A 57,266-nucleotide genomic window follows, 5' to 3' on the forward strand; every position below is an offset into this window, starting at 1 on the left:
GCGGCACCGGTACCGATACGGTCATTTCGACCGTCAATTGGACCTTGGGCAGCAATGTCGAGAAGTTGACCCTGGATGGCACCGGCAATAACAACGGTGGTGGCAACACGATGAATAACACCATCACCGGCAATTCGGGCCACAACATCCTGGAGGGCTTTGCGGGGGCTGACACCATCTCTGCCGGCGTGGGCGACGACATCGTCGCTGGCGGCACCGGCAATGACAACCTCACGGGTGGTACGGGCGCCGATACCTTCTTCTTCGCCAAGACCGGGGGCGGTTCCGACCGCATCACCGATTTCGTCGCGGGCTTGGATCATATTGCCTTCAACGCGTCGGACTTCACCACCAGCCTGGCCAACACCGCCTTCACCAGCAACAGCACGGGTACGGCGGTCGGCAGCAGCGGTCAGTTCATCTACAACACTACGACCAACACGCTGGTCTGGGACTCGAACGGTACTGGCAGCGGCGGCGTTACGGCCACCATCATCTTCGATACGGCCGTCAACTTCACCAAGGCAGACATCCTCTTCCTTGGCTAAGCAAGGTCTATCCACAAGCTGAGAAAGGCCGGCGGGAAACCGCCGGCCTTTTTCTTGTGCGTTTGAGCCTGCAATTATGCCCCAGGCGCGAGACATGGCATGGCGCTGTCGGCAACGCGTCGGGCTTCCTCGTTCTGTTGCGGGCCTGGAGCAATCCTCGCCACGACACACGGCGTATCCTTAAGCGATGCGACCATCACGTAGGATGTCCATTGCTCAGGGGCATCCGCTCTTTCGGCGACTTTGTATCGCACGATCAGAGCATCTGGCGGTGTGCCGGGCTTTCCGCGCCATTCGGCCTGTTCTCCCAAGGCGCTGAAACCGCCGCCGCTGTACGCCGGGAGTTTCAAATTTTGCGACAGGCTTCCAGGTGGCTGGATTGCCAGGTTTTCGCGCCCGTCCGCCTCGATTTTCTGTAACCCAAAGCCGTCCAGTCCGGGGCAGTCCGAGGCGCGATATCCGGCCTCATCCGGTTTGGCCAGGGTGACCTTGCAGTCGGTCAGGGAGGTGTACCGCGACACGCGCTCTGTCGGCCCCGCTGACAAAACGGACACCGACACGGAGGCGCCCGCGGAAGCGCCTGGCGCGTCACTTGTGGGCTGAGGACCGCAGGCGCCAAGTCAGATTGGCGGCAGGAGGGCGAGGATGAGAGTTTTCACTTCGGCAATCCCGCTGACGTAGTTCGGGACAGCTTTGAGAAGATGGCATCAAGAAACAATGCTGACTGCGCAACTACCGAAACTCATCCGGGGACCGTCAAGCGCGCGCCGCGCTTCTAACGAATCTATACTGTTTCAGATTTTCTCGAAAATGGTGCCGCTTAGGTGACTCGAACACCTGACCCCCTCATTACGAATGTCAGGGTTGACGCGTTCTCATTGATTTTTCTAAGTTTATTCTTGTATCACAAAGGCGCTGAAAAGCCTTTCAAAACAAAGGAATAATGATATTGTCGTTTCCGGTGGTGTCCGACTGTTTCGGGCGCTCTGGTATCTATGTGGTATCGGGAGTTCACCCCAGATACCAAATTCAAGGGAGCGGACATTGTCACTGCAAAAAGGTCGGATCAGCAAGGCGGTCGTCGACGCCATTGCTTGTCCGGATGCTGGGGAAGTCTGGTTTTGGGATGACAAGCTGAGCGGCTTTTTTGTCCGGGTGTACGCGTCTGGTCGGAAGGTCTATGCCGTCAAGTATCGCCTTGGCAAAGCGCAGCGGATTTTCACCATTGGGACGCATGGCTCGCCGTGGACGCCTGAAAAGGCGCGTGAAAAAGCTACGGCGGTCTTAAAGGATGTCGGCAACAATATCGACCCGGCGGCGGAAAAGCTGGCGGACCGTCACGCCATGACCGTGGCGGACCTGGTCAAGGAATACATCGAGCGCGGACCCCAGACGAAAGCGAACAAGCGGGCGGTGTCCTGGGCGGCGGATGAATCCTGCCTTCGTCGGCATATCATCCCTACGGTTGGCAAAGACGCGGCGGACCGTTTGACGAACGAAGGCGCGGCCAAGGCTATTTACGCCATACGGATGGGCAAGACGGCTGTGGTCGAGAAATCCGACAAGCCAAGGGGCAAGGCTGTCGTGACGGGCGGCGAAGCGGTCGCCAGACGGACACGCTCGGTTGCGGCGGCAATGTTCGCCTGGGGCATCAAGCACGGTCTGGTCAAGCGAAACCCCTTCACCGGAATCGACCTGCCCGCCGCACCCGTCAAAGAGCGGTTTCTGAGCCAAGCCGAGGCGGGGGCGTTTCTGGACGCTCTGGCGGGCCTGGAAGCCGAGGGCAGTGTTGACCGTGTGTATGGCGATGCTTTGCGGCTGTTGCTGCTGACTGGGGCGCGCAAGTCGGAGATTGCGAACCTGACATGGTCAGAGGTCGACTTTGACCGGCGGTGCCTGGTTCTGCCGCCAGAGCGCACCAAGGCGGGAGGCAAGACGGGTGAACGGCGGATAATGCTGATGCCTGCCGCGCTCGAAATCCTGAGCCGTCGCTATAAGGCAAGGTCCGATTACGTCGGCATCGACGGCAAGCCTTTGGACTTGCCGCTTGTGTTCCCCAGTCCGCGCACCCTGAACACCACGGGCGGGCCAATCGTTGGGTTGCGGCGGATTTTCGCCAAGGCTTGCCTGGCGGCGGATATTAAGGGCGTTCGTCTGCACGACATGCGGCACAGCTTCGCATCCTTCGCTGTTGCCGGTGGTGCGAGCTTGTTCTTGGTGTCCAAGCTGTTGGGGCATTCAAATTCACGGACTACAGAGCGTTACGCACACCTTTCAGCGGACCCGCTGCAAGAGGTGGTTAATCATATCGAACAGAAACTATTTTCCAGTCCCAAGGTCATCTCAATTTGCCCGGATAAGCAATATGGCTAAAAATCAACGCCCCATTTTTACAGAAGACAATTTCGATAAAACTTGCCGTCCGGTGATTTTTCATGACGGTGCTGTTACAAAAGAATGGGCTTCTTTGTTCGGATCGTACAAAGCGTATTATGCTGACATCAGCAACAACAAAGAGGTTCTCTTATTTTTTGAGTCGAAAGGAGCCGTCGAGGGCTTTCAAGTTGGGAAAGACGTTTGCGACAGTTTCGTTAGTCACTTTGGCCCGAAGGTTTTAGCATTTTTGCAAGATTACGGTATGCCAGATGTGTTTGATAGCTCTTCTCGATTTAATATTGGTGATGGGCTAGAAGAGAACCTAGATAATGTTGAGATTAAGTCACGATATCCCATTGTCGGGTACTCAAATCAGGCGTCAATTTTTTTTGCAAAGGCAACCTCCAAGTCATAGGGGCTTTTGGCTTATTATGCTTTGTAATACATTCCGTTACGCCGTTGGAAGCTTAGAATGCGCACGTGATAACAGCCTGTCGTATCCTGATGCCATCGCGTGCTTAATTGAGTTTGTTCAGATATTTTGCCGATATGAAATTCAAGCTGATTTGAATGTGGCGAGCAACGTGGCCATTGCGACAGCGGTTTCAAACGGCCCGAAGTCGCGAATGGCTCCTTGGCTAGCAGCATTTGAACCTATTGCAGTCGATATCTGTTCTCGTGACCCGAAAACGACCTTGGCAAGCCTAGTTCGCGACGCAAGAGAATGGGCGAACACCCTAGCGGGACGAAAGTTTCATCCACCTGCGACCGAAAAAGCTTTATCCAACGGTGTCCGTCGCTTGGAAGCACGTGGGTTGAAAATTCCCAATCGAGGGGGAGGGAAGTGAAGTCTTGAGCCCCCCTCTCAAAGGGATGGGAAGGGGGCGCAATGTCTTCCGGGGACTGACCGGGTGAAACCTCGCTGTATATTGGAATATCCGTTCGCGGCTGATGGCGTTTGCCTGTGCCGTGTCATTTACGGAGACTTCCCATGACAGACCTTTGGGACACGCGCAAAACAGCGCAACACCTTGGAATAGCAGAAATTACATTGCGGCGCTGGCGGCTTACTGGCGGCGGACCTGCCTATCTGAAACTTGGCCGGGCCGTTCGCTATGACCCGGCAAGCCTGGCGAACTTCCTGGCCAGTCGTGTACGTGACAACACCTCTCAAGGGGTTGGCGCATGATGGATCAGCACATCGGTAACGGGCCGTTCGGGCAAAATGAAAGGGGCTTGCGCGAACAAGCCCCCAATTCGATACCTGGACCCCATAAAGCAAAATCGAAGCCGTTTATCAAGGTGAAACGGCATGACGGCAGCGTCGCCATAGCGCGCGGACGGGAGGCGCAAACCTTAGCGCACCTGATCGAGGCCGGACCGGCGGGCGATACCTCGCTGGGCTTCTCACGGGCCAAATGGGCGCGGCGGACAAGCGGCTATGTCTTCGACCTGCGCAAGCTGGGCTTCGATATCCAGACGCACATGGAACAGGTCGAGGTCGACACGCGGGTGGCGCGGTATGTCCTGGCGGTCGACTTCGACGTTCTCGAATCCAGCGGCGTTGAGAGCCTGGGTGGTGCGTCATGAACCATCATGTCAATCGGGCGATGCGGTGGCTTGCCAGCGCCATACAGTCGACGGATATCCGAGAGAAGCGGGCGGACCTTCTCACGGCCAAGCGTCACCTGGAACGCGCCATCAAAGAGACGGAGGTGCGCACATGACCGTCACGCATCGAATCGGCGCTGTTGTCGTGGGGGAGGGGGAAGAAGTTCGCCTTGCCTTTCAGACCGTCAAGGCGGGCGATGTCGTCGACCTTCGCCACTATGGCACCTTTGGCGCGGCCAAGACGTACATGGCCACGGGGAAAGGGGTCACGGTCGCGGTCGGGAAAATCGCTGACCTGATCCGGCTGTTACAGGAAGCCGAGGCCAAGGCGCACGACCTGGGTCTGCTGACCGATAGCACGGGTTAGGACGCGCATGGCCAAGCACAACAAAAAGGGGCGCTCTAAAGGCGTCCCGTCCTTCGTCATGCTGAGACACGACATTCTACAGTCAGAGGCTTGGCGGGAACTTGGGGCATCGGCAAGGGTTGTCCTGATCCAGCTTATGAGCCGCTACAGAGGCCAGAATAATGGCACCCTGGGGGCATCGGTCGACGCCTTGGCGGATGAATGCCGATTGGCGCCGAACACGGTATCGGCAGCGCTGCGGCGGCTGATCGAGGTCGGGTTCATTGAGCGAACGCGGGAGGCAAGCTTCGGATGCAAGATGCGTCTGGCGGCGGAATATCGCCTTACCTGGATCAAATGCGACAAGACCGGCAAGGCGGAATCGAACGGGTTCAAACGGTGGCGGTCGGGCGCTTCGGAGAACTCCAACAAGTTCACCGGCAGCGATGCGGCTGAACCATCTGTGTCCGCTTTGGAAGGGAGGGCCTATGGCTAGATTATATATGTACCCCTTCGATTGCGACCGTGGCCAAGCCCTGGACCTGGTCGACGGTGGTGCCGATTGCGACCGTAGGGCTCTAAAATAGGGCGATTTAGACGGAACGGTGCCGTCAATTGCGACCGTTCACACCACCGATTGCGACCGTGTTTTAAATTTTGGCAGCGTTTCAAAAAGGAAATCGACCATGACGAAATCGAAGAAGGCGGCGGCTCAAGCCAAACCAAAGGCCTTGGATGTCGAAGAGGCTCTGGCGGAATTGTCTAAGCCTCACCAGCGGATTGTCGGGGAGCTGTCGGCCAAGGTTCATGCGAGACCGGAGAAGGTGAAGTTCTCCGCGACCGTCCAGCCTGGGGGCGGTGTCGCGGTGGCATCTGACATGGCGAACAAGGTCTTCGATGGGTTGGCGCTGTGCGATGCGCTGGGCACCAGTTCTGAGGCGTTCGGGCAGCGGTTGGTCATGCAATTGCGAGACGTTGGGTCAGAAATCAAGAATGACAACAACATGGCGGCGGGCCTGGCGGCTGGTCTGGGGTTCGTGCAAGGCGTGGCACCACAGAACGAAATCGAAGGCGCACTGGCGACACAGATGTTTGCCGTGCACTGTCTGATGATGAGTTCGGCGCGGCGCGTCGAATCGTCGGAGCGGATGGACGCCTGCAAGCTGTGGCTGGATCAGGTCAACCGGCTGGGGCGCACCTTCACGGCACAGGTCGAGGCGCTACAGAAATTGCGTGGCGGCGGTCGGCAACTGGTCGAGGTCAAGCACACCCATATTGATGCAAGGAACAGTCAGAATGTCATCGCCGATACCGTCAAGACCGGGGGAGGGGAGCGCACCCAAAGCCCTGGTCAACCCCATGCACAAGGCTTGGAATATCAGCCGGGCACACCTGTCGAGGCGATGCTGTGCGAAGACGCGGTCGGGGAAGCCCTGCCAAGCCCCTGCGGTGCGCGGTAAGGTCAGATGCCGGATGCATGGCGGCAAGAGTCCGGGTGCCCCTCTGGGGCGCGCCAATGGGCGATACCGGCATGGCATCTATACCAAGGAATGTCAGGATGACTTGCGACGGATCAGGGAGATAATTCGCGAGTTCAACGAGTTCGGATCGTAACGGGCGGTAATCCTTAGTGGAAGGATGTTTAAGGCCGGCTATGACTACATAAACTATTCCTAGCGCACGCTTTTTGCGCGCAAAATTGGCCATATTCTATAAAGAGGTGAGTAAATCTATGTGCTTTAACAAATATTTGGCGATAATTTGTATTAAATTTTTCTCCTGGTGTCTTATTAAGTGACTAGCCATAAACTCCATGATAAACTTTTTTACACATTTACGTTTATGTATGAAAGGAGAGTGCTAATTGTTATTTGGCACTCTCCTATTCTTCTAAATCACTACAAACAAATTTGGTTTTATGTCTTAATATTTGACGCCATACCAAGGCTTATTTTTCAGATGAGCAAGTACAGCATTCTTGTTGTTTACGATTTCATTTTGGGCTTCTGTATTGTGGCATTGGCCAACCAACAAAAGATTAATCGCAATATCGTTATTGTGAGTTCCAGGGACCTTGGAAAAGTCGGCAGCGAGGCGAGCCCAGTCGTTTTGGCGGTACGTGAGTACGAACGCTGCAACCTTTGGGTCCTCGCTGAATGCGGCGCCCAATAGTCCAGCAAACATATACGCACCGCAATTGCCTTTATTTGCTGGATTATCAAATAGTTTATTATCTGTCTGCGGTTCAAAAAGCCAGTCCACGTGACGCACCGGGTCAGCTGCGCAAGGCATTGCAAAAAACGCCGTTGCGAAAGCGAGGCTAACAGTGCGGCAAAGGCCCGCAACCCGAGTCGACTTTTTCATCGAAAACAATTCCCGAAAATTTGCCACTAAGATATTTAGTTGGCGTCAAATCGGCCTTCTAAATTTCTACCTTTCGGAATGCTAGCGACTATTGAATATTCTGACGCGGCCTAAATTCCGTCATTCGGAGAATTGAACGCTAATTATTTGATTCTACGGTCGGAAGAATCGGAATTATAATTCCGACGAAACTCAACCTCTTGTGGCCGAAATCAATGAGCATAACAAAAGACGCAATGTCATGTTCACCAGCGCTGCTAGCATCAATCTCTAGAGCTATGTTAGCGAAGGGACTTACCCAAGTCGCTCTCGCTGCTTCACTGAAGCCGTCTCCATGTGAAGAAACGACGATACGAAATATGCGAAATGGCAAGCGTGTACGAGAAAAATACGTAGAAGCTGTCTGTGAGGCGTTAGATCTGCAAAGCGAATTCAAAAAGGAACTTCGCAAAAATGCCGTAGCAGATGACAGATTTGGTGGTTATAGACTGGGGACGTTGCCTGACTATGAAGGTACTTATATTGAAATTAGGCGTAGTTTTTCGAAACCAAGTGAATTGGTTCGAACTCTCTATTTTGTAAATTGGGACCAAGCTATACGAGCGCTTTCTTTCGAGCATCTACACGAATATCAAACCGAATCGGGTATGAAGAGCTTTCAGCACACCGGCCAACTTGCAATATGCCCTTCTCATGGATACGTCTCTTTTGTCACGTTAGACAGAGGGGCTGTGCGAATAGCTACGGTTACTGGCTTACCGAATAGGGGAGCGCCGACGCAAGAAATGGCTGGTGGCTTGTTTACGCGCCGTGTTGCCAGTTACCGCCTAACTCCAGCTTTCACTTCGGTGATTCTAAAGAAAATTGATGGCGGGGTCGAGCTAACTGATCAAAAAAAGCAGATGATGGGCCGATTGAGACTTGGCGATCTAGAGTTTGAATATTGGGACAAAAGATTAGAAAGCGTAGAAAAAGAGCTTATTTATGTGACCAAGCGTTAGGCGACACTCTTGCGAAAAATTAATGGATGCTGCAAGACTCGTCCGGCTCTAAGGGGAAAAATCATGAGTGATGATACGTCGCCTGAGCCGAAGGGCATGACTGGTAAATATCCGAACCTTGCGGTCGCTGGCCTCATAATACTGGGCGTATTTTGGTTGACTCTTTGGATCGTCACAAATGTCCTAGACCGTCAGAATGCTGTGCTGGAACTGGATCAAGCGCCAGTAGTAACTGCGGCCGAACCAGAACCAGTCGTCCCAGCCTGGACGGCGCCGGCAATGTACTACCCAGCGTCGACACTAGAAAATATCCCGTACGGCTTCCGCTATCTCACCGAAGGCGAGTATCAATGCGGCGTCTTCAATCGATGTATTGGAGTTGAGTTTATCTCGTCCCAGTCCTGTTCAACTGGATTCAGGATTGAAGCTATTCAACTCGATGGCAGCGGTGCGAATGTTGGCACGACTTCGAGCGCTACGGGGCTGGTCGCGGCCAACGAGCGCGCGAAGATGGTTTTGACCCTCAACACGACGGCGGCGACCACATTGCGTCTTGCGAGGGCAAGCTGCTTCTGATTTCCGATGCTTTAGCAACCTTTCGAGGTTCCGAGGCTTGTGGCTTTTCTTCTGGGTCAGCGTTTAACTACTTTTCGTCCATCCACTTTTCGGGGAATGCCCTGTGGGCAGGGAGGGGTAAAGCCGTACACCTTGCCGGTGAGAGACCCGCCTGGGCTTCACGCAGAGATTTTTCGTCTGGCATGAAAAGCTGACTGCGCAAACCTTAAGATTCAGCTCTGATTTCAGCTTCCGCCGCATCGGCGGCTTGTTGGATTTTTTGTTTAAGCTTCTCGGCTGTGAGAGTTTCCAGTGCGTCGACATACGCTTCGCAGCCTTCAAGAAAAGAATCGTCATTTTCGTAACAGTCTGCCGTGTCGGTTAATTCATTTTCGATGGCGTAGGCAAAACCAGCCTCATGACCTGAACAGTCATACGTACACCAATTTGTCCCGACCTGGCCGACATAGGTCGTGTCGCTGAGTTCATGTTGCGCGTCGGACTGGGCTTCTGGTTCGAGGTCAATTTCGGCATCGGCCATGGCGTCTGCACGTGCGTCGGCGATTCTCGCTTCAAGCTTGATGCGCTTCTGTTCTGCGGATCGGTTCGAGCAAAAGCTAACAAGCGCAATGCACCCGACAATCAACAAAACGATTTTCAAGCACCCGCCCATGTCGTCAAACCCATTGCTTGGCGGCGACTGTAACAGAACATCGGCGAAGGGCGCAAATCTTCCGCGATGGTATCTATTTGGTATCGGGAAACCGTTTAGACGCAGCGCCCGGCTATATCGTCACTGTAACGCTTTGTAATCTATAAAGAAAAATGGTGCCGCTTAGGTGACTCGAACACCTGACCCCCTCATTACGAATGAGGTGCTCTACCGGCTGAGCTAAAGCGGCCCGGATCCAGGCGAGGCGAGCAAATCAGCCCCGCTAGGCAGGCAGGTGTCATTACACAGATCGCCACACCTTGCCAAGCGCTTTGTCGCGGCGGCGGGGAAGAATTACTTCTTCGGCGTCTTGGCGCGCCCGCGGGCGGCTTTCGGCTTGGCGTCGTCGACGGGTTCGTCCAGGTCCTGGCCGGTTATGGCAGCGTCATACTGGCCGACATCGTCCGGCATATGGCTGGGGTCCGTTCGCACGGAACCGCGACGTGCCGGGCCTTTGATGAAGGGCATGGACGGCACGTAGCGTGGCGGCATATCCGGAATTTCCGGCAGCCCCTTGTCGCCGCGTTCATAGCGCGGATGCGACAGAGCCGCCGTCTCGGCAAAGTTCAGGATCACATCACTCCAATCGGCGGCCGAATAGGCGAAGGCCTTGCCTTCCGCGTCGATGTCGGACCAGTCGGCTTCGCCGCGGGCGCTTGCCGCCTTGGCGATCCATACCCGCGCCGTGTCGTAGTCGCCCAGCCCCTGCGCGCCGCGGGCAATGACGCCGCAGATACGCTTGGTCAGGTTGGCCTCGGCGCTGTCCTCCTCAAGGGCAGCCAGGGCGGCGGCGATCTCGGCCTTGGTATTGGTCAGCAGGGCGCGTTCAACCTGCAGAAGGCGGCTTTCGCGATGCTTGGCGTTGCGATCGACCAGGCCCTGAAGCCGGCGGGCGCGCTCCTTGGGCGTTTCATCCGACACCAGGTCACGATAGGCCAGCCACACCGCCGGGTGCGGCCGTGACGCCCAGGCGGCCTCGAGGACGTCCTCGGCGCGGCCGGGCTTGTTCGCCTTGGCCAGCAAGCGTGCAGCAATGATGGCCGCCGGTGTGAACTGCGGTTGCAGTTTGGCGGCGCGCTGAGCATAGTCGAGTGCCTGATCGCGCATCTGGGCGTCGTCTGACGTTTCCAGGCGCGCAGCCGAGGCCGCCATCAGTGACGCCTTGGCGCGTTCCGAGAAGATCGGCGATATCAACTTGCGCGTCAGGGCGCCCTCGATCAGGTCCAGGGCTTCGGCCCATTCGCCGGCTTCCAGGCGGGCAGCGAACAGGGTCTCGAAGGCCCACATGGAGGGGCGCGGCTGGTTATAGGCTTCGCCGGCCAACTTGACGGCTTCGGCCTTGTCGCCCTGCCGGGCGGCCAGTTGCATCAGGCCGCGCAGGCCGGCCAGCTTCAGTTCGGGCACGCTGACCATGGCGGAATAGGCCGTACGGGTGGCAACGGCATCGCCGGATTCCTCGGCGGCCATGGCGCCCAGGATACGGACCAGGACGGTGTTGTCGCTGAGGTCCAGCGCCTTGACGGCATGGCGGCGGGCTTCGGAGCCGTCGCCCACGGCGACCGCCATGAAGCCACGGGTAAGGGCGTCGTCACCCTGGCGGCGGCGCTGGTCGGCACGGGCGCGTTCGGCGCGTTGGGGCGAGCGCGCCAGCCACAGGGCCAAATTCCAGAAGGCGACGGCGCAAAAGGCCATGACACCGATGATGATCACGGCCGCGGTCGCCGGAATGTCGATGCGGTAGTTCATCCAGCTCAGCGAGGCCAGGCCGGGATCGCCGACCATCCCGATGGTCAGGACGATCAGGGTGGTTATGGCCAAAAGGATCAGAAGCGAACGAATCACAGAACGCCTCCGGTTTGCGGCGTGGTCGCGGTCTCGCCGCTCTGGCTGAGCCGCGCCAGGGCGGACTCGGTCAGACGGTGGATGGCGTCATCGACGCTGATCCGGGCCTGGGCCTTGTCCAGCCAAGGCTTCAGCGCGGCCAGGGCCGGCGCCGGCAGGCGGTTGAGATAGGCAACGGCGCCGCGCAGATCGCCGACGTTCAAACGCGCTTCGGCGCTGTGCAGCAGGCCTGCGGGCCCCTGGTCCTCACCGTCAGTGCGGCGAACCGAGATGTTCAACATCCGCGCCACCTGCTCCAGCAGGCCATTCTTATTGGCGGCAGAGGTGGCGGCGATATTGGCCCTGGCGGCATATTGCGGGAATTCGACGGCGAGAGAGACCTCGCTGGGGACGCCCTTTTCGGCGTGGGGACGCAGCAGGGCGATCAGGGCCGGATCGTCGACACTGGTCTCGACCACGGCCAACTGGCTGGCAAAGGGACTGTCGCCATGGGCGGCCTGTTGCAGACCGGCGGCAGCGTTAGCCGCTGCGGCGGCCCGGGCCAGGACGCGTTGGTTGGCTTCGACCTTATCCAGCCGCGCCGACAGTTGGGCCAGGGCGTTGGGATCGGCGTAGGTGGTCGGGCCGGGGATGGCGGGGCTCGCAGGCGTCGTGTCACCCTGCTGCAGGGCCGCGATCTGGCTGCGCAGGCGGGCGATCTCCGCGTCCTTGTCGTTGACGGGCGTCTGGACGGGCGAAGACGAGGGGGCGGCTGTCTGGCCTTGGGCCAGGCGGGCCGCACCGGCGGCATCGCGCTGGCTGCTCCAGATGAAGGCCCCGACGACAGCGATCAGCATCAGCACGAACGGGATGGCAAACAGAAGCGCGATCCGCGTTACCTTGGCGGCTTCGCGCCGGTGTTCACGCAGGGCAGCGTCGTCGGCGTCGTACGAGTCCGTCAGCGGGTCGTTGATGTCGTTCATTATGGGCGTTCCCGGTCGGACCCAATGGCAGGCCATTTCGTCCTGTTTTTGGCTAGTCTATCTGTTTTAACATGGATGCTTCGTCTGGGAACGGCGAAATGCGCCGGATCAGGCGGGCCGCGTCAATATTTTTTTCGCCTTCGTTCAAAGCCTGCTCCAGTCCATGCCAGGCGCTGTCCGAGATACACACGAAGGTGAGTTGGTCCAGCACAAAGCGGTCGCGGTGGGCCTTCAGCATGGCGGCGACGGCGCGCCCGGCCTTGGCGGAATGAACCAGGACGTAGGTCAGGCGCGCCATGTCGGCCGGATGCAGCACCGGCATGACCGGCCGCGTTTCGTAGACGGCCGCTTCACGTACCAGGAACCCAGCTTTCGCCAGGTCTCCGGCCAGGTCACCGGCGGGTTCCCTGGGCGCGGCATAGAGGAGGCGGGTGTGCTGGTCGGCAGTCTCGATGATCAGTTTCGTCAGGGCGTCGACATCGCCGTCGGCGGAGATAACGGTCTGGTAGCGGGCAGCGCGGGCCGCTTCGGCGGTGGCTTCGCCGACGCACCAGGCGGTGATCGAGCGGCGGGCGACGATGGCGCCGAAGGCCGCCAGGCCGTTGCGCGAGGTCAGGATGACGGCGTCGAAGCTGTGGGGATCAATGATGGGTTTCAGCGGTACGACCTTGAGCACCGGCGCCAGGATGGCGTCTCCGCCGAGCGCCTGGATGGCCTTCGCCGTGCTCCTGGCGCCATCAGGTGTCCGCGTGATCCAGACGACGGGTTGGGTCATAGGTTCAGCTCACGATCAGTTCAGGGCCAGCCTCGGTCTTGATCTCGTGGCCCAGCTTGAGGCCGAGATCGCGCGCCGACTGGGCCGTCGGAGCGCTCAAGCTTTCCCGCCGCTGCCAGCGCTTCGATCCGTCAGCGCTGAGTGCCTCGACGAATAATGCCAACTGGTCATTTTCCAGGGTGGCGTAGGCACCGACCGCGGTGCGACACGAGGCTTCCAGCGCTTCCAGCGCGCCGCGTTCGGCCTGGATGCGCAGGAAGGTCGTGACGTCATGGACCTTCGCCATCCATCCAGCGCCCAGATCTTCTGTGCGGCACTGGATGGCCAGGGCGCCCTGGCCCGGCGCGCTTGCAAACAGGTCGGGATCGATATGGCTGCGGATATGGTGCGACAGGCCAAGCCGGTTCAGACCAGCCGCGGCCAGCAACAGGGCATCGCACGCGCCGGCCTGAAGTTTGGCCAGGCGGGTGTCGACATTGCCGCGTGTCATGATGACCTGCAGATCTGGCCGTTGGGCCAAAGCCTGGGCCTGGCGGCGCATACTGGCCGTGCCCAGCCTGGCGCCCTGGGGCAGGTCGGCGAGCGTTTCGTAGTTCGGCGACAGAAACGCATCGCGCGGATCTTCGCGCACCGGAATGGCGCACAGGCTGAGACCCGGCACGTCGGCGGCGGGCATGTCTTTCAAAGAATGCACCGCCACGTCGATATCGCCGCGCAACAGGGCGTCCTCGATCTCTTTGGTGAACAGCGCCTTGCCGCCAGCTTCGATCAACCGCCGGTCCTGGATGCGGTCGCCCTGGGTGGTGATCACGGTCAGGGGCGCGACCTCGTCGGCGCGGGCCACGTCTTCGCCAAGGGCGGCCACGATCCGCCGCTGCACCCAGCCGCATTGGGTCAAAGCCAGTTTCGAGCCGCGGGTGCCAATCTTGAGAACAGTCATGCCACTGATCTAGCATTTTCTTTTGCCGGTTCAATGCAAAAGACTTGACGCATGGGTTAAGGGCAGCATCTAGGGGCTTATGGACCAGACCCTGACCGTATTGGGCATCGAATCGAGCTGCGATGAAACCGCTGTAGCCGTGGTGCGTCGCTCAGCCGCCGGCGTCGAAGTGTTGTCGAGCGTGATCCATTCCCAGGTGGTCAAACATGCCGAATACGGCGGGGTTGTGCCGGAAATCGCGGCGCGATCGCATGTCGAGACCATCGACGACCTGGCGCAGCGTGCCCTGGCCGAAGCCGGTCAACCCGACATCGATGCCGTCGCCGCGACCGCCGGACCAGGCCTGATCGGCGGCGTCATGGTCGGACTGTCGTTTGCCAAGGGGTTCGCCTTTGCCCGCGATCTGCCGCTGATCCCGGTCAACCATCTGGAAGGCCACGCCCTGTCGGCCCGACTGACTGAGGATGTGCCGTTTCCCTTCCTGTTGCTGCTCGTCTCGGGTGGCCATTGCCAGCTTCTGGCGGTTAAGGGCGTCGGCGACTATGAACGGCTGGGTACCACGATCGACGACGCCGCCGGCGAGGCCTTTGACAAGATCGCCAAGGTGCTGGGCCTGGGCTATCCCGGCGGCCCGGCGCTGGAAAAGGCGGCCAATTCCGGCAAGGTCGAACGGTTCACCCTGCCGCGCGCCCTGCTGGGGCGCAAGGATTGCGACTTTTCGTTCTCGGGTTTGAAAACCGCGGCGGCGACGATTGCCTATGAGCACGTGAAAACTGAGCAGGACCGCAACGACCTGTGTGCATCGGTCCAGGCGGCCATCGCGCGGCAACTGGTTGAGCGCTCCGTCCGGGCGATGAAGCTGTTTCGCGAACACAATGCAGTGACGAGCCCGGCCTTCGTGGTTGCCGGCGGCGTGGCGGCCAATGCGACGGTGCGTCGTGAATTGCAGGCCCTGGCGACCGCCAACGGTTTCGGTTTCATGGCCCCGCCACTGAAATACTGCACCGACAACGCTGCCATGATTGCTCTGGCAGGCCTTGAACATTACGCCAAGCTTTGCAAGATGGGGATTGAGGACAGGGAGTCGCTGATCGTGGAGGGGCTGGCGGCGCTGGCGCGACCGCGGTGGCCGCTCGACGAGGTTCGGGCGCAGGCCGACCCGGTCCATAAGAAGCAGGGGCGTAAGGGAGCCAAATCTTGAACGAACGGTTCAAACGTGTGGGCGTCATCGGCGCCGGGGCGTGGGGCACAGCCCTGGCCCAGGTGGCGACCTTCGCCGGCCACAAGGTCACCTTGCAGGCGCGTGAGCCTGAGGTCATCCAAAGTATCCGCGAGGATCAGCAGAACCACATCTATCTCAAGGATGTTGAACTGTCGCCGGACATCCGGCCGACGCACGACTTTGCCGATCTCGCCGACTGCGACCTGATCCTGGCCGTGCCGCCGGCTCAGCATATGCGCGCCACGCTCAAGGCCCTGGCGCCCTACGTCAAGGATGGTTTGGCCGTTGTGCTGTGCTCGAAGGGGATCGAGCGCGGTACCGATGCCCTGATGAACGAAATTCTGAAAGAGGTCCTGCCCCAGGCGCGCGGTGCCGTGCTGGCCGGTCCCAGCTTTGCTTCCGAAGTGGCCCGCGGTCTGCCCGCCGCCGTGACCGTGGCCTGCGACGATGCGCAACTGTGTGCGCAGATCGCCCGGACCCTGGCCGGGCCGACCTTCCGGCCCTACAAATCGACGGACATGATCGGCGCTGAGGCCGGTGGTGCCTTGAAGAACGTTCTGGCCATCGCCTGCGGCATTTCCGAAGGCAAGGGGCTGGGCCGCAACGCCCACGCTGCCTTGATCACACGCGGTTTTGCCGAAATGTCGCGCCTGGCCGTCGCCATGGGCGCGCAGTTCGAAACCATGGTCGGGTTGTGCGGCCTGGGCGACCTGGTCCTGACCTGTTCCTCGACCCAGTCGCGCAATATGAGTGTCGGCATGGCGCTGGGTAGGGGCATGACTCTCGAGGAAGCCCTCGCGGGCAAGGTGTCTGTGGCCGAAGGCGTACAGTCCGCGCCGGCGGCGGTTGATCTGGGGCGCAAGTTCGATGTCGAATTACCGCTGTGCGAAGCGGTCAATTCGGTGCTGCAGGGCGAGATGGATGTGCGCACGGCCATAGAGGCGCTGCTCTCGCGGCCGTTGAAGGTCGAACGGGCGTAAAAGCGGTGACTTGGGGTGCCGATCTGTTACAGCCGGATCGATGCTCTAAGCGGATTTTTTCGCCGAACCTCGCAGGCAAATTTCCAGAAGGCTCATCGACACGGTAAAGCCTGCCGTCAACCACAGTACCGACTGGCCGCCGATGGCGAAGTCGGCCAGGAACATGGCGAAGGCCCACATCAGCCCGTTCAGGATTTGCAGGATCGCCGTGTGGGCGCGTCCACCGGCCGGGCTGCCGGCCTTCACGTGCATCGCGGCGGCCAGGATGGCGACGGCAAAGGCCGACAGCGCAGTGGCGGAAGCCAGGGCGATCCGCATGTCCTCGGGTGCCAGCAGCCACATACCTAAGCTGGCCAGGCCACCCAGGACCAGGATCCAGCCGGCGAAGCGCGAGGCGGTCTGAGGCGCGATGGCTCGCTTGGGCAGGACATTGCCGGCGCCGATCATTAACAGGCTGAATAGGCTGCCGGCGTATTGCGCGGCAGCGCCGGCTTCGATCAGGCCGGTCTTTTTCGCGATCGCGATGGCCAGGACCAGCCCCACGATAACCATCAGGGCGACGACGGAAAAGAGGGCGGGCTTTGCAGGTGTCGGTGCTTCGGACATGGGGGACTCCGTTCAGTCAGTTGAGGATTCTGGCTTGGCTGCTGGTTGCAACTGCCAGCCAAAGGCCTGGGCGAAACCCAGCATCGCCTCTTCAAGAACCGACATTTGCAGGTGATAGATGACGCTTTGCGCCTGTTTTTCCGAAGCGATCAGGCCGGCTTCGCGCAGGACAGCGAAGTGGGCTGACATGGTCGGCTTGGAAACGGGAAAGGCTGCGGCCAGGTCTCCGGCCGACATCGGCCGTTCGCGCAGCATTTCCAGGACGCGGCGGCGGGTGGGGTCGGAGAGGGCTTTGAAAACGAGGCTCATATATTTGTATTTAGCTAAATATCAAAATAGAGTCAAGCGCGAGGCTAGTCGTTTTTACAGACGCAAATGGTTTCATCAATAATTGTTGCAGTGCGGCATTTTTATGCTGACAAGCTCGATCAGGCGTGCGTTTATGACAGCGCTGTCATCGCTCCCCCGATGACGGTTTCGTTCCCAACCCGACTTTCCCAAACCCAACTTTGTGAGTGTGTCACCATGTCTGTCAAAACTGTTCTCATCGGCACTGTTGCCGGTCTCGCCCTGTCGCTGTCGGCCGCCGGCGCTTTTGCCTGTTCTGAAGTCCAGGAGAAGGAAGCCGGTCACGCCGCCGCCGCCGCCGCGCGCCAGGAACTGGGCGATGTCGCTTCGCGTCAAAGCGACCGCCTGATCAAGATCAGCTACTGCAAGGCCCAAGGCGATGCCGTGGTGATCGGCTTCACCTACAACTACATGTCGGAAGAGGGCGCTTATGCCGTTGACGGCACAGCCAAGGTTACCGGCGATTCGGTCGAAGACCTGAGGCTGCGCCGTCCCGATCGCGTTTGGGCGTCGATCAATACCTACTACACCGAGTAGGCGCAAAACGGGCGGCGGTCAGGCGATCGCCGCCCTATCCCAATCGAACCAAACCCGGAACGGCATCAAAGACGACATCGACCGAAGCCAGCGGCCAGTTGTTTGCCAGGCAGGTTGCCGCCAGAAGGCGATCGAATGGGTCACGGTGGTCCCAGTTCATCATGGCCGCCTTGAAGGCAATGTCCGGTGTCAGGGTGGCGACAAGGCCTTTTTGATCTTCCAACAGGTCCGGGAGATTTGTCGCGTAAGGTGCCATTTCCGGCCACTTGCCGATACGCACTTTCTGGCCGATTTCGAAGAAACTTATCGGACTGACATAGATGGCATCGGTCGCTTCTATCGCGTCTCTCATGGCCGCGCTTAGGCCAATGCCTGTTAAGGTCCAAGCCCAGACATGGGTGTCGAGCAGCAGGGCCATTCAGCGGCCTTCCCAGAGATCCAGGTCGGACGGGGCCATCGGCTCCAGAAAGTCTGGAACGGTTGTCACCTTATCCTTGAGAATCCCGATCTTGAACTGACCCTTGTGGATGGGAACCAGTCTGGCGACAGGCGTCCGACCCCGGGCAATCACGACTTCCTCGCCGGAAGCCGCCGCTTCTATCAGTTTCGACAACTGGGTTTTTGCGGCGTGGATGGTAACCTGCATGACAAGCCTCGTTTGATTAGCTAACTTAGCCGTAGCATGGACCGTTGTGAAACGCAATTTCAATACTGCGGGCGGAACATGGCGCCGATGACGTTCATATAGTCGTCCGTCCAGGCCTTGACGCCGCCGGGACTGGCGCCTTCCCAGCGCGGGTCGGCATGGAACGGTGCCAAGGCCTGATCGCCCTTGCCCGCTACCACCACAATCGAGGCCGTGCGCAGGCGGCTGCCTTCCGGGGCCGCCGGGCTGACCTGCGTCACCGACTTGCCGCCGGCCTGGCGGACCGCCGCGATGACCGGGCTGCGCAGTTCCAGGTGGCGGTTGCTGAGGTGGAAGACCACAACGCCGTCGTCGCTGAGCTTTGACAGATACATGGCGATGGCTTCTGCCGTCAGCAGGTGGGCGGGGACGGCGTCGGAGGTAAAGGCGTCGACCAGCAGGAGGTCGAGTTCCCCGGCCGGCAGCGGCGCCAGCGTCAGGCGCGCATCGCCGGTACGGAAGTCCACCGACCCCTTGGCGCAGTCGGAAATGAAGGTAAAGCGTTCGGGGTTGCGCGCGATGCGCACCACTTCGGGGTCGATTTCGTAGAAGGTCAGGCGGTCGCCCGGACGGACATAGGTGGCCACCGTCCCGACGCCCAAGCCGACGGTTGCGACATCGATGGCGGGCGATCGGATCTGCTGCAGGGCAAAGCTCTGGCCGATGGCGGTGGCCGGGCCGTAATAGGTCAGTGGCTGGCATTCCTGGCCCGGCAGGCGGCGTTGGGCGCCGTGCAGGGTGGTGCCGTGGATCATTTCGCGGATGGGGCCCAGGGCCTGGTCTTCGGTGTCGGCGACACGGATGACGCCGAAGAAGTTGCGGTCGGATTCGACCAGATTGCCCGGATGGTTGAACATTTGCAGCGCGATGGCCGCCAGAACGGCGATCGTCGCCATCAGCACGCCGCGGTGGTTAAGCGCCACAAGGGTCACGATGGCCAGGGCAAACAGCAGCTTGGCGGCGTTGCTGCCGACCGCTTCCGGGAGATCGACCATGGGCACAACCATCAGCGTCAGGGTTGCGGCGACGCCCAGGGCGAACCAGATGACGTCGCGCCGCGGCCAGGTTGTCAGTGGGTTCCCGCCCCACGGCCGGGCGGCACACGACAGCGCCAGGATCAGGATATATTCGAAAATGGTGTCGAAGATGACCGGGGCGATAAAGGCGTTGAAGCCGCCGCCAATGACGCCGCCCAGTGACAGGCACAGGTAATAGAGGGTGAGGTGGTCGGGCGCCGGCCGGGCCAGGGCCAGGCTGTCGTGACACATCCACGCTGTCAGGAAGAAGCACAGCAGGTGCACGCCCAGATGCAGCAGGATGCTGGTGCCGTGCAGTGGCAGGAGATAGAGGCACAGGCCCAGCCCCATCGCTTGAGCCAGCAGCAGGTATTTGCGGCTGAGCACCCGGCGCGTGGCGAAGGCCAGGATGAAGGTCACCAGATAAAGCGCCAGCGGGATGACCCACAGGAAGGGGGCGGTGGCGACGTCGGTCGACAAATAGGTGGTGACGCCGATCATCAGGCTGGACGGGATGGCGGCCAGGGCCACCCATCTGGCCATGGTCAGCAGGCCCGGACGCGGGGTGACGGCATCGTGCTCGGCGGCGGCTGTGCGGGCCTTTTGGGTGAGGCCCAGCAGGATGATCATGGCGGCCAGGACGCCGTAGCCGAGGCTCCAGCCCAGGCGTTGATGCGTCAGTTGGGTCAGGGGCTCGACGAGGATCGGATAGGCCAGCAGCGACAGCAGGCTGCCGAGATTGGAGGCGGCATAGAGGCTGTAGGGTTCGGACGGCTTGCCGGAGGCGGGATCGAGGTCGGCGGTGCGAGAAAACCACGCCTGGACCAACGGGGCGGTGGCCGACAGGACGGCGAACGGCGCGCCGATCGACAGGGTCAGCACCCCGAGCAGCCAGATGGCGGGGTGTTCGGGATCGGGCTGGCCCAGCAGACCGGTGACGTGCAGCGGCAGGGTCAGACCGGCCAGGGCCAGCATGATGCCGTGAACCAGGACCTGGGTTTTGAAGGCTTTAATTTTTTGCAGAAGGTGGGCGTAGCCGTAGCCGACCAGAAGTGCTGCCTGGAAGAAGGCCATGGAGGTGTTCCACACGGCCGGCGCCCCGCCCAGCAGAGGCAGCAGCAGCTTGCCGACCATGGGCTGGACGAAGAAGACGAGGAAGGCGGAGGTGAAGACAGTGACGACGAAGAGCGCCGGTGGACGCGACAGGACGGGGAGGGGGGGCGCTGTCGCGGAACTGGGCATGGGAGACCTCGTGTCTGTCAGATGCGCCAGATGTAAGGGCTTATGCTTAATAGGTGTTTATAGTGGGGGAAGGGAATGCGATTAGCCGCACGGTTGTCGAAGGATGGAAGGCGAATTATCCGTACGAGACGTACAACTTTGTCCGCATTTGCCCACTGTCGGACATTCGCGGTGCTATCGGAAAAGTTCATTGTGTCGAGCATTCGGACGGGTGCGGTCGGGAATATCCCTCTCGTCAGCCACACGGTAATGTAAGAAATCTTTGGAATTTGAAGCTGTACAATTCGTCTCCAACGGCTTTTGGGGGAAATTGTTTTAAAGCCTCAAAAACAACCTAAGATGTGCCCAATTGCCGCTCTCCCCATCCGGAGACATCGTGTCCACCAAAAATCATTCTGCGGATCATTGGTGATGCCAAGGAGGCGCTGAAACCTGGCTCAATAGCGCTCACACGACTAAGTCGGCTTAATTGCTCGCTACTCAACTCAAGATCAGTGGCCGCAATATGACTGTTAATCTGCGAAAGGGTGCGGGCACCTGCCAGAGTGGATGTGACACCCGGCTGCGCCATTGCCCATGCAAGGGCAACGTGAGCAGCTGGTTGTTCCACTTCATGCGCTATCGCTTTTACGACCTCGAGAATATCCCAATTGCGGTGAGAAAATTTGCTATCGCCAAACGGGTTAGGACCACTTAAGCGACCGGTGTCAGTCGTGTCACCGCGCTTATATTTGCCTGAGAGGAAACCTCCAGCCAGTGGGCTCCATGGCATGATGGCCATGCCCGCTTCTTTAGCGGCTGGGAAATGTTCGGCTTCTACATCGCGGGCGACCAATGAGTATTCAACCTGCATTGCAATGGGGCCTGGTACTCCTCGCTCCGTGGCAATGGTCGCGATCTTCATCGCTAACCACGCCGGCATGTCGGACAAGGCGTAATATCTGATTTTACCGCTTCGTACGAGGTCACCTAAGGTCTGCACGACTTCCTCCGCTGGCGTCACTGCGTCCCAAATATGCATCCAATAGAGGTCAATGTAGTCAGTGCCTAAGCGCCCGAGTGACGCTTCGAGCGCACGATGGATGTTTTTGGCACCTGCACCGCCTGAGTTGGGGTTCCCACCGCCAGTATGGGGTGCCGCGAGGGGGCTGGCGGAGGCATTGAAGCCAAACTTTGTCGACAACACGATCTCGTCACGCGAGCCCGTTTCTTTGACGAACTGGCCAACAAGTATCTCGCTACCACCGCCGGAGTAAATGTCAGCTGTGTCGACGAAATTGCCGCCTTTGGATCGATAGCTATCGAAGATTTGGCGAGACGTTGAATCGTCCGCATTCCAACCACCAGGACCGAATGTCATGGTTCCCAGCGCTAGGGGACTGACCACCAAACCTGAGCGACCAAGCGTGCGATATTTCGTGAGTGACATCAGTTGCTACTTTCATAATGATCGTTATGAAAACTGACTATCCGCCTTGTCATGGTGAGTCAAGGCGTTTATTAGTGATCGCTATGAAAGTATCGACGCGCACACTCCGCAAGACCGGCAGGCCATCTTCGTTCAACCGCGATGTTGTGTTGGAAAGGGCCATGCATACCTTTTGGCGATATGGCTACGAGACAACTTCCATTGCTGATCTGACGGAGGCGATGGGAATCACTCCGCCCAGTCTTTACGCAGCTTTTGGGGACAAAAAGCGATTATTCCTCGAGGCAATGCGCCTGTACGCGGGCTCGCCTGAGACATTGCAGCGTGGGCTGGACGAAGCGCGCACGGCCTATGATGCGGCCAGGGACATGTTGTTGGCCTCCGCATGCGCCTTCACCGGAGAAACCACGCCGCGCGGATGTTTACTAGCCAGTTCAACGGCTAGTGTCTCAAAGGATGCTATCGATGTCCAGGAAGCGGTTGCAGAGGTTCGCCGCGATATTTTGGCCCGTCTTGCATTACGCATCAATCGCGATATCAAAAGTGGCCGTCTTCCAGAGGCCATAGATGCACATGCTTTAGCAGCCCTGGTGATATCGGTCATCCAAGGTATGTCCGTTCTTGCGCGCGACGGTCTTGGGCGAGAGGCTCTTGAGGCGATGGTCTATACCGCGTTGGCCGCGTGGCCGACCTCGCCGCTTGGCGATACCTGATGTCGTCCATGTGTAGCCTTTGCCCGGCAGGAGTGGGTTTTCTGCTCACAGGTATCGCGTATGCAGCCAGGTTGATCCGTTCTTCCGGTTTGGACGCAATCCTGACTTCGGTGAGGCAAAGCGATAGATCGGCGAGGCGCCGACGTTGTGGAGCCCGCGCGGCGTTCAGGAATACGCGAAATTTTCCTGCGAGTTAATCCTTGCAAGATCGGCCTGTCGCCATACCATGCAGTTCCCGGTCATCAATGTGCCGGATGAGGGAGCACGTCTATGAAATCTGCCCATCGATTTGTCGCACAGGCCGTACTGGTCACGTCGATGCTTGCCGGCGCCGCAACCGCGCAAGCCTTGCCGCAAGCGCCTCAGGCGGTCGCGGCGCACGCCGTGTCGCCCGAACGCATGGATCGTGTCGGGCAGGTCCTGCAGAGCTATGTCGACCAGGGTCGGATCGCCGGTGCGGTGGTGCAGATCCAGCAGGACGGCCGTGAGGTCTATTCCGCTACCGTCGGATGGCGCGACAAGGACGGCAAGTCGCCGATGGCTAAGGACACCATCTTCCGCATTGCCTCCCAGTCCAAGGCCCTGACCAGCGTCGCGATCATGATGCTGAGCGAAGACGGCAAGCTGCTTCTCAGTGATCCGGTCGGTAAATACTTGCCCGAATGGTCGAAGACGACGGTTGCCGTGGCCAACCCGGACGGAGGTTACAGCGTCGTGCCGGCCAAGCGCCCCATCACTATCCGCGATCTGCTGACCCATACCTCCGGCATCTCCTACGGTTACGGGACGGGCGATCAGGCGTGGAAGGACGCCGGCATTACCGGCTGGTACTTCGCCGACCGAAAGGAGCCTGTCTCAGCGGTGGTCGCGCGTATGGCGGCGCTGCCCATGACGGCGCAACCGGGTGAAGCCTTCGTCTATGGCTACAGCACCGATATCCTGGGCGTGATCGTCGAAAAGGTCAGCAGCAAGACGCTCGATGCCTTCCTCGCTGAGCGGCTCATTCAGCCGCTGGGCATGAAGGACACATCCTTCTACCTGCCGCGCGACAAGGCCAACAGGCTGGCGGCGGTCTATGCCGCGGGCGAGGGCGGCCTCCGCCGGGCCGACGCCTCCGGCCAGGGACACTATCTCGACGGCCCAAGGATTGCGTTTTCCGGTGGGGCGGGCCTGCTGTCGACGGCGCCGGACTACAGCCGGTTTCTCGAAATGCTGCGCCGTGGCGGGGAACTGGACGGCCGTCGCTATCTGAGCCGGAAATCGGTGGAACTGATGACCAGCAACCATCTCAATATCCCCTACGATCCAGGCAAGGGCTTCGGGCTTGGCTTCAGCGTCCGCACGGATGTCGGCAAGGCTGGCGAACTGGGCTCGCAAGGCGAATACGGCTGGGGCGGTGCCTACCACTCGACCTACTGGGTCGATCCGGCGGAAGGGCTTACCGTTGTCTACATGACGCAACTGATGCCGGCGGGGAATATCGATGACCATGGAAAGCTGCGGACGCTTATCTATCAGGCATTGGAATGAGTTATGCCTGAGGCTGCGGATGCCGGTCTTGGCAGACCGGCAGGCGGCAACGGATTGCGACGCGATGTTACCATGGTCGTCATGACGCAAGACGTCTATATCCGGCCCACGCGTGCAGGAACCTCGGGGGTTTTCATGGCTGGCGAGTTGGTTTAAGCCGAACCGCAGGACCAGCCGGTATCGGAGACGTGTTTGACAAATCCTACGATCGTGGAAGTGGCCAGGCTTGCCGGCGTTTCGATTACCACGGTGTCCCGATGCCTGAATACGCCCGACAAGGTCGGCAAGAAGACTCTCGCCAAGGTGCGAAAAGTCATTCAGGACATCAATTTCAGCCCGAACGTCCTGGCCCAGAGTTTTCGCCGCGGGCGCACCAACATCATCCTGGTCGTCGTCCATGAGATCGGAAGCTGGTTATTTGCCGACATCATGGAAGGGATCCGCGCCGTCGTCGACGGGCGCTATTCGATCATCCTGACTGAGTCGCGTCCGGATGTGACGGAAAACGGCACCTTCATCGATATGCTGGTGGCCAGGCAGGTCGAAGGCGTCATCCTGCTGTGCTCGCCCCTGCCGTTCAGCCGCAAACTGATCGAACTCGCCAAGTCGAAACCCCTGCCGATCGTCATCGGTCTGGAACCGGTCAGCGACGACCTCGGTCAGTTCCCCAGCGTGCACATCGATAATCACCAGGCCGCCTACGATGCCACGCAGTATCTGATCCGCCTGGGCCACGCGGAAATCGTGTTTGTTTCCGGGCCGAAGAATTCTTACGTCACCAAGGACCGGGAACTGGGCTTCCTCGCCGCGATGCGCGACGGCGGGCTGACCGTGGACAGTGACAGGGTCATCCATTCTGACCTCAGCGCGAATGGCGGTATCAACAGCGCTATCGAGATCCTGGCGCGTCCGTCGCGGCCGTCGGCGATTTTCTGCGCCAATGACGATGTCGCCATGGGAGTCATGAGTGTGGCCACAAAGCGGGGGCTTCGTGTGCCGGAAGACCTGTCGGTCATGGGGTTCGACGATACGCGCTACGCCGCTCTGACAAATCCGGCGCTGTCGACCGTGCTGCAGCCGGCCCGCGACATCGGCATGAAGGCGGCGCAGAAGCTGCTTCAGGCGATCGAACGTCCTGACGACGACGCCGCCAGGACGGAAATTCTGCCGCACCGTATTGTGGTTCGCGATTCCACCGCGCTCAGGCGCTGATCCGTAGGGGCCTTGGTCAGGGCGAATGCCAGATGCTCACGTCGGGGCCGGCGTAAATATCAATGGCATCCAGTTCCTCGCGGCTGAAGGCCAGGTTATCCAACGCCTTCAGCGTGTCGGCCAACTGTGCGACGGTGCGCGCACCCACCAGGGCTGACGTCACACCCGGATTGCGCAAGACCCAGGCTATGGCCATCTGCGCCAGGCTTTGACCGCGTTGACGGGCGATCTCGTTCAGCGCGCTCACCCGGCGCAGGGTGTCGGGCGTGACCCATTCCTTGCGGAACGATCCGCCTTTTGCCCCGCGGGCGTCTGCCGGGATCCCGCCCAGATATCGGTCGCTCAGCAGGCCTTGGGCGAGCGGCGAAAAGGCGATGCAGCCGGCGCCGATCACATCCAGCGTCGCCAGCAGATCGCGTTCGATCCAGCGATTCAGCATCGAATAGGAGGGCTGATGGATCAACAGGGGTACCTGCCACCACTCCAGGATTTCCGCTGCCTTGGCCGTTACCTCCGCCGAATAGGACGAAATGCCGACATACAGCGCCTTGCCTTGCTGATGCAGGCTGGCCAGCGCGCCCATGGTTTCTTCCAGCGGCGTTTCCGCATCCATGCGATGCGAATAGAAGATGTCGACATAGTCGACGCCCATCCGCTTCAGACTCTGGTCACAGGAGGCGATCAGGTATTTGCGCGAGCCACCGACATCGCCATAGGGGCCGGGCCACATGTCCCAGCCGGCCTTGGTCGAGATGATCAGTTCGTCGCGATGGCTTTTGAAGTCGCTAGCCATCACGCGACCGAACGTCTCTTCGGCCGAACCGAACGGCGGCCCATAGTTGTTGGCCAGGTCGAAATGGGTGATGCCATTATCGAACGCATGGCGAAGGATGGCGCGGCCCGTTTCATAAACGTCATCACCGCCGAAATTTTGCCAAAGCCCCAGCGAAATCGCCGGCAGCTTCAGCCCTGACCGGCCGCAGCGGCGATAGGGCATGGTGTCGTAACGCGTGGGGGCGGCGCTATAGGGAACAGGAAAGGCCATGGGGTCAGCTCTCGGGGAGTGGGTTGTTGAGGTCAGCCAGGACGGTAGCGGCGACGCGGACAGTCTGATGGAAGACCGGTATCCCGCGCACCCATCCAAGGTAGAGCAGCTCGTGGGGCCATGGTCGTATCGAGCGTACACGGCAAAGCTCCGGCTGTTCCCGCGTGACCTTGTTGTAGAAAATGGTAACGTTGTCAATTGGAATGCTGTGGTCTGGGCGAAATTTTCAGAAGCTGATTAAATCGCGTTTGCTATTGGGCCTCTATCGGTGGTATCTTTTATGAAAACGTTACCATTGCTTGGAGGATTGCCTGTGAAACTCGACCCGAAAATTTGCCGCAATCCCTTTGTGGTGTCATGGCTGGCCCTGATGGTCGCGGCATCCCCTGTGTGGGCCGCGACGCCCGGAAAGGCGGATCAGGCCGCCGTCCATCCGGCGAAATGGCCCGCCGCCCGGTCGCCGATCGGTCTTGATAAGGCGACCGAAGCCAAAATCACCGCCATGCTGGCTCAGATGAGCGTCGAGCAGAAGGTGGGGCAGATCATTCAGCCGGAATGGAAGACGATCAAGCCGGAAGAGGTTATCCAATATCACATCGGCTCTATCGAAAACGGCGGCGGCGCCGTGCCTGGGGGCAACAAACACGCTACAGTCAAGGACTGGGTCGATCTGATCGAGCCGTATTACCAGGCCTCGGTCGCGCCCGGCCAGAAAGTGACCATACCGCTGATCTGGGCGTCGGATGCCGTGCATGGGCACAACAATGTCTATGGCGCCACGCTGTTTCCCCACAATATCGGCTTAGGCGCCGCCAATGATCCTGAGCTGATCCGCAGGATCGGGGAGGTGACGGCTGCCGAAGTTCGCTCGACCGGCATGGACTGGACGTTTGCGCCCACCATCGCTGTGGCGCGCGATGACCGCTGGGGGCGCACCTATGAAAGCTATTCCGAAGATCCGCGCATTGCTTCGACATATGCGGCCGCCATGGTCGCGGGAATTCAAGGGACGGGGGCTGACTTCCTGGGCCCAAACCATGTGATTGCGACGGCGAAGCATTTTTTGGGTGATGGCTCCACGGATGGCGGTCGCGACCAGGGCGATTCAACCGTTTCCGAAACAGACCTGGCACGCCTGCACGGAGCGCCCTATGTCGATGCCATAAATACCGGAACACAGTCCGTGATGGCGTCGTTCAACTCCTGGCAAGGCGTCAAGCTGCATGCCAATAAAGGGCTGCTGACGGGGGTCCTAAAAGGCAGGATGGGGTTCGATGGCTTTATTATGGGTGATTGGCTGGCGCACGGTCAAATCCCCGGCTGTACGAATTCGGATTGTTCCCAGGCCTTCAATGCCGGCCTGGATATCTACAACCAGCCTCAGGACTGGAAGCTGCTCTACGCCAACCTGCTGCGTGACGTGAAGAATGGGACCATTCCGATGGCCCGTCTGGACGATGCTGTCCGCCGCATCTTGCGGGTCAAGTTCCGGATGGGCGTGTTCGATCAGCCGTCGCCGGCCAACCGGCCCGCTACATTTCAGCCGATCGGCACGCCGCAGCATCGCGCCATCGCCCGCGAAGCCGTGGCAAAATCGATGGTCCTGCTAAAAAACAACGGCGTGCTGCCGCTGAAGCCCGGCGCCACGGTTTTGATCGCCGGAAACGGGGCCGACAATATTGCCATGCAGTCGGGCGGCTGGACCCTGAGCTGGCAGGGCGCGGACAACAGCAATAATGATTTTCCCGGTGCCACCTCGATCTATGAAGGCCTGAAAGCTCAGATCGAGGCGAAGGGCGGGCAGGCTTTGTTCAGTCCCGACGCCACCGCGCCGCAAAAGCCTGACGTCGCCATTGTGGTCTTCGGTGAAACGCCCTACGCCGAATTCATGGGCGATCAGTCCGACGTCGCCCTGCACTATGGCAACACCGAATCTTTGGCCCTGCTCAAGTCTTTGAAGGCGCAAGGCATACCGGTGGTGGCTGTGCTGCTATCCGGGCGGCCGCTATACCTCAATCCGCACATCAATGCCGCCGACGCCTTTGTCGCCGCCTGGCTTCCGGGATCGGAAGGCGCAGGTGTCGCCGATGTACTGGTTGGAGACAAAGACTTCCAGGGACGCCTTAGCTTTTCGTGGCCGAAGCGGCCCGACCAGACGCCGCTGAACGTCGGCGACGTCAATTATGATCCGCAGTTCGCCTACGGCTTCGGTCTGAGCTACGCCCAACCGGCCCAGACGGCGCAACTGCCCGAAGTCGCCAGCACGACCAAGTACGGCGAGAAGAACGTCTATTTCAGCAAGGGTACGGTTTGGAATGGCTACGGTGTCACGCTAAGCGACAACGACAATCATCGCATGGACTATGTCGGCACCCAAACCACGCTTTACGGCACTGCGGCCCTGACGGTATCGCCGCAGGATGATGCCAGCCTGCGGGCTGTGTGGAACGGCAAGACGCAGGCCTCTCTGTCGGTTGGCGCCGAGGCGCCATCCGACATCGCGCGTGAAGCCAACGGGGCGATGGTCCTGTCCATGACCCTGCGGGTCAATGCGGCACCGACCAAAGAGGTCCGGCTAGGCGTCGGCAGCGCCTCGGTGCCGGTCACCGCGTGGCTGGCGGAGGCATCGTCCGCCTATAGGGTCTTGTCGGTACCCCTGTCGTGCTTCACGAGTCAGGACCTGTCGGCGACCCCGACCGTGATGCAACTGACGACCGAAGGCGCGCTCGATATTTCCATTCAGGACATCCGCCTCGGCGAGACGAAGCCCGGCGCCGCTTGCCCGACGCAATAAAACCCAGGAAAAGTCTGGAGGCCAAGAAAGGTTTGGACATGAAGGCGATGCTTATTCACGGCCGGCGACTCGCCTGCCTTCTTGTCGCGGTGATGTCCGCTCATGTCGCGCCAGCATTCGCGGTTGGCGCAGGCGATGCCGGCGCAGCCTTTGGTGACAGCCGTTACACGGGTGAGGCTCAGAAAATCCCCGGGACGGTCCACGCCGCCTATTATGACACCGGCGGTGAAGGTGTCGCCTATCACGACACGGACAGTCAAAATCACGGCAGCGGTGCGCTGAATCCGCTTGATGGCAGCTATCTGCACGCTTTCCGGGCCCAGGAGGGCGTCGATATCTCGTTCACGAAGTTCGAGAATCCGGGCATTGAAGTCGATGACAGTCCGTTCAACCACGTGGTCCCGCCGGTTGATCAGCTGTATGTCGGCTGGACCGAGCCCGGCGAGTGGTTCAATCTGACGGTCGATGTGGCGCACGACGGCGAATATGTCGGTGACCTGCTGTACACCTCCCAGCACGGCGGCACGATTGCGATCGACGTCAATGGCGCGCCGGCGACGGGAGATCTGACGCTGCCCGCCACGGCCGATCTGGCGGATACCGTTGCCTGGCGGCAATGGCACCATTGGGATGAAGCCAAGGGGGTGATCCGGCTCAAACTGACGGCGGGGCTGAATCGGCTGACCGTGCGGGTCCAGTCCGGTGGCGATATGAACTTTGCGACCCTGACGTTTCGTGAGGCGGCGGCAGCGCCCGACGCCCATCAAGCCGCAGCGGCCATGGGGATGGGCTTCAATCTCGGCCAGATGTTTGACAACACTCAGCATCCGCCGACCCTGGCGGCTGCCAAACCCAAGATCGATGCCTATTACGACCGGGGCTTTCGGGTTGTCCGCATCCCGGTGACCTGGACCGAACCGGTTGGCGGTGTCGTGATCGCGGACCCCATGACTGGCAGGGTTGATCGCGGGTCCGATCGGCTCAACGCCCTGAAGGCCGTTGTCGACTATGCCCTCAGCAAGCCAGGTCTTTATGTCGTGCTCAACGCCCACCATGAGAAGGACCTCAAGGATTTCACTCGCGCCAAGGTCCTGGAAACCCTTTGGTCCGATATCAGCGACATCTTCAGGGACCGCGACCATCGCCTGCTGTTTGAAATCCTGAACGAGCCGCATTTGAGCAACCGCGATGCCATGCCGCCCGAGCACCTGCGTCACATGACCGGTCTGGCCTATCGCCAGATTCGCAGCGACGATGTCCGGCGCATCGTGATCATTGGCGGCAACCAGTGGTTCGCCGCGGCGGAAATGGCGCGTACCTGGCCGGACCTGGAGACCGTTGGCGGCGGCAAGGACCCTTATGTGATGGCGACATTTCATCACTATGACCCGTGGACCTTCAGTGGTGATAACCAGGGCGACTATGCCGACCCATGGACGGCGGCGGACATTGCCCGGCCGATGCAGGCCATGGCCGATTGGGCGCAAACGGTCGGTGGCGGCATGCCTGTCTTTATCGGCGAATGGGGCGTCGGATGGCAAAGCCGCTACAAAACGATGAACTGCAACAATATCCGCCAGTGGTACGCGCAGTTTCCGCGGCATGCGGCGACGATGGCTATGCCGACAGCCGTCTGGGACGATGGCGGCTGGTTCCAGGTCTACGATCACGCCACGGACCAGTTCGGCAATAACCTGATCGATTGCATGGAGAGGGGCTGCGTCGTCGCCCCGCGCGAGCGCTTCCACCCTGACTGTCTGTGAAGTCCGGGGTTTACGAGCCCGCTCAGGCGCTTTCGCGTGCGCGCAGCTGGAAACCGAGATCGATGGTTTTGCGCGGGACGGTCTGTCCTTCGATCAGGGCCAGCAGCATGTGGGCGGACTGGACGCCGATGTCGTAGCGCGGCGTGGCGATGGTCGTTAACGATGGCACGCTGCATTCTGACATGGGCAGGTCGTTGAACCCCGCCACAGCCAGTTGGTTCGGCACCTGAATGCCGCGGCGCAGGCATTCGAACAGAGCACCTTGAGCCAAGTCGTCGTTACAGAAGAAAACCGCATCGGTATCGGGTGCCTGTTCCAGCAGCCGGCGCAAAAGCGCCGCGCCCAGGGCGACCGAAGACTGGTCCGGAACCAGAACCTCGCGGTGCGATTCGTAGAGCCCGGCCTTGATGATGGTGTCGCGATACCCCCGGTTCCGTGCCAGGGTTCGTGGATCCAGCTGCGACGCCACAAAGGCGATTCGGCGGTGGCCCTTGGCGAGCAGGTGTTCCGTCATGGCCTGGGCGGCGGCTTCCTGCGAGAAGCCCACGCTGTAGGTGCCTTCGCGGTCGGAAAGCTCCATCATGTGCACGATCGGAATGCCGGCCTGATCGATGAGCTGCCGGGTTGCCTCGCGATAGTTGAAGCCGGTCAGCAGCATGCCGTCGGGGGCAAAGGCCAGATAGGCGCGGACCAGCGCCTCTTCTTCTTCGGCGGAGTAGTGGTTGACCCCCATCAGCATCTGGTAGCCGTGGGCGCGAAACACCTTTTCGATGCCGGTCACGGTGTCGACAAACACCGAGTTGCTGAGCGACGGCACCAGGACGGCAATGTTCATCGACCGGTTTGACGCCAGAGCGCTGGCAGCGCGGTTGCGGACATACCCCAGATCATCGGCGGCCTGCTGGATGCGCCGGCGAAGATCCTCGGACACCTTGTCGGGCCGACCAAAAGCGCGCGAAACCGTAATCGTCGATACGCCCACCCGTTTTGCGACGTCGTCAAGAGTCGCGCGGCCGGTGCTGGAGGCGCGGGATGCCAGTTTTGATGCCCTGTCCAAAATGCCCGAACCTGCCCTTTGCTCGCCCCGAAAAGTCCCTTTCTCGTTCATGTACCGAATCTGTGAAAATTGCAATGATAGCGCTGTCATTTTTGGATTCGGCAAAAATCTTATACGGTCTGCTTATTTATCGCTTGTGATTGGGATGGGTAATCCGTGAGCGGTCGCGGCGAGTTGTTGACGCTTGTTGCCATTCACGCCATGGCGCGTTTTGCATTTCGTGGTAAAAAATTAATATAATCAATTATATATGCAATTTTATAGAGCTTGCGTCGCTGTGTTTCGTCAATGGTGTTTGGGGGCCGGGCTGCCTGTTCTCTTCTGGTTTGGTGTGCTGGGCGGGAAAATTTCGGACGACGTCGTCATTTTTCTGATCCGGGCTTGACAATATGCCGCTTTGAACTTAGCAATAGTCTGACCGATACATGCCAGTCTAAATGTTAGCGCTGTCATCGGCAAGAATAATGAATTGGGAATAACGCCGGGCGCCTGGTGCGAAGTCAGGACGCTCTAATTGACGGTTTTGTGTTAGCGCTGTCATCGCGATCGAGGCAACTCTGGAGCATGGGTCTTGCAAGGCCTGGCCTGCGTGTGTCTTGTCAGATTGTTGAATGTTAGCGCTGTCATTTGCCGCTCGTGAAGGGAAAGACACGCATGTTAAAGTTCAAACGCCATATCATCTGCTCGGTATCAGCCCTTGTGCTCGGTTGCCTGGCCACCGGAGCGTCCGCTCAGGATACCGCCCCGACCACGGAAGCGCAGACGACCGAGGACGGCGCGATCATCGTGACCGCGTCACGCATCACCACGCGCGGCTTCAAGGCGCCGACCCCGACCAGTTCGATCGGCGCGCTGGAAATCGCCAACAATGCCCAGCCGAACATCTTCACCACAGTGGCGCAACTGCCGTCGCTCCAGGGCTCCAGCGGCGCCACCACCAACACCTTCAGCACCTCCAGCGGCCAGCAGGGCTTGAGCTCGTTCGCCCTGCGCGGCCTGGGCGTCAGCCGCACCCTGACCCTTCTGGACGGCCAGCGCGTCGTGCCGGCCAATATCGGCACCGGCGCGGCCGACATCAGCCTGTTTCCGCAACTGCTGATCAAGCGGGTGGACGTGGTCAATGGCGGCGCCTCGGCCTCCTGGGGTTCCGATGCCGTTGGCGGCGTGATCAACTTCGTCACCGACACCCGCTTCAAGGGTTTCAAGGCCAATATCTCCCTGGGTGAGACCACCTATGGCGACGACAAGACCGGCGTGGTCCAGATGGCCTACGGTACGTCATTCCTGGATGATCGCCTGCACACGGCCGTCGCGCTGGAATATCACCGCGAAGAAGGCGTTGGTCCTGGCGATTTCGGCGAGAAGGCTGCCAATGGCCGTGACTGGTACCGCTCCTCGACCCTGGTCAATACGGGCCAGACCAATAACGGTTCGCCGCAGTTCCAGTACAAGGATCATGCCCAGTCCTACACCTATTCGAAGTACGGCCTGATTACCGCCGGTCCGCTGCAGGGAACGGCCTTCGACGCTAACGGCAATCCGTATCAGTTCGGTTACGGCAACAACGGTGCCGGTGGGGCCGCCGGCGTGCCGCTGAAAGACGCGGCCGGTACGGTATCCGGTTGTTTTACCGGCTTCTGCATCGGCGGTGACACGTCGGCCAATGTCGGCGTCGGGGCCACGCTTCAGTCGGGCATTATCCGCACCAACTTCTACAATCGCACCTCGTTCGACCTGAACGACGACAGCGAGATCTATTTCACCATCAACCTGGCCAAGGTCGACACCCACAACCAGCCGAATCCGGGCACCACCCAGGCCGGCCTGACGGTCCAGTGCGCCAACCCCTATGTGCCGAACTCGATCAAGCAGGCGTGCACGGACAACAACATTACCAGTTTCCGCTTCGGGACGGTGACACCGTGGCTGCCCAACATCCGCGTCAATACCGAGCGCAAGCAGGAGCGCTTTGTCGTCGGGTCCAACGGCAAGTTCGGCCTGTTCGGTACCGACTGGAACTATGATGCCTACTACCAGCACGGCAAGGAAACCTCGGACATCAAGGTCCACAACCTGCTGCTGAAGGCACGCTTCACGGCGGCCATCAACGCCACGACCATCGGCGGCGTCATTGTCTGCGCCGATCCCGTGGCCCGCGCCAATGGTTGTGTGCCGGTCAATGTCATCGGCAATCAGACGCCCAGCGCCTCGGCCCTGGCCTATCTTCAACCGGCCGTCGGTGCCTACCAGCACACCATCCAGACCCAGGATGTCGCCAGCCTGAGCTTCTCGGGTGAGCCCTTCTCGCTGTGGGCCGGTCCGGTCTCGATGGCGTTTGGCGCGGAATACCGCCGCGAAGCCTACCGTGCGGTGGCCGATCCCTACGGTAACGGCACCAGCACCCCGTACAGCCCCGACTACCCGGCCGATCCGCTCCTGAGCACCGGTGGTGGCAACTTCTACGCCGGCAACTACCGCAACGGCCGCGGCAGCTATACGGTGGCCGAAGCCTTCCTGGAATTCAACGTCCCGCTGCTCAACAGCGAACAACTGGGGGCCGTCAACCTGAACACCGCCGGCCGCGCTACCAACTACAGCACTTCCGGTGCCGTCGAAGCCTGGAAGGTCGGCCTGACCTGGGATACGCCGCTGGACGGCATCCGTGTTCGTACCGTCCGGTCGCAGGACGTGCGGGCGCCGAACCTGAACGACTTGTTCGGGCCGATCGTCTCGACCAACCTGCCGAACTTCACCAACCCGTTCACCAACTCGACCCTCACCGTGTCGCAGAACCAGGGTTCCAACCCGGGGCTCGTTCCGGAAATCGCGCAGAACTTCTCGTTCGGCCTGGTCCTGAACAATCCGATGTGGTTCCCGGGCTTCAGCGCCTCGGTGGATTACTACAGCATCGAGATGAAAGACGCGATCGCAGGTGGTCCTAACGCCACCCAACTGGTGCAGTACTGCTTCGACGGTTCGGTGCCCTCGGCCTGTAACGCCTTCAACCTGTCGGGTGCCAACCCCTATGTGAACGTCGGCAACATCAATGCGGCCTCGATCGAGACCAGCGGTGTCGACTACGAGTTCAGCTATCAGCGTTCCAAGCCGTTTGGTCTGCCGGGTAACCTGGTCCTGCGCGGCCTGGCGACCAATGTCCGCGACTTCACCACCATTCCGGGCCTGCCAGGTACGGTTGCGTCCCAGACCGCCGGCCAGAACTCCGGTGCGACTCCCGACTGGAAGGTGCTGTTCGTTCAGACCTGGTCGACGGAGAAGTTCAGCCTCCTGATCCAGGAGCGCTGGTTCAGCGACGGCGTCATCGGCAACCAGTATGTCGTCTGTACCTCGGCCTGTCCCGCGTCTACCGGCAACCGTCCAACCCTGGACAACAACACGATGAAGGGTATGACCTATATCGACATCGGCGGCACCTACAATGTCCGTCCGGGCGTCCAGGCCTACTTCAAGATCGACAATCTGTTGAATGCCGATCCCGAACCTTCGCCCCAGACCAATACCGGCCTGGACGTGAACCCCGCGCTCTATGACACGCTCGGCCGCTTCTATCGCGTCGGCGTCCGCTTCAACTACTAAAGGCCTGTCGCAAACGTTCGGCTCAGCCTTCACGGCGAGCCGGACGGTTCTCCAAACAGTCTTTAGGCTTGTACCCCGGATATCCGCTGTCCCTGGTGGCGGATATACCTGACTTGGCCCGGCGCAAGGATGAAGCTTGCCGTGATGTCCGGGCCGCATGCTTCCAGATCAAAGCCCATCTCCCGAGCGCCCGCTGGAAGCATGTTCTCTTTTTTCGTTCCCGTTACCGAGGCAGGACTTTGACTTTTTCGGCCACAGCCATCGTCATCATGGGTATCAGCGGCTGCGGCAAGTCTACGCTGGGGGCAGGGCTCGCCGAGGCGACGGGTTACCGCTTCGTCGAAGGCGACGATCTTCACCCCGCCGAAAACATCGCCAAGATGTCGGCTGGCATCGCCCTGAGTGACGATGATCGCTGGCCGTGGCTCGAGCGGATCGCCGAGGTCCTAAGCTCCGCGAAGGCAGGGGACGGCTGCATCGTATCCTGTTCCGCCCTGCGCTATGCCTACCGGCATCTGTTGAGAACGCGGTCACCCGAGGGGCTTCTGTTCGTCTTTCCGCACCTGCCGACTGACATTGTCCGCGCCCGTCTGCGCGATCGACCCAACCATTACATGCCGCCCAGCCTGATCGACAGCCAGGTGGCAACCTTGGAACTGCCCAGGCCGGACGAGCCTGTCCTGACCATCAACGGTGCCGCGGACCCGTCGCGGTGCGTCGACCTGGTGATGAGCTTTCTGTCGACTCCCCAAATCTCCCCGCGACATTCACTTACCCACATCTGACCGAAGGCCTGACCCAATGGCACGCAAAACCCTGATGATCGCCGCCAGTCTGGCGGCCCTGGCTTTGAGTATCCCGGCCTGGGCGCAGGAGGGGCGGGGGTCCGTCTACCTGACCGCGCCCAACGACCGGCTGGCCATAACGGTCAAGGGCGTGGGCGACGGCAAGGCCGACGACACCGCCGAGATCCAGGCCGCCATCGATGCCGCGGCGAAATCGGGCGCCGGCGGCATGGTCTGGCTGCCGTCCGGCCGCTATCGCATTACCAAGAGCCTGGTCATCCCGCCGGCCGTTCGCCTGTTCGGCGTCGGCCCAACGCGGCCCGTGTTGCTGCTGGCCGACCGTACCCCGGGCTTCGACCAGGGGGTGGCGACCATGGTGATCTTTAGTGGTTCCGATCAGTACAACACCGGACCGGTGCCCGTGCCGGTTCCGTCGGCGCGCCCGTACAGCGCTATTGTCCGCGACGCCAATTCCGGCACCTTCTATTCCGCCCTGTCCAATATCGATTTCGAGATGGGTAAGGGCAATCCCGCCGCGGCCGGGGTGCGCATGCGCCTGGCCCAGCACGCCTTCCTCAGCCACATCGACTTCCGCCTCGACTCGGGTTTCGCCGGCATCTACCAGGCCGGCAATGTCGTCGAGGACGTGCATTTCTATGGTGGCCGCTACGGCATCGTCACCGAAAAGACTTCGCCCGCCTGGCAGTTCACCCTGATCGACTCGACCTTCGACGGCCAGCGCGAGGCGGCGATCCGCGAGCATGAGGTCGATCTGACCCTGATCAACATCTCCATCAAGAACACGCCCGTCGGCATCGATATCGACCGCGGCTACAGCGACAGCCTGTGGGGCAAGGACGTCCGCTTCGAGAATGTCTCGAAGGCCGCCGTGGTGATCAGCAATGAAAGCAGCCCCTTCACCCAGATCGGCTTTGACAATGCCGTGGCCACCGGCACGCCGGTGTTTGCGCGCTTTCGCGACACAGGGCGGACGCTGAAGGCGCCGGGCGCCAATTATCGCGTCAGGGCGTTCAATTACGGCCTGAAGATTGAGGGCCTGGGCCAGATCGGCCAGTTCGACACCAACTATCAGACCGAGGCCTTGGCGCAGATGCCGAAATGGGGCGGCAATGTCCTGCCGGCCCTGCCGCCGGTGGCTCAATGGGTCGACGTCCGGACGCAAGGCGTGGTCGGTGACGGCGTCGCCGACGACACGGTTACCCTGCAAAAAGCCATCGACACCCACCGGGTGATCTATCTGCCAATGGGTCACTACCGGGTCAGCGACACTCTGCGCCTGCGCAGCGATACGGTCCTGATCGCCTTGCACCCCAGCCTGACCCAGATCACCCTGACCGAAGAGACGCCGGCCTATCAGGGCGTTGGCAGCGCCAAGGCGCTGATCGAAAGCGCCAGCGGCGGCAACGCCATCATCACCGGGTTGGGACTGTTCACCGGTGGGGTCAATCCGCGCGCCACGGCGCTGTTGTGGAAGGCCGGCGAACGCTCGCTGGTGGAGGACATCCGCATTCATGGCGGCCACGGCACGTTTCTGCCCGATGGCAAGCGCGTCGACTTTTCCGATCCGAAGTTCCGCATGGACGGCCAGCATCCCGGCATCTGGGTGACCGACGGCGGCGGCGGCTACTTCGTCGGCAACTGGACGCCCAATACCATGTCCGACACCGGCTTCTATGTCAGCAACACCAAGACGCCCGGCCATGTCTACGAACTATCGGCCGAGCACCATCATCGCCATGAGATCGTGCTGGACGGCGTTGAAAACTGGGAGTTCCTGTCCCCCCAGACCGAGCAGGAGGTCATCGACGGCCTGGAATCGATGTCGCTGGAAGTGCGCAACTCCAAGAACATCCTGTTCGCCAACTACCACGCCTATCGCGTCACCCGCAGCCTGAAGCCGGCGACCACGGCGGTGAAGCTGTACAATGTCGAGAATATCCGCTTCCGTAATATGTCCGTGAATGCCGAGAGCGGCTACGCCACCTGCGATACCAATGGCTGCGGCACCTATCTGCGCGCCAGCAAGTTTCCGTTTGAGAACGCTATTACCGACATGACGAACAAGCTGGAGCTTCGCGAGCGCCAGTTCGCTGTTCTGGACGTGACCTCCACCCCGCCTGCGGTACCGACCACACCCGTGCCGGCCGGTCTGGAAGCGGCAAGGGTCGAAAAGCTGGAAGGCGACTTCTATTCGATCAGCGGCGGCGCCGTCGACGCCAAGGGCAATCTCTACTTCGTCGACAAACACTTCCACCGCATCTACCGCTGGTCCAAGGCGCGCGGCCTGGAGGTCGTCAGCGACGAGCCTCTCGATCCCGTCAACCTGGCCGTCGATAAATCCGGACACCTGATGGTGCTGTCGTCTGACGGACCCGAGGCTTCGGTCTACAGCTTCGATCCGTGGACGGCGACGGCCCCGATCACCCGCATCGCCCCGACGCTGGTGTCAGCACGCACCGATGCCGTGGTCGCCCTGCCGGGCAATCTGTGGAACAACGGCGAATTCCGCGACCAGCTCGACCCGAAGACCTATGAGTTCACCACCCTGGCACAGATGTTCGCCCGCGACGTCGCCGTGCCCAAGACGCACGAATATGTCTCGCCCGACGGCAGCCTGGTCCTGCCCGCCTTTCGCGTCTACAAACAGGGCAAGACCAACTTCCAGGGCTGGCGCTGGTCTGACTCGCTGGAAACCTATGGCTTCGTCACCGCCAAGGTCGGCGACCGGGTAACGGTCAGCAACGGCTCGGAGCAGCGCATCTACAGCGGGTTGGTCGGACCGGGTGGCAGCATCACTGACGTCAAGGCCCTGACCGATCGCGGCGGTGAAAGCGTTGCCGTCGACGCCAAGGGGCGGTTGTTCGTCGCCAACGGACAGATCTTCGTCTATGACGCCGCAGGCAAAGCTTTGGGACGGATCGATACGCCGGAGCGCCCCTTGCAGCTTATCTTCGGTGGCGAGAACCAGGAAACCCTGTTCATCCTGACGCACCACAGCCTGTACAGCCTCAGTGTAAAGGGCTTCTGATGGCGTTTCTGTCTGCGGAGACGACCGCGCTGGTCATTGTGCTGATCGCGGTCCTGTCGCTTGTTGCCATGATCGCCTGGGTGAAGGTTCAGCCTCTGCTGGCCTTTGTCATAGCCTCGATCCTGGCCGCCCTGCTGCTGCAAATGCCGCTCGAGAAGATCGCCAAGTCGATTGAGACCGGCATTGGCAGCATGATCGGGTCTTTGGCCGTGCTGCTGGCCCTGGGCGCCATTTTCGGCAAAATCGTCGCCGACAGCGGCGCGGCGAAAAAGATTTCGATCGTTCTGATCAAGGCGTTCGGCGACAAGCGCATCGCGATCGCGCTGTGCCTGACCGGTTTTATTGTCGGCATCCCGCTGTTCTATAATGTTGGCTTCGTTCTGCTGGTGCCGTTGATCTTTTCGGTGGCGCGTCAGTCGGGCAAACCGATCGTCTATCTGGCGCTGCCGGTCATGGCCGGGCTGTCGATCTCGCATGGCTTTCTGCCGCCGCATCCTTCGCCAGCCGCCATCGTGCCGATGTTCGGCGCCGATATGGGCCTGACTTTAATTTATGGCCTGATCGTCGGCATCCCCACGGCTCTGGTCGCCGGGCCGGTCTTTGCCTTGACTGCCAAGCACATTGTCGCCAATCCGCCCAAGCTGTTCGTGGCCGAAGAGGTGGCGGACGACAAGTTACCGTCGGCGGCCAACTGCTTCCTGACCGCGCTCTTGCCGGTGATTCTGCTCAGCGCCTTTACCTTGCTGGGCTATGCCGAAGGCCTGGACGCCCAGACGAAGTCGCTGGTCGCCTTCCTCGGCAATCCGATGATTGTCATGCTGGTGTCGGTGGTGGTGGCCCTGGTGACGCTTGGCCTCGGGCGCGGCATGCCGCTCAATGACCTGATGACCGGTTCGGGTACGGCGCTGCGCGAAATCGCCCCGATCCTGCTGATCATCGCCGGTGCGGGTGCGTTGAAACAGATCTTCGTCGACGGCGGTGTCAATGAGCAGCTTGGGCTGATGCTTAAAAGCCTTCCGGTACCGCCGCTGGTGCTGGGCTGGCTGATCGCCGGCGTCATTCGTCTGGCCCTGGGTTCCGCGACCGTGGCAGGTCTGACGGCCGCAGGACTGGTCGCGCCTCTGGTGGCGGCCAGTGGGGTGGATCCCAATCTGATGGTGCTGGCCATCGGCGCCGGAAGTCTGATGTTCAGCCACGTTAATGACTCGGGCTTTTGGATGTTCAAGGAGTATTTCGGGCTGTCCGTGAAGGACACGCTTCGCTCCTGGACCCTGATGGAAGGGCTGGTCGGCATATGTGGCTTGGGCTTTACACTGTTGCTGAGCCGGTTCGTGGCTTAAACCCTGATTCGCGATAACCTCGCCAGCAGCCACCACGCCGCGATGGCCGGCAGAAAGGTGATGGCGACAAGCCAGAATGGCGTGCCGAACGACAATAGGACCGTCGCCAGAATCTGCCATACGGCCAGGACGCCGACGGTCAGCAGGATGAGGACGAGGAAGCGCTTGAAGCTCATGCGCCTATTCTGCGTCGAACTTGGCGATGTCGTCAATCAGGCCGGCCACCGCGGCGTCGATAATCTTCTGGCCGTCCTCGACCGTGGCCAGCGACGAATCCGAGCCGATGCGGCCGTCGGTAAACCGGGCGCGGTAATCCAGGGCGTCGCGGATCGGGCCGTTCGGTGCGACCTGCGGCTCCATGGTGTGGGATTTCACACGGTCAGGATAGGCCGCAAAGGTCACCGCGATCTCCGAGGGGGTGGCGTGGGTGCCGTGGCCGGTCGGGTACAGCTTGGCGCACAGGCGCGAAATGCCCGGCAGGTCCCACCAGTTGCGCAGCTTCAGGATAAACGGACAGGGCTCGGCGGCGTAGGAATAGTCGGAATAGATCTCGGAAAAGGCGGCTTCGATGGTGGCGACATTACCGCCGTGGCCGTTGAGGAAATAGATCCGGTCGAAGCCGTGGCGCGCCAGGGAATTCACCCAGTCCGAAATTGCCGCCATAAAGGTCGAGGGGCGCAGGGAGATCGTGCCGGAAAAGGACAGGTGGTGCTGGGCCATGCCGATATTAAAGGTCGGCGCGATCAAGAGGTCGCCTGATTTTTCCGCGGCATGGGCGATGATTTCCGGGCAAAGCCAGTCTGTACCCAGCAAGCCCATGGGGCCGTGCTGTTCGTTGGAACCGATGGGGATGATGACGGTCCGCGACGACTTCAGGCGTTCGTCGATTTCGGGCCAGGTGGAAAATGCCAGCAGCATAAGAATACTCCGTCGCAATCTGCGTCGAGACTGTTCGTAAATGGGTGATGCTGGCCTGCAAAGGGCCGTTTTCTGCGCTTCCGGTGCTCACGTACAAAAAGTACGCTCCGCTCCGGTTCTCGAAACCGACCCTTTTCGGCTCAGCCTGACCCATTTTCAAACAGTCTCTTAAGCGTTCCCACTTCTTGGCGCCATCTTTTTCGCATTGGTCTTATGGACTTAGGATTCGCGTTTCCCTAAGGTCCCGCCAACGAAAACCCCCTTGGTTCCTTTGGGGCCAGAACGGGGGAATGCAGAGGACGACGACCATCATGCCAGATCATTTTTTCCGCGTTCCCGGCGACTTCATCCGCCCCGGCACCCTGACCGCCGGTGGCCTTCAGGCCCAGCGCGACAGGTTTGCCGCCGATCCGGAACATTACTGGCGAGGCCTTGGCGATTCCCTGGACTGGATTCACGAATATTCGCAGGTCAAGGACGTCTCCTTTGACCGGGCCGACTTCCGCATCCGCTGGTTCTACGACGGCGTGCTCAACGTCTCGGCCAACTGCATCGACCGCCACCTGCGCACCCGCGCCGACCAGACTGCCATCATCTTCGAAGGCGACGATCCCGGTGTGTCGCAACACATCACCTACGCCCAGCTTTCGGAAGCGGTCAACAAACGCGCCAACCTGCTCAAGGCTCATGGCGTCAAGAAGGGCGACCGGGTCACCATCTACATGCCGATGGTGCCGGAAGCCGCCTACTTCATGCTGGCCTGCGCCCGGGTCGGCGCCGTCCATTCGGTGGTGTTTGGCGGTTTCTCGCCCGACAGCATCGCCGGCCGGATTCTGGACTGTCAGTCGGACATCGTCATCACCGCCAATGAAGGCCTGCGCGGCGGCAAGACCATTCCGCTGAAGGCCAATGTCGACCTCGCCCTGTTGCAATGCCCCAATGTCCGCCATGTCCTGGTGGTCGAACACACGCCGGCGCACTACCTGACCCATGACGGCCGCGACATCAGTGTCCCCAAGGCCTTGGAAAGCATGTCGGCCGACTGCCCGCCCGAGCCGATGAACGCCGAAGATCCCTTGTTCATCCTCTATACCTCGGGCTCGACGGGCAAGCCCAAGGGCGTGTTGCACACCACGGCCGGCTATCTCGCCTGGGCAGCCTATACCCACCAGACGGTGTTCGATTATCAGGATGGCGACGTCTACTGGTGCACCGCCGATATAGGTTGGGTCACAGGCCATTCCTATGTTCTGTATGGGCCGCTGGCCAATGGCGGCACCACCCTGATGTTCGAAGGCGTGCCCAACTACCCGACCGTCAGCCGGTTCTGGCAAGTGATCGACAAGCACCAGGTCAATATCTTCTACACCGCCCCGACGGCGATCCGCGCCCTGATGCGCGACGGTGAGGCGCCGGTAAAGGCGTCATCACGTGCCTCTCTGCGTCTGCTAGGTTCGGTCGGTGAGCCGATCAATCCGGAAGCCTGGCTGTGGTACCACAAGGTGGTCGGCGACAGCCGCTGCCCGATCGTCGATACGTGGTGGCAGACCGAAACCGGTGGCATTCTGATCTCGCCGGTGCCGGGCGCCACCCCGCTGAAACCCGGTTCGGCCACCCAGCCCCTCCCTGGCGTCCAGCCCTGCCTGGTCGATGCCGAAGGCAAGGTGCTGGACGGCGCTACCGAAGGCAATCTGTGCCTGACAGACTCGTGGCCGGGCCAGATGCGCACCGTGTTCGGCGACCATGCCCGTTTCCTGGAAACCTATTTCTCGACCTATCCCGGCATGTACTTCACCGGTGACGGATGCCGCCGCGATGAGGACGGTTATTACTGGATCACCGGACGGGTCGATGACGTGCTGAACGTCTCGGGGCACCGGCTGGGCACGGCCGAGGTCGAAAGCGCCCTGGTCGCCCACAGCGACGTCACCGAGGCTGCCGTCGTCGGCTATCCGCACGATATCAAGGGCCAGGGCATCTGGTGCTACGTCACCCTGAAGCAGGGCGTCGAAGGCACAGACGCGCTGAAGGTCGAACTGCGCAACTGGGTGCGCCAGGAGATCGGGCCGATCGCCTCGCCGGACGTCATCCAGTTCGCGCCAGGCCTGCCCAAGACGCGGTCGGGCAAGATCATGCGCCGCATCCTGCGCAAGATCGCCGAGGGTGATACTTCGAACCTGGGCGACATCTCGACCCTGGCCGATCCGTCGGTGGTGGCGGACCTGATCGAGGGCGCCAAGGGGCTGGGATAGGCTTACGTTTCCCTTATGGTGCCTTATATTTCTCTTATTGTGTAAGCGCGGAATGCCGTGTCCGTCCTTATCTCCATGCGCCTATACTGATGGGCTAATCACCCATCAGGAGGACCGTCATGGACAAGCCGCGCGACGACGCCAACTACCCTACTTCCACCGGTAATGCCCCGGATTTGTTCGGTGAGAAAGCCGGCCAGAGCCAGTCGGCTGCCGAGCAGGGCCAGACCCCGGGCGGCATGAACCCGTTCCAGAGTGGCAGTGCTTTTGCCAGCACGGCTGGCCTGACTGCCAATCTGTCCGTCCAGGGCGGCACGGCACGTGACGCCTCTGCCGCCGGGGATCCGACCTTCGCGACTGAGGTCCAGAACAATGCCGCTGAGGTCGTCGCCGACGACGCCGGTAGCGTCACCCAGGCACCGGACGATGGCGATAACGTGAATTCCGATCCTTCGGAACCTAACGCTGTCGACGCCGTCACCTACGAGGGTAAGAAGGTGTTTTCGCCGCATGAACTGAACCAGGCCGGCGAGGACAAGGAATATTTTCATCCCGACAAGGACCACAAATTCGATGCCCCTAAGGACGCGAACGACCACGCGCTGACTCCGGACATTGAAGTCAAACCGGATAACACAGTCGGTCGGGTAGGCTAGCCGTATACATCGAAACCGATTAGAAGCCGGGAGGTCAACCTTCCGGCTCTTGTCATGCTCAATCCCAACTCACCCCTTGCAAAACTGATGACTGCGCCGGTCCGGTCGGGCCTTGTCACTTGGATCGGTTTGCGGCCCCAGCGTCAGGCGCCGATCGAGGTGGTGGAGGCGGCGCGTCTGACCACAACGCAGGGGCTGGTCGGTGACCGCTATTCCGGCCGCAGCGGTAGCCGTCATGTCACCCTGATCCAGGCGGAGCACCTGACGGCGATTGCGGCCTATCTTGGCCTGGACGCTGTCGCACCGGAGCTGATGAGGCGCAACATCGTGGTGTCAGCGCTGAACCTGCTGGCCTTGAAGGAACAGCGTTTCCGGCTTGGTTCCGCCTTGCTGGAAATGACAGGAGAATGTCATCCCTGTTCCCGAATGGAGGAAACGTTCGGGCCCGGCGGCTACAATGCGGTCCGCGGCCACGGCGGTATCACTGCGCGGGTATTGGAAGACGGCGAGGTCCGCGTGGGCGACGCCGTCCTGCCTCAGGGCCAGTCGGACCGGGCATAGGTGCGGAAGGCCGGTCGCTGCATCAGCCGGTCATAATAGGCGCGGACCTGAGGCAGGTCGGCATGCGCCAACGGTGTTGCGACCCAACGATGGACCGCCAGACCGATGGCGATGTCCGACAGGCGAAACTGCGGACCTGAGACGTAGCCGCCCGTCTTGGTCAACTGACCTGCGAGGATGGCCATGACCCGGTTCCATGCCGTGACGGAGGCTTCGATCCGTCCGGAATCGTCATAGCCAGGCGCACGCCGTGCCAGGGCCAGGAAGGCATAGACCCAGGCGGCGTTGAGATCGGTCGCCTGCCAGTCCAGCCACTGATCGACATGGGCGCGTGCCACGGGTTCGGAAGGGTAGAGCTGCGGCCCATGGCGGTTGGCGAGATAGCGGATAATGGTGTTGGATTCCCACAGGGTGACGTCGCCATCGATCAGCACCGGAATCTGACCGTTAGGGTTCAACGCCAGGAATTCCGCCGTATCGACGGGCCGAAAACCGACACCCCAGTCCTCGCGGTCATAGGCGAGATTCAGTTCGTCGCACGTCCACAGCACCTTGCGGACATTGAGCGAGGAGGGGCGGCCCAGGATGCGGAGCATGTTTCAGCCTTTCACAGTGAGTTCGACGATGGTGTCGTCGCCGTCATGCAGGTTTTCCGCCTTGCGGACGGCGGCCTTGATCGGGAGCAAATAGCTGCCCGACGCTTTTTCCGGAAACAGGGACGTGTTCCAGGTTGTAGCGCCGATGCGGGCATTGACCGCGACCGAGCCCCAGGCGCGGCGGTCGGCGATCTGGCACTTGATCTCGAAAGCAATATCGCCGGGCAGGGTGACGAAGACCCACGACGCCGGGGCCTCGCCCTTCCAGCGCCACAGCTTGCCGGAGAAACTATAGCTCACGACTGGCCTCTCCACGCTTGACGGCGCCATACCACGCCCAGAGCAAATGCGAGGCTACGGAACGATAGGGCGACCAGATCCTGGCGCGTTCGGCGCTGTATTTTTCATCGGGCCGGGCGTCCCGTTGGTCGAGCCAGCCCAAGGCCTCACGCAGCGCAATGTCGCCGACCGGGAAGAGGTCAAGACGGCCTTCCGAGAACATCAGATAGACCTCGGCGGTCCAGCGGCCGACCCCTTTCAGCGCCAGCAGTTTGTCGGCAGCGGCCTCGATATCGAGGTGCGTCAGGCTTTCGGTGTCGAAGACGCCGCCATGGATGGCTTCGGCCAGGGCGCGGGCATAGGCGATCTTGGGGCGTGACAGCCCATAGCCGCGCAGAAGATCCACGTCGTGGGCCAGCAGGGCCTGGGGGCTGACCTCAGTCAGACCGGCGTGCAAACGGCCGACAATTGTGTCGGCGGCCTTGACCGACAACTGCTGTTCGACGATCAGGCGCAGCAGGGCTGGGAAGCCACTTTCGCGCAGGCGGTACTGAATATGGCCGAACCGCTCGGTCAGCGGTTTCAGTTTCGGATCGGCCTCAGCGAGGTGGGCCAGATGAGCGGGATCTAGCGGCGTCATGGTCGCGATGTATCACCGGATTCGCCGGTTTCTGGCAGCAGGTTAAGAGATTGGAACCGCGAATGAACGCCAATAAACGCCAATGTTCATTTTCACCATGACACTGTTGGTTGGCCGGGGAGGCTAATGTTGATGACTGCCTTTGGCGCTCTCTATTCGCGTTTATTGGCGTTCATTCGCGGTTCCAAAAACCTACGACTTGATGCAGCCCACTTGCGCGACGCGGTATTCACGCCGCAGCGTATCCGAGACGATGCCGTAATTGGCCTTAGTGATCACCGCCTCGCTGTCGAAGTCCGGCTTCATCGCCGTGACGCTGGTCAGTTTGGCCAGGGTTTCCGGCGTCGAGGTATAGATCCGGCCACGGCGCGGCTTTTCCTTGATGGTGACGGCGATGACCTTCGAATTGTCGTCAAGCACCGGAGCGCCCGCCAACTGGTTCAAATCACCGCGAATGCCGCGTGTCCGGCCGGCCTGGGCCCACGCCATCACGGTTTCCGCGCGCTCACCGCGCTTGGCCCGCTTCAGGCTGACCGTGCCGATATAGCGCGCCGTGGCCTCGCCCGGCAGGTCGGAGGGGTAGCCGGGCATGAAGCCGCGCACACCGGGTTTGATGGTCATCGGATCTGTTGGCGTCAGGGCACGGCCGGCGCCCTGGGTCATACCGATGACATAGCCATCGAGGCCTTTGACCGTGCGCACCGTGAAGGGTACGCCGAGATTGCCGCCGATGTTCAGGAAGGGGTGGGGGCAGCCGGCGACGCTGTCACGGGCCATGATCCATTCGCCCGACGCCGCGACGGCAAAGGCCGTGCCGGTCATGACGCGTTGATCGTCCCGCGGCAGGTTAATGATCGAACCTGCGGAGAAGGGGGTAAAAGTGGCGAACAGCGACATTTCACCAACGCCCGGTGGCGGTGGCGCCTCCGGCAGGGCGGAGTTCTCATGCCACACGCCGGGAACGATCACCAGGACCGCAATCGCCGCTGCGTAAAGGAGCCAGTCGGCCTTCATGGGTCAGACAGAGATGGCAGCAGCGAGGACCAGGGCGGCGGCCAGTTTGGCCGCCACCAGCAGCACCGCGGCGGAGGTTTCGCCTTCGTTGATGCGGTTGGGCAGGCCGGCCAGCATGAAGTCGACCAGGCGGAAGACGAACAACTGCAGCACGATGGTGGCGCCGCCCCAGAGCAGGATTTCGCGCCATGACGTTGCGGCGGCCAGGGAGGCCGCCAGCGGAATGGCCAGGCCGATGATGACGCCGCCATAGGCGACCGCCGCGGCGGAATTACCCTCGCGGATCTGTTGAATTTCCTTATAGGGCGTAAGGACCGAATAGATGAAGGCGCCGAGGAACAGCATCAGCAGGGTCAGGCCGGCATGGGCCAGGGTGGTTGGAAATCCTTCGGCAAAAGCCTGGATCTCGGGCCGCAGAATCTCGGGCGACAGGAAATCAAGATTGAACGAGTCGGTTGTCATACTGTCCCCTACTTTCTGTACACCCCGCCGGGCGCTCATTCATGGGATATTGTCCCTGCAAGATCAAGTCCAACAATAAACCGCTGTGGACAATATTACTGTTGCAACCAAAAAAGGCCAAAAAAATGCAAGGGTTCTCAGTCGACCATGCCAGCAGCGAGATGTGCGAACGGCAGGCTTTCGACGTGGTCGCTGTCCTCGTTTGGCGCATTTTGGGCTTCTCTGCGTAAAACGGATGCGCGCTTCTTTTCGCTGTCGGATTTGAGCTGGCCGCAGGCCGCCAGGATGTCGCGCCCGCGCGGGGTGCGGATCGGCGAGGCATAGCCGGCCTTGTTCAGGATGGCGGCGAAGGTCTCGATCGCCGTCCAGTCCGAGCACTGGTAGTCTGTGCCGGGCCACGGATTGAACGGGATCAGATTAATCTTGGCCGGGATGCCCTTGAGCAGCTTGATCAGGGCGCGGGCCTCGGCCGGGCTGTCGTTGACGCCCTTCAACATGACATATTCGAAGGTGACGCGGCGGGCATTGGACAGGCCGGGATAGGCACGGATGCCGGCCATCAGGGCTTCGATATTATACTTCTTGTTGAGGGGAACAATCTCGTCGCGCAGGGTGTCGTTGGTGGCGTGCAGCGATATGGCCAGCATGGCTGCGGTCCGGTTACCCAGGGCTTCCAGCTCTGGCACCACGCCTGAAGTCGAAACGGTGATGCGGCGGCGCGACAGGGCGATGCCTTCGTTGTCGGAGATGATGTCGATGGCGTCGGCGACATTGTCGAGATTGTACAGGGGTTCGCCCATGCCCATGAAGACGATGTTGGATAGCTGGCGGTCTTCCTTGGGCGACGGCCATTCGCCCAGATCGTCGCGGGCCACCTGGACCTGGGCGACGATTTCCGCCGCGGTCAGGTTGCGCACCAGCTTTTGCGTGCCGGTGTGGCAGAAGGTACAGTTCAGGGTGCAACCGACCTGGCTGGAGACGCACAGGGCGCCGGCGCGGCCGACGCTGGGGATGAAGACGCTTTCGACCTCGATGCCCGGTCCCATGCGGATCAGGTATTTGCGCGTGCCGTCGCGCGAAATCTGACGTTCGACGATTTCCGGGCGGGCCAGGGTGAAGCGGTCCGCGAACAGGGCGCGCTGATCTTTGGCGATGTCGGTCATCAGATCGAAGTCGGTGACGCCGTAATGATGGATCCAGCGCCAGATCTGCTGCATCCGCATCTTGGCCTTGCGCTCTTCGACCACGCCGGATTCCAGCAGGGCGCGCACCAGGCCATCCCGGGTCAGGCCGGTGATGTTGACGAGCACGGGCTGGGTCGCAGGTTTCGAAGACAGGTCGAGCGTATGGGCCAAGATATGCGGCTTTCGGGACAATTTTTCAGGAAGAGGCGAGCCTATACATCAAACCCGCCGCAAAGTCCAATCAGCGGCCGATGTAGCGTTCCGGGCGGTGGAAGCCCAGCATGACGCCGCTCATGGCCGCAGCCGACAGCAGCGACAGGCCGACCTGCTGCCAGTTCAGCACCAGGATGGAGACCGACAGGATCAGGGCATCGCACAGCATCTGGGTCTTGCCGGCATTGATTCCCTTGGTTTTTTGTAGATACAGCGCCAGCACGCCGGTGCCGCCGGCGCCGGCGCTGTGCCGCGCCAGGGCGAGTATCCCCATGCCGATAATCGTGCCGCCGAACAGGGCGGCGAAGATGGGATTGACGTCGCTCAGGGTGAACATCAGCGGTGCGATGCTGGCCAGGGCCATAATGACCAGGTTGACGATGACGGTCTTGACCATGAAGCGCCTGCCCATGGCCGGCCAGGCAAACAGGAAGAAGGGAATGTTGATCAACATGAACAGCACGCCCACCGGTAGCGGCACGACATAGGAGACCAGCAGCGCGATGCCGGCGACGCCGCCGGTCACCAGGCCGGCCGACTTCAGGAAGATGATGCCCAGCACCACAAAGGAACAGCCGATGGCAAAGGCGTAGATGTCCTCGATGACGGTGTGTTTGACGGCGGGGTACAGCGCGTCGGCGCCGTCTTTATCCAAGGCCGGTTTGACTGTCGTGCTGGCTGAAAGCATGCGGAACTCGTCGAAATAAGACGTGTCCAGCCCTGTCACTGCGCAGATGCTTGCGCTTGAAACCATTCTTGCCACAAAGGACAGCGACCGTCTATTCGTCTTTCAGCGTTTTGAGGTAGGCGATCAGGTTGTGGCGCACCTTCGGGTCGTTGAACATCATCGGCATGTCGGTGCCGGTATAGACGTGCTGCGGTCCGGACAGAAACTTGTCGAGGCGTTTTTCGCTCCATTTGTGGCCCCTGCGGTAGCCTTTCTGCAAGGCGGGCGAGTAAGTAAAGCCTTCGACGGATCCGACCCGACGGCCGACGACACCGAACAGGGGCGGGCCAGTGTCGAGCAGCATGTGGGCGCTGTCGTCGTGGCAAAGGCCGCAAGCCTTGAAATAGAGCTGGGCGCCGGCCTGAAGGTCAGCCGCGGCATCCGGCTCTGCGGCGCCAGGCGCCATGGCGGCGGCCGGAGAGGCGGCCAGGAGGACGGTGCCGAGTAGCAATATCATCTTCATCGAACTCTCCATCACAATTGACGGAGGATGACGCAAGACGGTGTGCGGCGCCTTGATTCAAATCAAGCGCGGCAGATGGGACAGTCCGGATCGGCCGCCAGACCGACGATCCGGCTTTGCAGGGTCAGCCCGTCGAAGATCATCAGCCGCCCAGCCAGGTTTTCGCCAGCGCCGGTGATCAGCTTGACGGTCTCTAACGCCGCCAGGGTGCCCAAGACGCCGGCCAGGGCGCCGACGACGCCGACCCGTTCGCAGGTCTCGGCATCGGGAGGGACGTCCGGCACCAGGCACTGGTAACAGGGACGCCCCTTGAAGACGGCCAGTTGCCCGCTCCACCGGCCAATCGCCGCCGAGACCAGCGGTTTGCCCAGCGCGTGACATACCCGGTTGATCAACAGCCGGGTTGGGAAGTTATCGCAGCCGTCCAGAACGATATCATAGCCGCTCAGGACCTCGGCGACATTGTCGTCGTTCAGGCGCAGGCCATGGACCTGACAGTCGCAGTGCGGATTGATGTCGTTCAGTCGCGACTTGGCGGTTTGCGCTTTCGAGGCCCCGATCTCGCCTGTGCCGTACAGGATCTGGCGCTGGAGATTGCTCAGGCTGATGGTGTCGTCGTCGATCAGGCCCAGCGTCCCGACGCCGGCCGCGGCCAGATACAGCGCGGCCGGCGATCCGATCCCGCCCATGCCGATCAGGGCGACCTTTGCGGCCTTGAGCTTCATCTGGCCCTGGCCGCCGATTTCCTTCAGCACCAGATGGCGGGCATAGCGGTCGATTTCGTCGTCGGAGAGCATGGTGTTCATATAACCAGCGCCTTTGCCATGCGCCAGTCTTTCCACCTTGTTTACTCTGGGTTTACCCTGGCGGCCGAAACTGGTGCCTTCCGGGACGATTCGCATGAAGACTGCCCTTCGCCAGCTAAGCGCATCGCACCGCACCGAACAGGCCGATACCCGCCTGGGTGTGGTGCTGGCTTTTGTCGCAGGCGCGGTCAATGCCGGCGGGTTCCTGGCGGTCGGCGCCTATACCTCGCACATGACCGGCATGGTGGCTTCGATCACCGACCTGGTCGTCGTCGATCAGTGGCGAACCGCCGTGGCCATCATCCCCCACATCCTCGCTTTCTTTGCCGGATCGGTGCTGTCGGCGGTACTGATCAACTGGGCGCGGCTGAAACACCTGGCCAGCGAGTTTGCCCTGCCACTGATGGCGGAAGCCTGTCTGCTGATCGTCTTCGGGCTTCTGGCGGCGACCGGTCTGGCGGCTGGGCTGAATGGGCTATACGGCCTGATCGCCCTGCTGTGCCTGATCATGGGGCTGCAGAACGGGCTGATCACCAAAATTTCTCATGCCGAGATCCGAACCACCCACATGACCGGGGTTATCACCGACCTGGGGATAGAAACCGGCCGCTTTTTGTTCGGCAAGGTCAGCCATGCCGACACGCGCTTCAGTGCGGTCAAATTGCGTCGTTTGGTGCTGTTACTGGTCGGATTTGTCATCGGCGGGCTGGCGGGCGCGGCGGCCTTCAGCTGGATCGGATTTGTCGCCGTCCTGCCTCTTGCCGCGCTTCTGGCCGCCATGGCGCTGTTGCCGATTGCTGACGACTTGAAGCGCATGTTCTCAAAGCATCGGTGACGGCATGCCGCATAGGCCAGACTGAAAAGTACGGGCTTTGCGCCGATGACGCAAAGCCCGTACCCGGATATCCAAGCTCGGTACGGATCAGAAATCGAAGCGTAAGCCCACGCTGATACGGCGGCCCGATAATTCGTACATGGTCGGGAAGGACGGGTCCATGGTGTAGCCCGTGGTGACTGCGTCGGTCATGTTGATGCCCTTGAGGCTGACCTGGGCACGGTCGCTCAGACGGTAGGAGAGCGAAATGTCCAGTTGGCCGTAACCGTCCCGGTAGATCGGATACATTTCGTAGCCGATGCCTTCGACATACTTGTCCTTGTAGTTATAGGAGGCGCGCGCGTCGAAACGGTCGTTCTCGTAGTACAGGGTGATGTTGTAGGTGTTGTCGGCCAGGCCGATCGGAGCAGTCGGGATGCCCAGGGTCGAGGACCCGGTCAGCGAGCTGTCCAGCAGGGTGTAGTTGGCATTGATGCCGAAGCCCTGCAGGCGTTCATGCAGCAGGCCGAACGGTACGACGGCGACCAGTTCGAGACCGCTGACGTCATAGGAGCCTTCGGCATTCACCGGCTGGTAGACATCGAACTCATAGACACCGTCGATCGTGCCGTTGGCATTGTACTTGGTCACGTTCGGAACGGTGCCGGTGAGGGTGCTGCGGACCACGCCCTCAATCGTCTTCGAGAAGTAGGACGCCGCCAGCAAACCGCCTTCCGGCAGGTACTTTTCGATGCCGATTTCCCACTGCCTGGCGTAGGTCGGCTTCAGGTCCGGATTGCCGTCGGTGAAGCGGAACGAGTTCCAGCTCGCTGTGCGCTTGTAGGCCAGGTCGGTCAGGGCCGGGCGCATCAGGGTTTCCGAAGCGGCACCGCGCAGGACCAGATTGTCCATCAGGTCGGCAGTAAAGTTCAGGCTGGGGAGCAGCTTCTGGTAGGTGCCTTCCTTGGACACTGGCGCCGGGGTGTAGCCGGTGGTGCCGTTGGGGTTCTGGACCTGGTGGTAGCCGGCCGAGTTGACGGTGGTGTCGACATAGCGGGCGCCGGCATTGATGGCCACCGGAACCGAGCCGAGGTCGAAGGCGAAATCCGCCATGGCATAGACGGTCGTGACCTTTTCGTCGACCTTGTAATACTGGCTGACATCGAACGGCGTGTAGAAGCCGGCATAGCGGAAGGTCCTGCGGGCATAGTCGTTGGACACCTGCTGCCAGTCCAGATCGCTGACGGTGTAGTCACCACCCGGCACGATGTCGCCGATCCATTGCAACTCGCTGTTGGCCAGGGTGCGGGTGTTCAGCCACGCCGTGCTGCCGGCGGTCGGGCCCTGGATGTTCAGCGCGCCGTACTGACGCTCCTTGCTCTTGTCCGTGTAGCGCAGACCGAACTGAAGGGTTTGCAGGGCCGGGAAGCTGCTCAGGCCGAAGAAGCGAGTGTAGTCGACCTGGGCGGCCGCCTTGTCGTCGGTGACGCTTTCCAGGTTGGTTTCGTAGGCCTCGAACAGATACTTGCTGGAGGCGTTGTACATGTCGATCGAGGCCGGATTGGCGCTCTTGACGGTTTCACCGCCCTTGTCCGTCCAGCGGGTTCGCGACGGGGCATAGGCGACGTGCTTGAGATTGGCGTAGTCCGAGGTCTTTTCGGCGCCGGAGTAGCCGGCCAAGGCACGCAGTTTCCAGCCGTCCCCGCGCCAGTTTAATTCGCCACCGAACTGGGCGTAGTCGGTCTCGTTGATGCGTTCCTTGCTCAGGAACTCATGCTGGGTCGCGGTGTAGGAGACGTCGCGCAGCACGACCATGCCGTAGTCGGCCAGGGTCGTCTTGTCGTAGGCGTGAATGGTCTCGAAGGTGCTGCGGCTGGAGGCCGAATAGGCGGCGATGTCGTATTCGTCCTCGGTCGAGTCATAGCTGCCGACCATGGCGTCGAAGGCCAGGTTGAAGTCCGACGATGGCTTGTACTGCAGCGCCACCGTGGCGCCCCACTTATCCTGTTCATTCAGGTAAACGCGGTCGCCGACCTTGTCCTGGAAGATGATGCGGCCGGTCTCGTTGCGGTCGGTGCGGCTCTTGACGACAACGCCGGCATCGCGCGCCAGGACGTCGGCGGCCTGGGTGCCACGTGCGCCGGAGGCTTCCAGGAACCGGAAGGCCGGACGGAAGTTTATGCCGGAGTTGGCGTCGGTGCGGTTGGTGCGCTTCGTGGTCGCAAACGACACCAGGGCGCCCCAGTCGCCCCAGGTGTTGCTGGCCAGGAAGGACATACGCGGGTCCGTCTCGCCGGAGATCGAGTTATGGGCACCTTCGAACGCGGCGACCAGTTTGCGGCCCTTGTAGTCGAACGGACGGGCGGTGGTGATATCTACCGAACCAGCGATGCCGCCTTCTTCGTCGGCGGCCGTCGGCGACTTGTGTACCGTGACCTGCTGGATGATTTCGGAGGCGAACATGTCGAATTCGACGTCACGGCCGCCGCTGCCCGATGCGGTGGCCAGGTCGTTAATCGAAACATGCGTGAATTCGGCCGGCAGACCGCGAACCATGACCCGTGTACCCAGGCCCTTGTTGCGTTCGATGGTCACGCCCGGCATGCGCTGGAGCGCTTCGGCCAGGTTCTGTTCCGGGAAGTCGACGACGTCGGTGGCGACGATCGAGTCGGAGAAGCCCGTCGTCTTGCGCTTGATGTCGACGGCCTTTTCCAGGCTGCGGCGGTAGCTGCCGGTCACGACCACCACCTGGCCTTCATCGCCGGAGTCCGCGACGGCCAGCTGAGCGGCATCCTGCGCGAAGGCGCAGACCGGTGACAGGGTCGTTGCCACGGCTATGGCGGTGGTGCAAAGGAAACGGTACTTCATATTAGGCCCCAAGGTTAAGTCCTACCGGTGACGGACACCGATATTCGTCGGTGCTCCGACGCATGGGAGCGCTGCCTATCGAGGGCGGATGACAGCTTGATGAAGGATTTCCGACGATATGGTTGCACGAAAGACCAAAGCCGAAGGTGGTACTAATTTGTCTCGATAAAGATCGGATTGGAATAGAACCACAGGTCGGGCCACGGGTCTTCACCCAGGGGGTCGGCAACGGGCTCCAGCTCGTCTGTTGCCGTGCCGCGCAGGCGGACATAGCTGTCGTGCCCGACGGTGAAGGTGTAGCTGAGGGTGATGACCTCGCCTTCGCGCTGCCAGTCGGCGGGGGTAAATCGCCTGACGATGTGGGTGGACGGATTGTGGTCGCGGGCTTGCCCGGATACGGCGCCCATGATCAGGTCGACGCGCTTCACTTCAGGCCGGTTGCCATTGGGATTGGGAACATCCGGGTCGCGCAGCCGGACGCTGATCGTGACCGTTTCGCCGACCCTGACCTGTGCAGCGTCACCCAGACCCGCCCCGTTGATGTCGACGTCCAGTTCGCTGATCAGATCGCCGGTTGCCACGAACATCCGGCCGCGGCGGATAGCGTCGAGCACATCCGCTGGATCGTGCCGCGCCAGCACCCAGGTCTTGGCGTACTGCCCTGGCCAGAAGTCCTCGCCGCCGTCGGCCACGTTGCGGTGCGAGTCCGAGGTCGCGGTAATCCAGAAGCGGCGCCCTTCGCCCAGCAGTCCGTCCCAGGCGCCGCCCAGGCGTGCCGTCATGGTATCGAACCCGCCGTAGGTCGGCGAATGGACGTAATAACCGCGCTTGCGCAGGGTGTCGGGGCTGGCACCCTTTTTCAGTGATGTACCCTGATGGCCCGGCGCGCCTTCCATGCCGACGGCAATATCCCAGGCGGTGTCGTTCCAGCGCCGCAGGGATGCCGGCGAATGCCGCCCGTAACCGTCAGGACTTGGCGCTCCGCGCGACGGATGATTGGCAATAACCAGCGGCCGGGGCGTCAGGTCGTTCATCTCTTCCAACATGGCGATCATGCGCTCGGGATCATCCCGGGCGGGGTCGCGGGTCTCGTACGCGGCATAGGCGCTTTCCAGGCGGCGCAGGGTGCCGGCTTCGGTGGAATCGATGGGCATGATCAGGCTGGAATGGTCACCGCCGGGTGTATCGAGTTCCATGCCGAAGAACTGGATAACCTGCGGAACGGCGGCACGTGCTTCCACCAGTTCGGGGTAGGTCTGCTCATATCGCAGTTTCGACAGCCCTTCGCCGCCGTGATCGATCATGACGACCCAGCTCAGGCCATATTGATGCGCTTTGCGGGCATTTTCCGGCAGGGTGTAGATGCCATCCTGGCCCAGGACATAGACTCCATCCACGCTCTTGCCGGAATAGCGGCTGTGGACGTGATGATCGCCGGCCAGCCACTGCCGCGGCGTTTCGGCCGGCGCCAGCGAGGGCAGGGGCGCAAGCATCAGGGCAAGAAGGATATCAAAGGCCATGGGACGGATTCCGAATGTAGAAACCGGTCCATAGACGATGGTCTTGACAGATATGTAACAGCCCGGCTTGTCGCTGGCCCTTGCAACCGGGCGGCAAAACCGCCAAGTAAACGGCTATGCCCAACTTGAATCATTCCGAGTCGAATTTTCCCAACTGGCACGGTACCACCATCGTCGCCGTGCGCCAAAACGGCAAAACCGTCATCGCCGGCGATGGCCAGGTCTCCATGGGCGCGACCATCGTCAAGGGTGGCGCTCGCAAGGTTCGCGCGCTGGCCGGCGGCAAGGTCATCACCGGCTTTGCCGGCGCCACG

The 57,266-nt window shown here is 60.9% G+C and carries 56 protein-coding genes and 1 tRNA gene (1 of these 57 only partly in view); 28 read left to right on the plus strand and 29 right to left on the minus strand.

Annotated elements, in window-relative coordinates; translation table 11 throughout:
- Positions 1-548: calcium-binding protein (locus ABI_RS06495; RefSeq protein ID WP_050808211.1), on the plus strand; the 548-nt coding region annotated here is incomplete at its 5' end.
- Between the two features lie 74 nt (positions 549-622).
- On the opposite strand, the gene ABI_RS06500 is transcribed toward ABI_RS06495, so the two are convergent.
- Complete coding sequence (locus ABI_RS06500; protein WP_157138725.1) at positions 623-1,108, minus strand: hypothetical protein; 486 nt, start codon at positions 1,106-1,108, stop codon at positions 623-625.
- Between the two features lie 484 nt (positions 1,109-1,592).
- Here ABI_RS06500 and ABI_RS06505 point away from each other — a divergent pair, with 484 nt between their 5' ends.
- The 8 genes from ABI_RS06505 to ABI_RS26605 all read left to right on the plus strand — a co-directional run bounded on the left by ABI_RS06505 (position 1,593) and on the right by ABI_RS26605 (position 6,495).
- A complete protein-coding gene (locus ABI_RS06505; RefSeq protein ID WP_006272085.1) occupies positions 1,593-2,921 on the plus strand; it encodes a site-specific integrase in 1,329 nt (442 codons plus the stop codon).
- Positions 2,914-3,339, plus strand: a complete 426-nt coding sequence (locus ABI_RS06510; RefSeq protein ID WP_040308653.1) for a hypothetical protein — start codon at positions 2,914-2,916, stop codon at positions 3,337-3,339. Before ABI_RS06505 ends, ABI_RS06510 begins: the two co-directional genes overlap by 8 nt.
- 576 nt (positions 3,340-3,915) lie before the next feature.
- Complete coding sequence (locus ABI_RS24260) at positions 3,916-4,113, plus strand: helix-turn-helix transcriptional regulator (RefSeq protein ID WP_006272086.1); 198 nt, start codon at positions 3,916-3,918, stop codon at positions 4,111-4,113.
- Between the two features lie 113 nt (positions 4,114-4,226).
- Positions 4,227-4,514 carry a winged helix domain-containing protein gene (locus tag ABI_RS06515; protein WP_006272087.1) on the plus strand — a complete coding sequence of 96 codons (288 nt, stop codon included), beginning with the start codon at positions 4,227-4,229 and terminating at the stop codon, positions 4,512-4,514.
- A 133-nt stretch (positions 4,515-4,647) separates the two neighbouring features.
- On the plus strand, positions 4,648-4,902 hold the full coding sequence (locus ABI_RS06520) for a hypothetical protein (protein WP_006272089.1): 255 nt from the start codon (positions 4,648-4,650) through the stop codon (positions 4,900-4,902).
- 58 nt (positions 4,903-4,960) lie between these two features.
- Positions 4,961-5,377 carry a helix-turn-helix domain-containing protein gene (locus tag ABI_RS06525; protein ID WP_280959737.1) on the plus strand — a complete coding sequence of 139 codons (417 nt, stop codon included), beginning with the start codon at positions 4,961-4,963 and terminating at the stop codon, positions 5,375-5,377.
- Positions 5,378-5,486: 109 nt separating this feature from the next.
- Positions 5,487-6,341 (plus strand): hypothetical protein, encoded by an 855-nt coding sequence (locus tag ABI_RS06530; protein ID WP_006272091.1) that lies wholly within the window; start codon positions 5,487-5,489, stop codon positions 6,339-6,341.
- Positions 6,241-6,495, plus strand: a complete 255-nt coding sequence (locus tag ABI_RS26605) for an HGGxSTG domain-containing protein (RefSeq protein ID WP_083811409.1) — start codon at positions 6,241-6,243, stop codon at positions 6,493-6,495. The genes ABI_RS06530 and ABI_RS26605 overlap by 101 nt, the downstream gene beginning before the upstream one ends.
- Before the next feature lie 309 nt (positions 6,496-6,804).
- Here ABI_RS26605 and ABI_RS24975 read toward each other — a convergent pair whose 3' ends face one another.
- Positions 6,805-7,245: a hypothetical protein gene (locus ABI_RS24975; RefSeq protein ID WP_157138727.1), complete on the minus strand. Its 441-nt coding sequence runs from the start codon at positions 7,243-7,245 to the stop codon at positions 6,805-6,807.
- Positions 7,246-7,604: 359 nt separating this feature from the next.
- Here ABI_RS24975 and ABI_RS24980 point away from each other — a divergent pair, with 359 nt between their 5' ends.
- Together ABI_RS24980 and ABI_RS06545 are read left to right on the plus strand one after the other, a co-directional pair.
- Complete coding sequence (locus ABI_RS24980) at positions 7,605-8,246, plus strand: hypothetical protein (protein ID WP_157138728.1); 642 nt, start codon at positions 7,605-7,607, stop codon at positions 8,244-8,246.
- A gap of 63 nt (positions 8,247-8,309) precedes the next feature.
- The gene (locus ABI_RS06545; RefSeq protein WP_040308658.1) at positions 8,310-8,822 is read left to right on the plus strand and encodes a hypothetical protein; all 513 of its coding nucleotides are present in this window, start codon (positions 8,310-8,312) and stop codon (positions 8,820-8,822) included.
- A 205-nt stretch (positions 8,823-9,027) separates the two neighbouring features.
- On the opposite strand, the gene ABI_RS06550 is transcribed toward ABI_RS06545, so the two are convergent.
- From ABI_RS06550 to hemC, 6 genes are all read right to left on the minus strand, one after another.
- Positions 9,028-9,462 (minus strand): hypothetical protein, encoded by a 435-nt coding sequence (locus tag ABI_RS06550; protein ID WP_157138729.1) that lies wholly within the window; start codon positions 9,460-9,462, stop codon positions 9,028-9,030.
- Between the two features lie 165 nt (positions 9,463-9,627).
- Positions 9,628-9,703, minus strand: a tRNA-Thr gene (locus ABI_RS06555).
- A gap of 104 nt (positions 9,704-9,807) precedes the next feature.
- On the minus strand, positions 9,808-11,355 hold the full coding sequence (locus ABI_RS06560; RefSeq protein ID WP_006272095.1) for a heme biosynthesis protein HemY: 1,548 nt from the start codon (positions 11,353-11,355) through the stop codon (positions 9,808-9,810).
- Positions 11,352-12,317 (minus strand): COG4223 family protein, encoded by a 966-nt coding sequence (locus ABI_RS06565; protein WP_006272096.1) that lies wholly within the window; start codon positions 12,315-12,317, stop codon positions 11,352-11,354. The genes ABI_RS06560 and ABI_RS06565 overlap by 4 nt, the downstream gene beginning before the upstream one ends.
- Positions 12,318-12,369: 52 nt before the next feature.
- The gene (locus tag ABI_RS06570) at positions 12,370-13,092 is read right to left on the minus strand and encodes a uroporphyrinogen-III synthase (protein ID WP_006272097.1); all 723 of its coding nucleotides are present in this window, start codon (positions 13,090-13,092) and stop codon (positions 12,370-12,372) included.
- A 4-nt stretch (positions 13,093-13,096) separates the two neighbouring features.
- Entirely contained in the window at positions 13,097-14,041 is a 945-nt protein-coding gene (gene hemC / locus ABI_RS06575) for a hydroxymethylbilane synthase (RefSeq protein ID WP_374188342.1), read from the minus strand.
- A gap of 70 nt (positions 14,042-14,111) precedes the next feature.
- On the opposite strand from hemC, the gene tsaD reads away from it, so the two are divergent.
- Together tsaD and ABI_RS06585 are read left to right on the plus strand one after the other, a co-directional pair.
- Complete coding sequence (tsaD, locus tag ABI_RS06580; protein ID WP_006272099.1) at positions 14,112-15,233, plus strand: tRNA (adenosine(37)-N6)-threonylcarbamoyltransferase complex transferase subunit TsaD; 1,122 nt, start codon at positions 14,112-14,114, stop codon at positions 15,231-15,233.
- Positions 15,230-16,234 carry an NAD(P)H-dependent glycerol-3-phosphate dehydrogenase gene (locus ABI_RS06585; RefSeq protein WP_006272100.1) on the plus strand — a complete coding sequence of 335 codons (1,005 nt, stop codon included), beginning with the start codon at positions 15,230-15,232 and terminating at the stop codon, positions 16,232-16,234. Before tsaD ends, ABI_RS06585 begins: the two co-directional genes overlap by 4 nt.
- A 45-nt stretch (positions 16,235-16,279) precedes the next feature.
- Here the strand turns inward: ABI_RS06585 and ABI_RS06590 are convergent, their stop codons facing one another.
- Both ABI_RS06590 and ABI_RS06595 read right to left on the minus strand, forming a co-directional pair.
- Positions 16,280-16,840 carry a hypothetical protein gene (locus ABI_RS06590; protein WP_006272101.1) on the minus strand — a complete coding sequence of 187 codons (561 nt, stop codon included), beginning with the start codon at positions 16,838-16,840 and terminating at the stop codon, positions 16,280-16,282.
- Between the two features lie 12 nt (positions 16,841-16,852).
- Entirely contained in the window at positions 16,853-17,149 is a 297-nt protein-coding gene (locus ABI_RS06595) for an autorepressor SdpR family transcription factor (protein WP_006272102.1), read from the minus strand.
- 216 nt (positions 17,150-17,365) lie between these two features.
- Between ABI_RS06595 and ABI_RS06600 the strand changes: the two genes are divergently transcribed.
- The gene (locus tag ABI_RS06600; protein ID WP_006272103.1) at positions 17,366-17,725 is read left to right on the plus strand and encodes a hypothetical protein; all 360 of its coding nucleotides are present in this window, start codon (positions 17,366-17,368) and stop codon (positions 17,723-17,725) included.
- 34 nt (positions 17,726-17,759) lie between these two features.
- Here the strand turns inward: ABI_RS06600 and ABI_RS06605 are convergent, their stop codons facing one another.
- From ABI_RS06605 to ABI_RS06620, 4 genes are all read right to left on the minus strand, one after another.
- Positions 17,760-18,143, minus strand: coding sequence for a type II toxin-antitoxin system VapC family toxin (locus tag ABI_RS06605; protein WP_006272104.1), 384 nt, complete (start codon positions 18,141-18,143; stop codon positions 17,760-17,762).
- Positions 18,144-18,371, minus strand: coding sequence for a type II toxin-antitoxin system Phd/YefM family antitoxin (locus ABI_RS06610; protein ID WP_006272105.1), 228 nt, complete (start codon positions 18,369-18,371; stop codon positions 18,144-18,146).
- Between the two features lie 59 nt (positions 18,372-18,430).
- Entirely contained in the window at positions 18,431-20,668 is a 2,238-nt protein-coding gene (locus tag ABI_RS06615) for a fused MFS/spermidine synthase (protein ID WP_006272106.1), read from the minus strand.
- 334 nt (positions 20,669-21,002) lie between these two features.
- Entirely contained in the window at positions 21,003-22,097 is a 1,095-nt protein-coding gene (locus tag ABI_RS06620) for an aldo/keto reductase (RefSeq protein WP_040308659.1), read from the minus strand.
- 26 nt (positions 22,098-22,123) lie between these two features.
- On the opposite strand from ABI_RS06620, the gene ABI_RS06625 reads away from it, so the two are divergent.
- The 3 genes from ABI_RS06625 to ABI_RS06635 all read left to right on the plus strand — a co-directional run bounded on the left by ABI_RS06625 (position 22,124) and on the right by ABI_RS06635 (position 25,552).
- Complete coding sequence (locus ABI_RS06625) at positions 22,124-22,810, plus strand: TetR/AcrR family transcriptional regulator (protein ID WP_245531302.1); 687 nt, start codon at positions 22,124-22,126, stop codon at positions 22,808-22,810.
- Between the two features lie 270 nt (positions 22,811-23,080).
- A complete protein-coding gene (locus tag ABI_RS06630) occupies positions 23,081-24,340 on the plus strand; it encodes a serine hydrolase domain-containing protein (RefSeq protein ID WP_006272108.1) in 1,260 nt (419 codons plus the stop codon).
- Positions 24,341-24,532: 192 nt separating this feature from the next.
- Positions 24,533-25,552 carry a LacI family DNA-binding transcriptional regulator gene (locus ABI_RS06635; RefSeq protein ID WP_157138730.1) on the plus strand — a complete coding sequence of 340 codons (1,020 nt, stop codon included), beginning with the start codon at positions 24,533-24,535 and terminating at the stop codon, positions 25,550-25,552.
- Between the two features lie 16 nt (positions 25,553-25,568).
- On the opposite strand, the gene mgrA is transcribed toward ABI_RS06635, so the two are convergent.
- Entirely contained in the window at positions 25,569-26,597 is a 1,029-nt protein-coding gene (gene mgrA / locus ABI_RS06640) for an L-glyceraldehyde 3-phosphate reductase (RefSeq protein WP_040308660.1), read from the minus strand.
- Positions 26,598-26,910: 313 nt separating this feature from the next.
- Here mgrA and ABI_RS06650 point away from each other — a divergent pair, with 313 nt between their 5' ends.
- A complete protein-coding gene (locus ABI_RS06650) occupies positions 26,911-29,391 on the plus strand; it encodes a glycoside hydrolase family 3 protein (RefSeq protein ID WP_006272111.1) in 2,481 nt (826 codons plus the stop codon).
- A gap of 38 nt (positions 29,392-29,429) precedes the next feature.
- Complete coding sequence (locus tag ABI_RS26115; RefSeq protein WP_245531303.1) at positions 29,430-31,154, plus strand: cellulase family glycosylhydrolase; 1,725 nt, start codon at positions 29,430-29,432, stop codon at positions 31,152-31,154.
- A 22-nt stretch (positions 31,155-31,176) separates the two neighbouring features.
- Here ABI_RS26115 and gntR read toward each other — a convergent pair whose 3' ends face one another.
- Positions 31,177-32,211, minus strand: coding sequence for an HTH-type transcriptional regulator GntR (gene gntR / locus ABI_RS06665; RefSeq protein WP_245531304.1), 1,035 nt, complete (start codon positions 32,209-32,211; stop codon positions 31,177-31,179).
- A 654-nt stretch (positions 32,212-32,865) separates the two neighbouring features.
- Here gntR and ABI_RS06670 point away from each other — a divergent pair.
- The 4 genes from ABI_RS06670 (at position 32,866) to ABI_RS06685 (ending at position 40,979) form a co-directional block, all read left to right on the plus strand.
- The gene (locus ABI_RS06670; RefSeq protein ID WP_040308662.1) at positions 32,866-35,805 is read left to right on the plus strand and encodes a TonB-dependent receptor plug domain-containing protein; all 2,940 of its coding nucleotides are present in this window, start codon (positions 32,866-32,868) and stop codon (positions 35,803-35,805) included.
- Between the two features lie 239 nt (positions 35,806-36,044).
- Positions 36,045-36,590 (plus strand): gluconokinase, encoded by a 546-nt coding sequence (locus ABI_RS06675; RefSeq protein ID WP_006272117.1) that lies wholly within the window; start codon positions 36,045-36,047, stop codon positions 36,588-36,590.
- Between the two features lie 16 nt (positions 36,591-36,606).
- Positions 36,607-39,639: a glycosyl hydrolase family 28-related protein gene (locus tag ABI_RS06680; protein ID WP_006272119.1), complete on the plus strand. Its 3,033-nt coding sequence runs from the start codon at positions 36,607-36,609 to the stop codon at positions 39,637-39,639.
- Positions 39,639-40,979, plus strand: coding sequence for a gluconate:H+ symporter (locus ABI_RS06685; protein WP_006272120.1), 1,341 nt, complete (start codon positions 39,639-39,641; stop codon positions 40,977-40,979). Before ABI_RS06680 ends, ABI_RS06685 begins: the two co-directional genes overlap by 1 nt.
- Here ABI_RS06685 and ABI_RS06690 read toward each other — a convergent pair.
- Both ABI_RS06690 and ABI_RS06695 read right to left on the minus strand, forming a co-directional pair.
- Positions 40,976-41,155 carry a hypothetical protein gene (locus tag ABI_RS06690; RefSeq protein ID WP_006272121.1) on the minus strand — a complete coding sequence of 60 codons (180 nt, stop codon included), beginning with the start codon at positions 41,153-41,155 and terminating at the stop codon, positions 40,976-40,978. The genes ABI_RS06685 and ABI_RS06690 overlap by 4 nt on opposite strands.
- A gap of 4 nt (positions 41,156-41,159) precedes the next feature.
- Positions 41,160-41,897, minus strand: a complete 738-nt coding sequence (locus ABI_RS06695) for a creatininase family protein (protein ID WP_006272122.1) — start codon at positions 41,895-41,897, stop codon at positions 41,160-41,162.
- Between the two features lie 311 nt (positions 41,898-42,208).
- Between ABI_RS06695 and acs the strand changes: the two genes are divergently transcribed.
- The 3 genes from acs to ABI_RS06710 all read left to right on the plus strand — a co-directional run bounded on the left by acs (position 42,209) and on the right by ABI_RS06710 (position 45,366).
- Positions 42,209-44,149, plus strand: a complete 1,941-nt coding sequence (gene acs / locus ABI_RS06700) for an acetate--CoA ligase (RefSeq protein ID WP_006272124.1) — start codon at positions 42,209-42,211, stop codon at positions 44,147-44,149.
- Between the two features lie 119 nt (positions 44,150-44,268).
- The gene (locus tag ABI_RS06705; protein ID WP_006272125.1) at positions 44,269-44,805 is read left to right on the plus strand and encodes a hypothetical protein; all 537 of its coding nucleotides are present in this window, start codon (positions 44,269-44,271) and stop codon (positions 44,803-44,805) included.
- 54 nt (positions 44,806-44,859) lie between these two features.
- Positions 44,860-45,366: an MOSC domain-containing protein gene (locus ABI_RS06710; RefSeq protein ID WP_006272126.1), complete on the plus strand. Its 507-nt coding sequence runs from the start codon at positions 44,860-44,862 to the stop codon at positions 45,364-45,366.
- Here the strand turns inward: ABI_RS06710 and ABI_RS06715 are convergent.
- From ABI_RS06715 to ABI_RS06755, 9 genes are all read right to left on the minus strand, one after another.
- Positions 45,342-45,962: a glutathione S-transferase family protein gene (locus ABI_RS06715; RefSeq protein ID WP_006272127.1), complete on the minus strand. Its 621-nt coding sequence runs from the start codon at positions 45,960-45,962 to the stop codon at positions 45,342-45,344. The genes ABI_RS06710 and ABI_RS06715 overlap by 25 nt on opposite strands.
- Before the next feature lie 3 nt (positions 45,963-45,965).
- On the minus strand, positions 45,966-46,262 hold the full coding sequence (locus ABI_RS06720; RefSeq protein ID WP_006272128.1) for a DUF1905 domain-containing protein: 297 nt from the start codon (positions 46,260-46,262) through the stop codon (positions 45,966-45,968).
- On the minus strand, positions 46,252-46,881 hold the full coding sequence (locus tag ABI_RS06725; protein ID WP_006272129.1) for a DNA-3-methyladenine glycosylase family protein: 630 nt from the start codon (positions 46,879-46,881) through the stop codon (positions 46,252-46,254). The genes ABI_RS06720 and ABI_RS06725 overlap by 11 nt, the downstream gene beginning before the upstream one ends.
- A 192-nt stretch (positions 46,882-47,073) precedes the next feature.
- A complete protein-coding gene (locus ABI_RS06730; protein WP_006272130.1) occupies positions 47,074-47,895 on the minus strand; it encodes a hypothetical protein in 822 nt (273 codons plus the stop codon).
- Between the two features lie 3 nt (positions 47,896-47,898).
- Positions 47,899-48,357 carry a DUF350 domain-containing protein gene (locus ABI_RS06735; RefSeq protein ID WP_006272131.1) on the minus strand — a complete coding sequence of 153 codons (459 nt, stop codon included), beginning with the start codon at positions 48,355-48,357 and terminating at the stop codon, positions 47,899-47,901.
- 137 nt (positions 48,358-48,494) lie between these two features.
- Positions 48,495-49,712: a dual-specificity RNA methyltransferase RlmN gene (gene rlmN, locus ABI_RS06740; RefSeq protein WP_006272132.1), complete on the minus strand. Its 1,218-nt coding sequence runs from the start codon at positions 49,710-49,712 to the stop codon at positions 48,495-48,497.
- A 70-nt stretch (positions 49,713-49,782) separates the two neighbouring features.
- Positions 49,783-50,442, minus strand: a complete 660-nt coding sequence (locus tag ABI_RS06745; RefSeq protein WP_006272133.1) for a YitT family protein — start codon at positions 50,440-50,442, stop codon at positions 49,783-49,785.
- A gap of 91 nt (positions 50,443-50,533) precedes the next feature.
- Complete coding sequence (locus ABI_RS06750; protein ID WP_006272134.1) at positions 50,534-50,944, minus strand: c-type cytochrome; 411 nt, start codon at positions 50,942-50,944, stop codon at positions 50,534-50,536.
- A gap of 62 nt (positions 50,945-51,006) precedes the next feature.
- Positions 51,007-51,750, minus strand: coding sequence for a HesA/MoeB/ThiF family protein (locus ABI_RS06755; protein ID WP_006272135.1), 744 nt, complete (start codon positions 51,748-51,750; stop codon positions 51,007-51,009).
- A gap of 94 nt (positions 51,751-51,844) precedes the next feature.
- Between ABI_RS06755 and ABI_RS06760 the strand changes: the two genes are divergently transcribed.
- The gene (locus ABI_RS06760; RefSeq protein ID WP_006272136.1) at positions 51,845-52,585 is read left to right on the plus strand and encodes a YoaK family protein; all 741 of its coding nucleotides are present in this window, start codon (positions 51,845-51,847) and stop codon (positions 52,583-52,585) included.
- Positions 52,586-52,672: 87 nt separating this feature from the next.
- Here the strand turns inward: ABI_RS06760 and ABI_RS06765 are convergent, their stop codons facing one another.
- Both ABI_RS06765 and ABI_RS06770 read right to left on the minus strand, forming a co-directional pair.
- Positions 52,673-55,432, minus strand: a complete 2,760-nt coding sequence (locus ABI_RS06765) for a TonB-dependent receptor (protein ID WP_006272137.1) — start codon at positions 55,430-55,432, stop codon at positions 52,673-52,675.
- 152 nt (positions 55,433-55,584) lie between these two features.
- Positions 55,585-56,952, minus strand: a complete 1,368-nt coding sequence (locus ABI_RS06770) for a CehA/McbA family metallohydrolase domain-containing protein (RefSeq protein WP_006272138.1) — start codon at positions 56,950-56,952, stop codon at positions 55,585-55,587.
- Positions 56,953-57,068: 116 nt separating this feature from the next.
- On the opposite strand from ABI_RS06770, the gene hslV reads away from it, so the two are divergent.
- Positions 57,069-57,266: the 5' portion of an ATP-dependent protease subunit HslV gene (gene hslV, locus ABI_RS06775; RefSeq protein ID WP_040308663.1), read on the plus strand. Its footprint extends 366 nt past the window's final position; only the first 198 of its 564 coding nucleotides appear in the window; its start codon is at positions 57,069-57,071; the stop codon falls past the right edge of the window.

It is taken from the genome of Asticcacaulis biprosthecium C19, assembly GCF_000204015.1.
In the GTDB taxonomy this organism is placed as follows: Bacteria; Pseudomonadota; Alphaproteobacteria; order Caulobacterales; family Caulobacteraceae; genus Asticcacaulis; species Asticcacaulis biprosthecius.

Coding starts and splice junctions, on each gene's coding strand:
- ABI_RS06545 (WP_040308658.1), top strand. CDS start 8,310: ATGAGTGATGATACGTCGCCTGAGCCGAAGGGCATGACTGGTAAATAT.
- ABI_RS06730 (WP_006272130.1), bottom strand. CDS start 47,895: ATGAAGGCCGACTGGCTCCTTTACGCAGCGGCGATTGCGGTCCTGGTG.
- ABI_RS06765 (WP_006272137.1), bottom strand. CDS start 55,432: ATGAAGTACCGTTTCCTTTGCACCACCGCCATAGCCGTGGCAACGACC.
- ABI_RS06565 (WP_006272096.1), bottom strand. CDS start 12,317: ATGAACGACATCAACGACCCGCTGACGGACTCGTACGACGCCGACGAC.
- ABI_RS06735 (WP_006272131.1), bottom strand. CDS start 48,357: ATGACAACCGACTCGTTCAATCTTGATTTCCTGTCGCCCGAGATTCTG.
- ABI_RS24975 (WP_157138727.1), bottom strand. CDS start 7,245: ATGAAAAAGTCGACTCGGGTTGCGGGCCTTTGCCGCACTGTTAGCCTC.
- ABI_RS06690 (WP_006272121.1), bottom strand. CDS start 41,155: ATGAGCTTCAAGCGCTTCCTCGTCCTCATCCTGCTGACCGTCGGCGTC.
- ABI_RS06745 (WP_006272133.1), bottom strand. CDS start 50,442: ATGCTTTCAGCCAGCACGACAGTCAAACCGGCCTTGGATAAAGACGGC.
- ABI_RS06570 (WP_006272097.1), bottom strand. CDS start 13,092: ATGACCCAACCCGTCGTCTGGATCACGCGGACACCTGATGGCGCCAGG.
- ABI_RS06595 (WP_006272102.1), bottom strand. CDS start 17,149: ATGAGCCTCGTTTTCAAAGCCCTCTCCGACCCCACCCGCCGCCGCGTC.
- ABI_RS06770 (WP_006272138.1), bottom strand. CDS start 56,952: ATGGCCTTTGATATCCTTCTTGCCCTGATGCTTGCGCCCCTGCCCTCG.
- ABI_RS06510 (WP_040308653.1), top strand. CDS start 2,914: ATGGCTAAAAATCAACGCCCCATTTTTACAGAAGACAATTTCGATAAA.
- ABI_RS06610 (WP_006272105.1), bottom strand. CDS start 18,371: ATGCAGGTTACCATCCACGCCGCAAAAACCCAGTTGTCGAAACTGATA.
- ABI_RS06670 (WP_040308662.1), top strand. CDS start 32,866: ATGTTAAAGTTCAAACGCCATATCATCTGCTCGGTATCAGCCCTTGTG.
- ABI_RS06625 (WP_245531302.1), top strand. CDS start 22,124: ATGAAAACTGACTATCCGCCTTGTCATGGTGAGTCAAGGCGTTTATTA.
- ABI_RS06715 (WP_006272127.1), bottom strand. CDS start 45,962: ATGCTCCGCATCCTGGGCCGCCCCTCCTCGCTCAATGTCCGCAAGGTG.
- acs (WP_006272124.1), top strand. CDS start 42,209: ATGCCAGATCATTTTTTCCGCGTTCCCGGCGACTTCATCCGCCCCGGC.
- mgrA (WP_040308660.1), bottom strand. CDS start 26,597: ATGGCCTTTCCTGTTCCCTATAGCGCCGCCCCCACGCGTTACGACACC.
- ABI_RS06750 (WP_006272134.1), bottom strand. CDS start 50,944: ATGAAGATGATATTGCTACTCGGCACCGTCCTCCTGGCCGCCTCTCCG.
- ABI_RS26605 (WP_083811409.1), top strand. CDS start 6,241: ATGCACAAGGCTTGGAATATCAGCCGGGCACACCTGTCGAGGCGATGC.
- ABI_RS06685 (WP_006272120.1), top strand. CDS start 39,639: ATGGCGTTTCTGTCTGCGGAGACGACCGCGCTGGTCATTGTGCTGATC.
- ABI_RS06525 (WP_280959737.1), top strand. CDS start 4,961: ATGCTGAGACACGACATTCTACAGTCAGAGGCTTGGCGGGAACTTGGG.
- ABI_RS24260 (WP_006272086.1), top strand. CDS start 3,916: ATGACAGACCTTTGGGACACGCGCAAAACAGCGCAACACCTTGGAATA.
- ABI_RS06755 (WP_006272135.1), bottom strand. CDS start 51,750: ATGAACACCATGCTCTCCGACGACGAAATCGACCGCTATGCCCGCCAT.
- ABI_RS06605 (WP_006272104.1), bottom strand. CDS start 18,143: ATGGCCCTGCTGCTCGACACCCATGTCTGGGCTTGGACCTTAACAGGC.
- ABI_RS06760 (WP_006272136.1), top strand. CDS start 51,845: ATGAAGACTGCCCTTCGCCAGCTAAGCGCATCGCACCGCACCGAACAG.
- ABI_RS26115 (WP_245531303.1), top strand. CDS start 29,430: ATGAAGGCGATGCTTATTCACGGCCGGCGACTCGCCTGCCTTCTTGTC.
- ABI_RS24980 (WP_157138728.1), top strand. CDS start 7,605: ATGCGAAATGGCAAGCGTGTACGAGAAAAATACGTAGAAGCTGTCTGT.
- ABI_RS06620 (WP_040308659.1), bottom strand. CDS start 22,097: ATGTCACTCACGAAATATCGCACGCTTGGTCGCTCAGGTTTGGTGGTC.
- ABI_RS06520 (WP_006272089.1), top strand. CDS start 4,648: ATGACCGTCACGCATCGAATCGGCGCTGTTGTCGTGGGGGAGGGGGAA.
- ABI_RS06630 (WP_006272108.1), top strand. CDS start 23,081: ATGAAATCTGCCCATCGATTTGTCGCACAGGCCGTACTGGTCACGTCG.
- ABI_RS06615 (WP_006272106.1), bottom strand. CDS start 20,668: ATGCCCAGTTCCGCGACAGCGCCCCCCCTCCCCGTCCTGTCGCGTCCA.
- tsaD (WP_006272099.1), top strand. CDS start 14,112: ATGGACCAGACCCTGACCGTATTGGGCATCGAATCGAGCTGCGATGAA.
- ABI_RS06725 (WP_006272129.1), bottom strand. CDS start 46,881: ATGACGCCGCTAGATCCCGCTCATCTGGCCCACCTCGCTGAGGCCGAT.
- ABI_RS06590 (WP_006272101.1), bottom strand. CDS start 16,840: ATGTCCGAAGCACCGACACCTGCAAAGCCCGCCCTCTTTTCCGTCGTC.
- ABI_RS06680 (WP_006272119.1), top strand. CDS start 36,607: ATGGCACGCAAAACCCTGATGATCGCCGCCAGTCTGGCGGCCCTGGCT.
- ABI_RS06600 (WP_006272103.1), top strand. CDS start 17,366: ATGTCTGTCAAAACTGTTCTCATCGGCACTGTTGCCGGTCTCGCCCTG.
- ABI_RS06710 (WP_006272126.1), top strand. CDS start 44,860: ATGCTCAATCCCAACTCACCCCTTGCAAAACTGATGACTGCGCCGGTC.
- ABI_RS06705 (WP_006272125.1), top strand. CDS start 44,269: ATGGACAAGCCGCGCGACGACGCCAACTACCCTACTTCCACCGGTAAT.
- ABI_RS06695 (WP_006272122.1), bottom strand. CDS start 41,897: ATGCTGCTGGCATTTTCCACCTGGCCCGAAATCGACGAACGCCTGAAG.